Below are 53,528 nucleotides of genomic sequence, written 5' to 3'. Positions count from 1 at the left end.
CGGGCAGCGACACGCCGAAAGTCGTCACCCGCCCACGGCCGACTTTGATACACGCCCTAGGGCCGGGCTTCGGCCCGGACCGGCGGCGGCGGGGCCGGGCCCGGGGTGGGTTAGGGTCGTTGCCGTGGCGGAACTCGATGTCATCACCGAGCGGTCGGATCCGGCCGTCCAGCGAATCATCGACGTCACCAAGCATTCGCGATCCGTCGTGCGGACCGTGCTGATCGAGGACGCCGAGCCGCTGGTGCAGGCAATCCACGCCGGGCTGGAGTTCATCGAGGTCTACGGGGTGCAGACCAGCCCGCTGCCCGACGAGGTGATCACCGCATGCCGGCGGGAGGGAATCCCGGTCCGCCTGGTCGCGGCCCCGATCATGAACGACCTGTTCCGGACCGACAAGAAGCCCAAGGCGTTCGGGATTGCCCGGGTCCCGAGACCGTGGAGCTTCGACGAGCTGTCCCGTACGACCGGCGACCTCGTCGTCCTGGACGGGGTGAAGATCGTCGGCAACATCGGGGCCATCGTGCGGACGTCGTTCGCGCTCGGCGCCGGTGGCATCGTGCTGGTGGACAGCGACCTGACCACCATCGCGGACCGGCGGCTGATCAGGGCCAGCCGGGGTTACGTCTTCTCGCTGCCGATCGTGCTCGCGTCGCGGGCCGAGGCGACCGGCTACTTCCGGCGTACCGGTATTCCGTTGATCGCCTTCGACGCCGACGGTGACCTCGCGGTCAGCGATCTGCGTGACGCGGACGAGCAGCTGGCGCTGCTGCTGGGGAGCGAGAAGACCGGTACGTCGCGCTCCTTCGAGAGCATTTCCCGCCATTCGGTGTCGATCCCCATCGACCCGGCCGCAGAGTCGCTGAACGTCTCCGTCTGCGCCGGGATCGCACTCTACGAGCGTTACCACTGGAACCTCGCCGACCGGCGGCGCCCGCCACAGGCCACCGCACCCAACCCGCAGCAGCCGGCCAAGCGCCGCGCCAGAAAGCCTGCGTCGTCGTCCGGCGGGTCAGGCCGCCGCCGCTGAGCCACGCGGCTTCGCCTGCCCTACGGCGGCGGATAGAACATGCCCTGTGCGGTCACCGACGGACTGGCCGCCGGCTCGTTGCCGGCGGCGTCGACGGCGACCACCGTGTACGTGTGCCAGGTCGCCCCGCCCACCGGCAGCGTCAGCTGGGTCCCGTCGGTCGCGCCGACGACGGTCGCGCCCTCGTACACCCGGTAGCTGACGGCAGGCTCGCCCCCGGTGGAGGCGGACCACACCAGGGTGAGCCGAGCGTCGGTGGGCCAGGCGCCGGGGGCGTTGCCGGCCACCTCGAGCGACGCCGGCGCCGCCGGCCGGGCGGCGGGACCGGGCGCGGTGGTGACCCGCACCTGGGCGGAGCGCGGGGTCTCGCCGCAGGACCGCAGGCGGGGCGGACCGCGCGGGATCGCCGGCGGCGGTCGTGGCGCTGGTCGAGCCGACCAGTTCGGTGGATCCGGGGCTGCGCTGGTCGAGCCGGAAGAGCCGGATCTGGTGATCGGTGGCGGGCGCCAGATTGCCGACCCGGGGCGCTGGTCAGCGACGTCCAGCCCAGGCTGACGCCGTCCACCCGCAGGTCCAGCTCGCCGCCGAGCGGGTGCCGGGGCCAGCAGAGCGAGACCGCCGACGCGGTGGCGGCGGTGACGGTGATCGGCAGGGTCGGGGTCGGCAGACCGGTGCGTCGGCACCATGTCAAGCGCGGGCCGACCGCACCCGCGGGCATCGCTGCGCTGATCGCCGCCAATCTCGCCCGTACCCCGCAATCCGATCAGGTGCCGCGTGGTCTATCAAAAAGACCCTTATGTCATGACAAAAATGAACCAGTTCTTGTTTGAGTTGCCGACTTGAGATATTCAGATGGTGATAGAGAACTACCGATCATGACTTCTATTTGGATTACTGACTGGGGACCGGAAATACAGAGCAAAGAATGACCTGACACCGCCCAGACGTGAATCGGTTTCACGGACGACGTTCACGCACGACCCACACCCGATGCATCGGAGCAAGATTCAGGCCTACACCAAGGGAGCACTCGTCGTCTCACAAGACGCATTTCCAACAAAGAGCCAGGCCACCCTGCAAGGCTAGCTGTTCATCCGCTGGAAAGTGCGCCTCCACCGCACCCCCTGTGTTCAACGCGATTGGTCACCCCTCGACGGTGACCAGCTGAACGACCTGCGATGGAGAGAACATGAACATCTCCCACGAGTACGACAGCACCCTGTCCCCACCTGCGCCAGAGCCCCGCCCCACCACCGTGGCACGCGCCGCCGCACGGATCGTGACGTATCCGATCCTGATCATCGCCATGATCGTGGTCAGTGTGATCGCGCTGCGGCACGGGTGGAACCTGGGTGCCGTCAACTTCGCCTTTTTGATCGGCACGCTCGCCTATCTCGCAATGCTTGAGCGTCTGATCCCGTACGAACCTACCTGGCACCCGAGCCTACGTGAGTGGCGCTGGTACGGGATCTATTTTCTGCTTACTCTACTCGGCGGCGGGCTGGCACAGCTGCCGATCATGGCTGTCGTCGGCGCGGTCGCCGCGCCCCAGGGGTGGCTGCCCCTGTGGGTGGAGATGCCGTTCGCGCTGCTGCTCGGTTCGCTGGCCAGCTATGTGATGCACCGGCTCGGGCACACCAACGCCTGGCTGTGGCGACTCCACGGGGTACACCACGTGCCTGACAAGGTCAATGTCGGCAACAACGGCGTCAACCACATATTCGACATCGTGCTCGCCCAGAGCGCGGTGCAGTTGACGCTCGCCTTCACCGGTTTCTCCGAGCCGGCCGTCTTCGTCATCGGCCTGTTTGTCATCGTGCAGGGCTACTTCATCCACGCCAACATCGACGTACGCATCGGTTGGCTGAACTATGTCTTCACCAGTCCTGAGCAGCACCGTCTGCATCACAGCACGGACCTTGCCGAGGCAGGTAACTTTGGCTCCGATCTGTCGATCTGGGATCAGCTTTTCGGCACCTTCACATGGCGTTCGGGTCGCCTCCCGGTAGCGGTCGGGCTGCACGATCCGACATCGTTCCCACCGACCGGCGACGTCGTCGCCAGTCTGTTGCACCCATGGCGCGCCCGCGCCGGCGCCAGGGGTCCACGTCGCTGACAACCACGCGCATTCCACAGCTCGTCCGTACCGCGACTCAGAAGGACTTGACCATGATGTACTCCCGCGCGGCCGGGGCACAAGTGCAGGATCCGGCAAATGCCGGCGGCTCGGAAAAGATTGCCATCATCGGCATCGGCTGCCGTATGCCCGGTGGTGCCTCGGACTACCGGACGTTCTGGCGGAACGTCGTCAAGGGTCGGGATTGCATTACCGAAACGCCCTCGGACCGCTACGACGTCGCCACCCTCGGCAGCCGGGACAGGACCAAGCCGGGGCGACTGGTCGGTGGCCGGGGCGGCTACATCGACGGAGTGGCCGAATTCGACCCGGCCTTCTTCGGCATCAGCCCCCGAGAGGCCGAGCACATGGATCCGCAGCAGCGCAAGCTGCTGGAGGTCAGCTGGGATGCGCTGGAGGACGGCGGACAGAAGCCGACAGAGCTGGCCGGACGGGACGTCGGGGTGTTCATCGGCGCGTTTACATTGGACTACAAGATCCTGCAGTTCGCGGACCTGAGCTTCGAGACCCTGGCGGCGCACACCGCGACCGGAACCATGATGACCATGGTGTCGAACCGCATCTCGTACTGCTTCGACTTCCGCGGCCCCAGCGTGTCGATTGACACCGCGTGTAGTTCCTCCCTGGTAGCCGTACACCTGGCCCGGCAGAGCCTGCTGCGCGGGGAGATCGACCTCGCGCTCGCCGGCGGGACACTGCTGCACCTGACCCCGCAGTACACCATCGCCGAGACGAAGGGGGGCTTCCTCTCCGCGGAGGGCCGCTCACGCCCCTTCGACGCGTCGGCCAACGGGTACGTCCGCGCCGAGGGCGTCGGGGCGGTCGCGCTGAAACGCCTGTCGGACGCGCTGGCGGACGGTGATCCGATCCACGCGGTGATCATCGGCAGTGGCGTCAACCAGGACGGCCGGACCAATGGCATCACCGTGCCGAACGCCGACGCTCAGGCCATCCTCATCGAGCGGGTGTGCGCCGAGGCCGGGATCGCCCCGGGCAGCCTGCAGTACGTGGAGGCGCACGGCACCTCCACCCCGGTCGGTGACCCTGTCGAGGCCAAGGCGCTGGGCCGGGTGCTGGCGATCGGCCGCCGGCCCGGGGAGACCTGCTACATCGGGTCGGTGAAGACGAACATCGGGCACACCGAGTCCGCCGCCGGCGTCGCCGGCCTGATCAAGACCGCGATGTCCGTGAAGCACCGCACCATCGCCCCGCAGATCAACTTCGATCAGGTCAACCCCGAGATCGATCTGACGTCCCTGCCGTTCGAGATCCCTACCGCGCCCACACCGTGGCCGCAGCACCAGGGGCCGGCCCGTGCCGGGGTCAACTCCTTCGGCTTCGGCGGCACCAATGCACATGTGCTGCTCGAGGAGCCACCGCAACGGCCGGCCGTGGTCGCGCCCTCGGCCGGCCCTCCGGCGTACACGATCCTTCCCCTGACCGCCCGCGACCCCGACGTGCTGCCGGCTCTCGCCGAAGGCATCCGCAGGGAGTTGGCCGGGGCCGACGGACACGATGCCGTCGCGCTGGCCGATCTCGGCTACACGCTGGCCCGCCGCCGCCAGCACCACGAACACCGTGTGTCTATCGTGTACCCGAGCCGGTCTCCGACGCACTCGGACCGGGCGGCGCTGGACGCGGCACTGGCCGCCTATCTGCGGGGCGATCCGCATCCACACGTGTTCGTCGACCAGCGGCGTGACACGCGCGAGCGCGCGTTGGTATGGGTGTTCACCGGCATGGGTCCGCAGTGGTGGGCGATGGGTCGCCAACTGTACGCCGACGAGCCGGTGTACCGGGACGCGATCGACCGCTGCGACCGGGCGATCCGGCGGATCACCGGCTGGTCGTTGATCAACGAGCTGAACGCCGACGAGGTCGACTCGCGCATGGCCGAGACCTGGCTCGCGCAACCGGCCAACTTCGCGGTCCAGGTCGGCCTGGCAGCTCTGTGGCGCAGCTACGGCGTACGGCCCGACGCGATCGTCGGACACAGCACCGGTGAGGTGGCGGCCTTCTACGAGGCCGGTGTCTACTCCCTCGACGAGGCGGTCAGGATCGTCGTACACCGCAGCCGGCTGCAGCAGAAGCTCGTCGGGACCGGCACCATGCTCGCGGTCGGGCTCACCGAAGCCGAGGCTGAACGCCGGATCCGACCGTACGGCGAACGGGTCTCCGTGGCCGCGGTCAACAGCCCCGCAGCGGTGACCCTCGCCGGTGACGAGACCGCCCTCGCCGACCTCGCCGCCGACCTCACCGCGGAACAGACCTTCGCCAAACTCGTCGCCGTACGCGTGCCGTACCACAGCCCCGCCATGGACATGATCAAGGACGAGCTGCTCGCCTCACTGCACGGCCTCGCCCCGCGCCCCGCCCGGGTGCCCGTCTACCTCACCGGACAGGACGGCGTGGCGCAGGGCCCCGAACTCGACGCCGGCTACTGGTGGCGCAACGTCCGCGACAGCGTACGGTTCCGTGGCGCGGTCGATCGGCTCATCGACGACGGGTACCGCCAGTTTCTCGAGATCGGCCCGCACCCGGTACTCAGCCACTCCATCCAGGAATGTCTCGCCAGCAGGGACGTGCATGGTCGTACCCTGCCGTCGATCCGGCGGGGCGCAGACGAACCGCAGCGCGTGGTCATGACCCTCGCCGCCCTGCACAGCCTCGGTGTGGAGATCGCCTGGGACGTCCTGCAACCGGTCGGAGCCCCGGTGCCGCTCCCCCGGTACCCGTTCCGACGCGACCGCTACTGGGTGGAGCCGCGCTCGGTCGCGCAGATCCGGCTCGGACAGCGGGACCACCCGTTACTCGGCCGCCGGTTGTCCAACGCCGAGCCCACCTGGGAGGTGAAGCTCGACACCGAGGACATGCCGTACCTCGACGACCACCGCATCCAGGGAAACGCCGTGTTCCCGGCCGCCGGCTACCTCGAGATGGCGGCGCAGGCGGTCAACGCGCTCACCGGCGGCGGCGGGGCGACCCTGGCCGGCATCGAACTGCGCAAGGCCCTGTTCCTGTCCGCCGGTGAGTCCCGGACCGTGCAGCTGTCGGTGACCGCCGAATCCGGCGAGTTCACCGTGGCTTCGATCACCGGCGACGCCGCCGACCACCCTGTGCACGCCAGCGGGATCCTGCTCGCCGGCCAACCCGGCCGGCACGTTCCCCGGTTGGCCGCCGACACGGTACGGCAGCGCCTGGCACACCACCGCGACGGCGTGCGGTGCTACGCCGACCTCGCCGCCCTCGGCTACCACTACGGCCCGGCCTTCCAGGGCATCGAGCAGGTGTGGATCGGCCCGGACGAGGCACTGGCCCGGATCCGGCTCCCGGCCGCACTCGACGGCTCCGCCGACGGCTACCACGTCCACCCGGTGCTGCTCGACGCCTGCTTCCAGACCCTGCTGACCCCGCAACTGCTCGACGCCGCAGGTCCGGGCGAGGAACACACCGGCATCCGGCTGCCGTTGTCGATCGCGGAGGTACGCCTCGACCCCGTCGGTGGCCAGGCGCTGTGGGCGCACGCGACGATCGTGCAACGTGACGCCGACGGATTGACCGGCGACATCGCGGTCTACGCCGACGACGGCACCCCGGTGGGCCGGATCGGCGGCTTCCGCGCCACAGACGTGGAGAAGACCACCGCCGCTGTCGGGGTCGGCACGATCGACAGCTGGCTCGCCGAACTCCAGTGGATCCGGCGGGAACCCCTGGCCGACCCTGCGGCGCAACCCACCGCCGCCGATCGCGCCAATGGCCGGTGGCTGGTCTTCGCCGACCGAGCCGGCCTGGCCGAGGAGCTGGCCGATCTGGTGTCGATCCGCGGCGGTCAATGCCACCTCGTACGGCCCGGACCTGGCTACCACCTCGACCACGACGGCGCGGGCTCGACGGTGCGACCGGGCCGCGCCGACGAACTGCACCGCCTCCTCACCGAGTTGCGCGCGGCCGGCTCCGGACCGTTCCACAACGTGGTGCACCTGTGGGGCCTGGACCTGCCGCCGCTTGACCGCGCCGCCATCGGCGAGTTCGCCGAGCACACCAGCCTCGGCGTCTACTCCCTGGTCGCGCTCGCTCAGGCACTGCTGGCCCAGGGACACGACGGTCGGCTGCACGTCGTCGCCAGAGGCGCCCAGGCGGTGCAGGCAGCGGATCCGGTTGCGCCGATGGCCGCGCCCGCCTGGGGCGTCTGCCGAGTGCTGCGCCACCAGGAGTTGATCAACCACCCGGGCAAGTTGATCGACCTCGACCCGGCCGGCGGCCGGGACCGGGCCGGACGGCGGGCGGAGGCGGCGGCCCTGCTACGGGAGCTGGCCGTCGACGACGAGGACGAGATCGCCCTGCGCGGCGACCACCGGTACACCAGCCGACTACGCCCGGCCGGCGAACTGACCCGCCCGCTACCGCTGCGCCTGCGCGCCGACGGCACCCACCTGGTGACCGGCGCGTTCGGCGCGCTGGGCCGGCTGCTGTGCCGCACCCTGGTACGTCGGGGTGCCCGCCGGCTCATCCTCGTCGGGCGCAGCCCGGTCCCGCCCCGACAGCGGTGGGGCGAGCCTGGCTGGGACGGCGCGGTCCGCGACCGGATCGACTTCCTCATGGAGCTGGAGACGCGCGGCTGCCAACCGATCCTGGCCCAACTCGACGTCACCGACGAAGCCGCGCTGACCGGCTGGCTGGCCGATCACCGCGCCAGCCAGGCACCGCCGATCCGCGGCGTGTTCCACCTCGCCGGCCAGGTCCGCGACACGCTGCTTCCCGAGATGGACCGGGCGGCGTTCGACACCGCGTACGCGCCGAAAGTGCTCGGCGCCTACCTGCTGCACCGCCACCTGAGCGACGAGCCGCTGGAGCACTTCGTGCTGTTCGCCTCGATCGCCTCGCTGCTCACCACCGCCGGGCAGAGCAACTACGCGGCCGGCAACGCCTTCCTGGACGCGCTGGCGCAGCATCGCCGCGCCACCGGACTGCCGGCGCTGAGCCTGGACTGGGGGCCGTGGGCCACCGGAATGATCGAGGAACTCGGCCTGGTCCACCACTACCGGCACAGCCGCGGGATGAGTTCGCTGTCGCCGGCCGCCGGCATGGCGGTGCTCGAACGGGTGATCGGTCAGGACCGGGCCCAGCTGCTGGTGGCCACCATCGTGGACTGGCCAACCTTCCTGTCCTGGTACACCTCCGTACCCCCGCTGGTGGCCGACCTCGCGGCGACGGCCGCGCAGCCGCCGGACGCGGGCGGCGACACCTTCCTTGGCGTGTTCCGCGACGCCGACGGTGACCAGCGGCACCAGCTGCTCCGCGAGCGGTTCACCGCGGTGGTGGCGGCCGTGCTCAGGGTTCCCCCGGAACGGGTGGACCCGGCATCCAGCATCGCCGCGCTGGGACTGGACTCGCTGCTCGCCATGGAGCTGCGCGCCCGCATCGCGGCCGAGATCCACGTCGCCCTGCCGGTGGTGGCGCTACTCAGCGGCGCACCGGTCGCCGACCTTGTCGAGCAGGCGCACGAGGAGCTCGTCGACCTGCTCGCCACGGACGCCGCCACCGTCGGCGCCGACGTCGAGGTGTACAGCGACGAGCAATGCTATCCGTTGACCCAGAACCAGAAGGCGCTGTGGTTCCTCAAGCAGCTCAACCCCGACGGCTACGCCTACAACATCGGCGGCGCGGTCGAGGTGCGGGTCGAACTGGACGCGGAGCTGATGTTCGAGGCCGTCCGGGCCCTCATCGCGCGCCATCCCAGCCTGCGGGCGAACTTCCTGCTCGAACAGGGCCAGTCGGACCGGGGCCGGGCCGGGCACCGCCAGCCGGTACAACGGATCCATTCGGAGATCAGGGCGGACGTCGCCCTGTTCGACGTGCGCGACCGGGCGTGGCCCGACGTCTACCAGATGATCATTCAGGAGTACCGCCGCCCGTACGACCTCGAGCGCGATCCGCTGGTGCGCTTCCGGCTGTTCCGGCTCGACCAACAGCGGTGGGTCATCATGAAGGCCGTTCACCACATCATCTCGGACGCCATCTCCACCTTCACCTTCATCGAAGAGCTGCTCGCCGTCTACGAAGGGCTGCGCCGGGGCGCACCCGCGCAGCTGCCGCCGGTGTCCGCCCGCTACCTGGACTTCCTCAACTGGCAGAACAGGTTTCTCGGCAGCCCGCAGGCGCGCAGGTCGCTGGACTACTGGCGTTCGCACCTGCCAGCCGAGGTGCCGATGCTGAACCTGCCGACCGACAAACCACGTCCGGCGGTGCAGACCAACAACGGAGCTTCGGAGTTCTTCACCCTGGATCCGGACCTCACCGCACGGGTGCACGCGACGGCCCGCGACCACAACGCGACCGTGTTCATGGTGCTGCTGTGCGCCTACTTCGTCCTGCTGCACCGCTACTCCGGGCAGGACGACGTGATCGTGGGCAGCCCGGTGACCGGGCGGACCGAGGAAGAATTCGCCTCGACCTACGGGTACTTCGTCAACCCGCTGCCGTTGCGCGCCGACCTGTCCGGCGATCCGTCGATCGCCGACCTGCTGAACCAGGTACGCACGACGGTGCTCAACGGGCTGGACAACCAGGACTACCCGTTCGTGCTGTTGGTGGAACAGCTGGGCCTGCACCACGATCCCAGCCGGTCGGCGGTCTTTCAGACGATGTTCATCCTGCTCACCCACAAGGTGGCGACGGAGAAGTACGGCTACCGGCTGGAGTACATCGAACTTCCGGAGGAGGAAGGGCAGTTCGACCTGACGCTGTCGGTCTACGAGGACGAGGCCGACCACCAGTTCCACTGCGTCCTCAAGTACAACACCGACCTGTTCCTGCCCGAGACCGTACGACGGATCGCCCGGCACTACGTCCAGCTGCTCGACACGATGAGCAGGTCGGCGCCCGAGCAGCCGGTCCGGCAGCTGGAGCTGCTCGACGCGGACGAACGCGAACGTCTCCTCGACGACTGGAGTGGCGCCCGGCAGCAGGTCGCGCACGACGTCCCGGTCCACGAGCTGGTGGCCAGGGTCGCCGCGCAGCAGCCGGACGCCGTCGCCGTCGTGGCGCCGGCGGGTCCCAGCGGCGCGGCCGGCGGATCCGTCGACACTCGCCGGCTGGACTACGCCACCCTGGAACGGCGGTCGCGGCAACTCGCGCACCAGCTGCGCCGCCTCGGCGTACGTGACGGCGCGGTGGTCGCCCTCTGCCTGGACAAGTCTCCGGAGCTGATCACCGCGGTGCTCGCGGTACTGCGGGCCGGCGGTGCCTATCTGCCGCTCGACGCCGGCTATCCGGCGGAACGGATGGCGTACATGCTGCGCAACGCCGAAGCCACCCTGGTGCTCGCCGACGGCGCGGCCCACGACAGCATCAGCGGCATGGTCGGCGGGTCCGGCCAGGTGCTGGACCTGCACTCGCTGCTGCGGGCGGCCGGAAACGAGCCCGACGCCGCCCTCGACGTACGCATCGGCCTGGACGACCCGGCCTACGTCATCTACACCTCCGGTTCAACCGGTCTGCCGAAGGCCGTCCAGGTCACCCACCGCAACCTGGCCGCGGTGTACGGCGGCTGGCGACAGGAGTACCGCCTCGACGAGGTGCGGGTACACCTGCAGATGGCCAGCTTCGCGTTCGACGTGTTCGCCGGCGACCTCGTCCGCGCGCTCTGCTCCGGCGGCACCCTGGTCCTGGTCGACCGCGATCTGTTGTTCAACACCGACCGGCTGTACCGCACGATGATCAGCGAACGCGTCGACTGCGGCGAGTTCGTCCCCGCCGTCGCCCGCGGGCTGGTCACCTACTGTGAACGGGAGGGGCGCCGGCTGGATTTCATGCGCCTGCTGATCGTCGGCTCCGACATCTGGACCGTCGAGGAGTACCAACGGCTGCGCGCGCTCGGCGGCCCGCGCACCCGGGTGGTCAACTCGTACGGCCTGAGCGAAGCGACCATCGACAGCACCTATTTCGAGGGCTCGCCGGCCGCCCTCGATCCCGGCCACGTCGTACCGATCGGGCGGCCGTTCCCGAACAGCGCCGTCTATCTGCTCGACGAGCAGGGCGGGCCGGTGCCGCCCGGCGTACCCGGCGAGTTGTGGGTCGGTGGCCACGGCGTAGCGACCGGCTATGTCGGCGACGCCGAGCAGACCGCGCAGCGTTTCGTCACCCGGACGTTGAGCCGTCGGCCGGGTGCCCTGCCGGTGCGGCTGTACCGCACCGGAGACCTCGCCCGCTGGGCGGCCGACGGCGTCCTGCACCTGTTGGGCCGGGCGGACACACAGGTCAAGGTACGCGGACATCGAGTCGAGACCGGTGAGGTCGAGTCCCTGCTGAAGGCGCTGCCCGCCGTGGCGGAGGCGGTGGTCGTGGTCCGCCCGGACGCCGGTGGCGAAGCCGTCCTGTGCGCGTACTACGTGCCGGCCGACGGTGCGGAGCTGGACCGGCGGGAACTGCGCAGCCACCTCGCCGGCCAGCTGCCCACGTTCATGATCCCGGCGTACCTCGGCCAACTGTCGGCGCTGCCGCTGACCCCCAACGGCAAGGTCGACGTGGCGGCGCTCCCACCGCCTGGTCCAGACCCCGAACAGGGGCGGTACGACCCGCCGGTGACGCTGTACGAGACCCGGATGGCCGAGCACTGGCGGGCGCTGCTCAACCTCGACGAGATCGGACTTCGGCAGGACTTCTTCGAGGTGGGAGGAAGCTCGATCAAACTCGTCGAGCTGATCTACAGCCTGCAGACCGAGTTCAACATAGAGATCCCGGTCAGCCGTCTCTTCCAGATCACCACCCTGCACGGCATGGCGAGAACGGTGGAGCACATCGTCACCGGGCGGCTCAGCGGCGGGCAGCCGTATCTGACGTTCAACCCGGCGAACCGTCCCGCGCTGTTCTGCTTCCCACCGGCCGGCGGGCACGGGCTGATCTACCGGCAGTTCGTCATGCACCTGTCCGAGTACCACGCCGTGGGGTTCAACCACGTTCCCGGCGACGACAAGGTCGTCCAGTATGCGGACCTGGTCGACGAGCTACAGCCGGACGGCGACTGCCGGCTGCTCGGCTATTCGCTCGGCGGCAACCTCGCCTTCGAGGTGGCGAAGGAGCTCGAACGCCGGGGCCGGACCGTGCGGCACGTGGTCATCGTCGACTCGTACCGCATCGGCGCGGAGTTCGAGTTCGGCCCGGAACAGTTCGCGGCGTTCGAGCGGGAACTCGCCGAGCACCTGCGCCGGCACACCGGTTCGGAGATTGTCGCCCAGGAGACCCGGGAACAGGCCCGCGAATACATCGAGTTCTGCGCCCGTACCCCGAACCTGGGGTCCGTCGCGGCACCGGTGACGGTGATCAGCGACCAGGACCGGATGGAGTTCTACGCGGCGGGTACGCGCGGCAGCTGGGCTGGCGCGTCACGCAGGCACGACGGCCTGCTCGCCGGGTTCGGCACCCACGCCGAGATGTTCGACCGGGAGTTCGCCGCCCGCAACGCCGGCCTGGTCCGCGGCGTCCTGGCCGACCCCGACCCCGACCCCGACCCCGACCCCGGCTCCGACCCCGGAGAACGTCCCACGCCCGCTACGAACCGCGACCCGTCGCTTGCTCCAGTCGACTGACCATCGAGGAGGCACCGACCATGCCAGAGTCGAAACCCGCCCGGGAAACGATGATCATCATCGGTGGTGGCCTAGGTGGTCTCGCCACCGGCTGCTACGCGCAGATGAACGGCTACCGCACCCACACGTTCGAGATGCACGAGTTGCCGGGCGGCTGCTGCACCGCCTGGGACCAGGGTGAGTTCACCTTCGACTGGTGTGTGAGCTGGCTGCTCGGCAGCGGGCCCGGCAACGACATGCACCAGATCTGGCTCGAACTCGGCGCGCTGCAGGGCAAGGAGATGCGCGACTTCGAGACGTTCAACATCGTCCGTGGCCGGGACGGACGGACCGTCTACTTCTACTCCGACCCCGACCGGTTGCAGGAGCACCTGCTGTGGCACTCGCCCGCCGACGCGCGGCTCATCCGCGACTTCTGCGCCGGAATCCGCACCTTCAAGAAGCTGCTCAACGCCTACCCGTTCCTCAAGCCGGTCGGCCTGATGCGGCCGTGGGAACGGTGGCGGATGCTCGCCGCCTTCCTGCCGCACTTCAACACCATCCGCAGGTCGATCACGACACTGATGACCGACTACTCCGCCAAATTCAAAGATCCGCTGCTGCGGGAGGCGTTCAACTTCATCCTGTACGAGCGACATGCGAGCTTTCCGGTGCTGCCCTTCTACTTCCAACTCGCGGCGCACGCCGGGCGCACCGCCGGCGTGCCGGAGGGGGGTTCGCTCGGCCTGGCCCGCTCGATCGAGCAGCGCTACCTGCGGCTCGGCGGCAAGATCACGTACAACGCGAAGGTCGACGAGGTGCTGGTCGAGAACGACCGGGCGGTCGGGGTCCGACTCAGCGACGGACGTGAGCACCGCGCCGACATCGTCGTCGCCACCTGCGACGGGCACACGACGGTCACCAAGCTCCTGAACGGCCGCTACCTCAACGAGACCTACCGTCGCCTGTACACCGAGACCATCGACGAGCCAGGCCAGGTCTACCCCGGGTACGTCAGTGCGTTCTTCGGCCTCGACCGGCCGTATCCGGACGCAGACCCGTGCACCACTCACCTGCTGTCGCCCGAGGAGGCGACAGGCCTGGTCGGCATCGGCGAGCACCCCAGCGTCAACGTACAGTTCCGCAGCCGGCACTACCCCGAGCTCTCCCCAGCGGAAACCTCGGTCGTGTTCGTCACCTTCTTCTCCGACACCGGAGCCTGGCGGCAGCTGGTGGCGGGACCGGAGCAGGCGAGCCGGGTCCGCAAGGGCGAACTGCTGCACACCCTGCGGGTGCGCCGTGGCCGCACCTACTACGCCGCGAAGCGACAGGTACGCACCGCCCTGCTCGGCCTGCTGGACGAGCGTTACCCCGGGCTCGCGGACTCGGTCGTGGCGCACGACATCGCGACGCCGCTGACACAGATCCGCTACACCGCCAACCACGACGGCTCGATCGCCGGCTGGCAACCGTTCGTCGACGGCGGCGAAACGATGGAGAAGGAGCTGGAAAAGCACGGCCCAGTGCTCCCTCGGCTGGAGAATTTCTATCTGGCCGGTGTCTGGACCACGATCGGCGGGCTCATCCGGGCCGCTGCCAGCGGCCGACATGTCGTGCAGTTCATCTGCCGCGACGACGGTCGGCCCTTCACCGCCGACATCGACGACACAGCGCCGCCGCCCACGCAGGTGACGGTGCCCGTACCGGCCACACCCTCGCTGGCCTTCCCCGCTGAGGGACACCCGTCCGTTCTCACCCGGCAAGGAGCCTGACTTGAAGATCGCAAAGTGGGTCGTACGCGAGCACGTCGATGGCGTCCCCGACACCGACCGGATCTACGAAAAGGTGACCGAGGAGGCACCGGTCGCGCTCGGTGACGACGAGATGCTGTTTCAGACGCGGTACGTCTCGGTCGATCCGTACCTGCACGGGCTCGCCCTGGAGACGCCGGTCGGGCAGCACATGATCGCCGACTCGATCATGGAGGTGGTGGAGGCCGGACCGGACGCCCGCTTCCAGGTGGGAGACCTGGTCCAGGGCTATGGCGGTTGGCGTAGCCACGTCGTCGGCACCGGCGGCGAGGTGCTGTGGCAGGGGGAGACGTTCCCGATGGTCTTTCCCGCCTACCGCAAGCTGAATCCGCAGCACTACGACGACGTGCTGCCGGTGACGACGGCGCTGGGAATCATGGGAGGGCCGGGCATCACCGCGTGGGGCACGCTGACGCATTTCCTGACGGTCCGCCCTGGTGACACGCTGGTGATCAGCGGCGCCTCGGGGGCCATCGGGACCCTGGTCGGGCAGCTCGCCAAGCGGGCCGGTGCGCGGCTGGTGGGGACTACCGCGTCCGCGGAGAAGGTCCCGTTCCTCACCGAACTCGGCTTCGACGCCGTCGTCGAGTACCGACACGGCGACGAGCCCGGCCGGGTACGGGAGGCGCTGGTCAAAGCCGCCCCGGACGGCATCGACAGCTACTTCGACAACCTCGGTGGCACGGTCACCGACATGGTCTTCACGATGCTGAACGTGCACAGCCGGGTCGCGGTCTGCTGGCAGTGGGCCACCCAGGTGGGCCGCGAACAGACCGGGCTACGTCTCCTACCGATGATCATGTACCCCCGTGCGACCATCCGGGGCATCTTCGCACACGAGTGGTTCACCGAGGAGAACCTGTCGAAGATGCGCGACGAACTCGGCGGCATGGTCCGTCGCGGGGAACTGACCTACCAGCAGACCGTCCACCACGGATTCGACGAGATTCCGAACGCGTACCACAGCCTCTACCACGACCGGGGCGGTAACCGGGGCAAGGTCCTGGTCGCCGTTTGACATCCTCGCCGCCCTAAACCAAACGGCGGCGATTCCAGCCACGCCGCGCGTGACACGCGCGGCGTTCTGGTGGGTTACCGTTTCACCGCGCGGTGCCGGGACAAGTCCGCCGGGTGGCCCGGGGTGGGATCTCACCCCCGGGCTCCCACAGAGTGAAGTGGGCCGCCGGCGAGGTGCCCATGGCTCCACGGCCCCGGAGGACTTCCCGAAAGGGGTCCGCCGATTCGGAGTCGACCTTTGTCTATGTAACGTGGCGTGACGGCCGGGGTGTGATCAACTCGGGCGTGTCGCTTGTGGAGACGGCGACCGGCATCGTCTGGATCATTCGGGTTGTGTGGACTCGAACGATCAACGGCCGGCCGCCGCGTTGCGAGCGGATGACCGGGTTGGACTCCGATCAGGTCGACTGGTTGGTCGAGCAGGTGGACGCGCTGCTGGACTGGGACCTGCCGGTGGGACGGCCGCGGGCGTTGCCGCTGGACACGGCGCTGGTGATGGTGCTGTTCGGGCTGCGGCACAACCTCGCGTCGGACGTGCTCGGTGAGGTGTTCGGCTGCGGCTCGACGACCGTGGAGCGCTACCGGGAGGAGGTGGAACCGTTGGTGGACGACGTGTTGACCCCGCTGTACGAGCGGGTCCGTGACCCGGCCCGTCGGGACGCGGTCCTGGTCGATGGTCTGGTCGTGCCGGTCGGGGAACGCGACGACGTCGACGGGTTGTTCTCCGAGAAGAAGGGCTTCTGCGGGCAGAACGTGCAGGTGGTCGCCAACCTCGCGGGACGGGTGGTCGACGTGGGTGATCCGTGTCCGGGGGTCTCGACTCCACCGATCGGCGCACCAGTGTCCTCTTCGGTGACGGTGCCGGAGCCGTGGATGAGGAGCCGCACCTGCTGATTTCCGCTCAAGGGACGGGCCCTTCCCCTCCGCAGTGCCCCTCGGGAACGTCTCGGTCTAACAGGTTGCCGTTCCGGGCCACCTACGGCCAGCGATCGGCGGTTGCTACCTAACGCCGTGCGGACCGGGCGCCTTGCCGCATACCGATCGTGTCGGGTAGACCCGAACCCGGCGCTCAGCTCATACAGCCCTGCTACAGCCTCCGTGCTGGTGGTTCTCGGGGTACTTCAAGATTACATCGACGCAAGTGAGGCCCTGACCAGCAAGCCTGCTGGTCAGGGCCGCTCTCTGAGCCGCCTGACGGAATCGAACCGTCGACCTACGCATTACGAGTGCGTCGCTCTGCCGACTGAGCTAAGGCGGCAACGATCAACCAGTGTACGGCACCGGGCGGAGATCACGCCGGGCGGCCGAGAGGCACCGACGGGGCAGCCGAGGGCCGGCCACGGGTGACAGGCGTCGATGACCGACAGTAGGCTCCAGACGTGTGACGGACGAACCGAGCACGCCAGCCCCAGCCGCCGACCCGGCCGGCCCCGACCCGATCGATCCGGACCCAGCCGCCGCCGAACATCACCGGCCCCGGTCGCTGGACCCGAGGGAGCTCGGCTTCGCCCCGCGACCCCCGGTGCCCTGGCTGGCCCCGATGCTGCTGCTCAGCACCGGGCTACGCACCCTGCTGGCGATGCTGTTCGGCGCGTACCTCGACAAGCGGGAACTGCAGGGCGCGCTCCCCGACGACGTGCACCACCACGACGCCGTCGACGGGGAGCTGTGGATCGACTACGTGGCCGACCTGGGTGACGGCTTCCCGGCCACCTACTCGCTGGCGTACCTGCTGGCACAGCCGGAGCTGGACGTCGACGGCGTCGGCCGGCTGCGCCGCGGCGACCTGCTGGTGATGGGCGGCGACCAGGTCTACCCGGCGGCCAGCGGCGAGGCGTACGAGGACCGGAGCAAGGGGCCGTACCAGGCGGCCTTCCCGAAGCCGCCGGCCGGGCAGCCGCGACCCACGCTGTACGCCATCCCCGGCAACCACGACTGGTACGACGGGCTCACCGCGTTCCTGCGGCTGTTCGCCCGCCGACGCGACGCCATCATCGGCGGCTGGCGGACCGAGCAGAAACGGTCGTACTTCGCCACCCGGCTGCCGAACGACTGGTGGCTGTTCGCCATCGACGAGCAGTTCGGCGCGTACCTGGACGACCCGCAGCTGATCTACTTCGAGAAGGCGGCCGAGCAGCTCAAGCCGGGTGACCGGGTGATCCTGGCGGTGCCGGAACCGACCTGGGTCAAGGCGGTCGGCGACCCGCAGGCCTACGACGCGGTAGACTACTTCCTGCGTACGGTGGTCAAGCCGACCGGTGCCCGGGTGCCGCTGATGATCTCCGGCGACCAGCACCACTACGCCCGGTACGCCAACCCGGACCGGCAGTTGATCACCTGTGGCGGCGGCGGCGCCTACCTGTCGGCGACGCACAAGTTGCCCGAGCGGATCACCGTACCGCCGGTCGACACCCTTTCCCGCAACGCCAGCCCGCAACGCGACTACGAGCTGGCCGGCCGCTACCCGGAGGCGGCCCGGTCCCGCCGCTACAGTTGGGGGATCTTCCACCGGCTGCCGCGCCGCAACCCGGGCTTCGCCACCCTGCTCGGCACCCTGCAGACGCTGCTGATGCTGGCCGTCGCCGGGGTCATCGTCACCTGGGCCGATCCCGACAACCAGCGACTGTTCAGCATCCCGCTGGTCGCGATGGTGGTGCTCACCCTCGCCGCGTCGGTGGTCTTCGCCAAACCGCCGAGCGCCAGCGGCGCCCGACATTCCCGGCACTGGCTGCTCGGGCTCGGGCACGGTGTCGCGCACATCGCGCTGGCCTGGGTCGGTGCGCTGATCTGGCTGGAGCTACCGTTCGTCGACTGGCCCTGGCCATTGCCGGTGGTCGCCGCCGCAGTCGTCTACGGCCCGGTCGCCGGGCTGGTCGCAAGCCAGCTGACCGCCGGTTACCTGGTGCTGGCCGGCGCGTTCGACGTCAACCTCAACGAGCTGTTCGCCGGGCAGGGCATCGAGGACTCGAAGTGCTTCATCCGGATGCGGATCGCCGCCGACGGGTCGCTGACCCTCTACCCGGTGGCCGTCGACCGGGTGTGCCAGCGCTGGCGGGCCGACCCGCAGGCGCCCGCGCACGCCCCGTGGATCGTGCCGGAGCAGCCGCTGACCACCCGACTCGCCGAGGAACCGATCACCATCCGCTGAGCCGGCGACGTCCGGTGAGCCGCGAGGTCAGCCGTACGCCTGGTCGTGGGCCCGGCGCGGGCCGCAGACGTCGGCCAGGGCACAGCGTTGCACCGCCCCGTCGGCAATCTGCCGTACGGTGACCGACTCGCTCGGCGGATGCCGCGACACCACCTTGGCCGGACCGTCCGGGGTCTCGACCCGCTGGCCCGAGGTGGGGTAACTGCTGCTGTCCGCGTACAGTGGATGTTCGTACTTGAGGCAGCACATCAGTCGGCCGCAGGCGCCGGAGATGCGCAGCGGGTTGAGCGGCAGATCCTGGTCCTTGGCCATCCGGATGGTCACCGGCTCAAAGTCGGTGAGGAAGGTCGCGCAGCACAGGTCCCGGCCGCAGGAGCCGATGCTGCCCTGCACCCGGGCCGAGTCGCGGGCCGCCAACTGCCGCAGCTCCACCCGGCAGTGCAGGGTCGCGCCGAGGTCGCGCACCAGCGACCGAAAGTCGACCCGGTGCGGCGCGGTGAAGTAGATGGTGGCCCGGGCGCTGTGCAGCGACCCCGGTTCCAGCACGTGGTCAACGGCGACCACCTTCATCGGCAGCCCGTGCTCGCGGATCAGCCGCTTCGCCGCGACCTTCGCCTCCGCCTTGCGTTTGCGTTGCACCTCGTCACGGTGCAGATCCTGCTCGGTGGCCAGCCCGGCCAGCCGGGGAAAGCCGTCGGTGGGATCGTCGACCCACTGCGGGGCCCAGACGCACTCGGCGACCTCGGTGCCGTCGTCGGTGGGCACCAGCACCTTGTCGCCGACCGCCGGCCGCAGATCACCGGGGTCGAGGTAGAAGAGGCGCCCGTACCGGTTGAAGCTGACCGCGCAGAGCATCCCCATGGCCCTACCCTACGTCGACCTCGCGGCATCGAGAAGGCAGCCGGCGGCAGCCGATCCGCCGGATGGAGCCGGCTGAACGGCTGAATGTGCCGGGCGGCCCGCAACCTGTCCGGGCCGGCCGCGTTCCCTTCGGTGTCAAGAGCCTGCGGGGGGTGCAGGAAGGGTCACGGCGTCGCAGCCGGAGCAACAGGCGAATAGCCGTGCTCCTGAGCGCGGCGCCGTTGCCTGTTCCGGGTCAGTAGCGCAGCCGGATCGTCCCGTCGGCACCGGCACCAGGGCTGGCGACATCGGCCGGCCGGTGCCCGCCGGCCGGCGCCAACCGGGGCCGCCAGCGCTCCAGCAGGTCCTCGCCCCGCTCGGCGATCTCCAGGATCGCGGTCAGCACCGCCGCCGCGATCGTGGCGGCGGCGTCGGCCGCTGCCGACCCCGGCGGCCCGGAACCCGGAACCGCCGACCATCCGGGTTCGGCGTCGACGGTCCGTACGGTGACCGCCTCGGCCGAGCCCAGTGCCTCGGCCAGCACGGCGGCCAGGCCGGCCCGGCTCAGCGCCGCCCAGCCGGCGACCGCCTCGGCGTACCCGGCGGTGGCCGTCAACCGCCCGGCCAGGCTGTCCGGGTCGGCAGCGCCGCCGCCACCACCACCGGTCAGCCGGGTGGCGAGGGTACGGCGTGCCGCGTCGTACGCCTGAGCCGCCGGGCCGGACCAGTCCAGCCGGCCGGACAGCACATCGACCGCTTCGGCGTACCCGTCCAGTTGCGGGCGGAGCGCGGCGCCGGCGGCGGCCAGCGGCTCCGGGCGCACCGCGACGAACGCGGCCACCGCGTCACCGGGCAACGCCCGCACCTGGCGCAGCAGCGGCCAGACCGGATGCCCCGGCGGCGCGCCGGTGCCGATGAGCAGCGCGTCCACTCGGGCCAGCAGATCCCGGGCCGGGGCGGCGACCCGGTCCAACACGTCCATCAGCTGCCCTCCGTCGACTGCCGGCGGCGGGCCGTCAGGTCGACGTCGCGGTACGCGCCGACCACGGACCGCAACCCGGCTGCGGTGTCGGCGAGCCGCCGGCCGGCGTCGTCCGCTTCAGCCGCCCGCTGCGCCATCGTGTCCCGCCACTGCCGGCCCAGCGCTGCGGTGAGCGCGCCCAACCGGCCGGCCGACACCGCCTGCGACCCGCCGCCGGCGGCGCCGCTCAACTCGCCGCCCAGTCCACGGTCTGCGTTGTCGCGCAGCCCGGTCAGCTGGCTCGCGGTGCCAGCCAACTGGTCGGCGCAGCGCGTCAGCTCGGCGGCGATCAGCTGCACGGTGGCGTCCATGTCAGACCTCCCGCAGCGACGGGTGGGCACCGAACGTCTCGGCCCACAGCTTCTCGCGCGCCCAGCGGGCGGCGTCGGCTGCCGCCGCCACCGTGGACCGCACGGCGGCGGCCAGTTCGGTGTTGCTCCGGGTGTGCAGGGGACCGAGGATCCGTACGTCGGTCACGGTGCCGGCGGCGTTGACCACGATCTCGACCGACCCGTCCGGCGAGCGCACCGTCACCTCGACGGTGTGCACCGCCTTGTCGAACTCGACCTGCCGGGCCTCGATTTGGCGGTACCGCTCGACCGCGTCCTCGATCCACGCTTCGTCGATCTGCCGTACCACGGGGTCCTCACCATCGTCGGCAAACGGGCACAGACCGGTCTGCACCCTACGTACGGATGGGGCTGCGCTACGGCACCGAACCGTACCGGCAGCGACCTAGCCGCGCCAGAGGCTGAGCATCATCGCTTCGACGGCGATCCGTGGCTTGACGTTGCCGGTGATCGCTTCTCGGCAGCTCAGCACTGCTTCCAGCCGGCGCAGCGCCGACTCCGCTGTCCACTTTTCGGCAGCTGCGCCGGTGAGCCCGGCGATGTCGGTGTGCACCGGGGCCACCGGGGCCCGCAGCGCGGAAACCAGTACGTCGCGGTAGAAGCCGGCCAGATCAACCAGCGCCCGGTCCAACGCGTCCCGCTGCGCCCGGGTGGCCCGGGACTTCTGCCGCCGTTCCAGCTCCTTGATCTGCCCGGCGGTCCCCCGGGCAGCGCTGGCGGCACCGCGCCCGGTGCCGCCGGCACCCAGCGCGGTCTGCAGCGCCGTACGCTCCGCCGCGTCAACATCGGCGACCGCTGCCTCGGCCTCCGCCTCGGCGGCGGCGATCAACGCCGACGCGGCGTCGAAGCAGGCCCCGACCGTGGTCAGCCGACGCGGCACCGCCAGAACGGCGTCCCGGCGCTCCCGCGCCTGCTGGTCCTGGGCCAGCCGCCGGGCCCGGCCGACGTGCCCCTGCGCGGCCGCCGCCGCCCAGGTGGCGGTCTCCGCCGGTACGCCGTCCCGCTCGGCCAGCACCTGGGCGACCGCCTCGGCCGGCGGCTGCCGCAGGCTGACCACTCGGCAGCGGGACCGGATGGTCACCGAAATGTCGTCCGGGTGGGTGGACGGCGTACAGAGCAGGAACACCGTCCTGGGCGGCGGTTCCTCGATCGCCTTGAGCAGCGCGTTGCCGGCCGCCTCGGTGAGCCGGTCGGCATCCTCGATCACCAGCACCTGCCAGCGTCCGGCGGACGGCGTGCTGGCCGCCCGCAGCACCAGCGCGCGCATCTCGCCGACGCTGATCGACAGGCCGTCCGGCACGACGAACCGGACGTCGGCGTGGGTACCGGCCCGGGTGGTGTGGCAGCCGGCGCACCGGCCGCAGCCCTGCCCGTGCAGGCACTGCAGCGCGGCGGCCAGCGCGCGGGCGGCCACCGACCGCCCGGAGCCGGGTGGCCCGGTGAAAATCCAGGCGTGGGTCATCGCCCCGGCCGACGGCGGCGGGTCGCCGTCGCCGGCGGCTAGCAGCTCGCCAGCCGCCGCAGCGGCCCGGCGCAGGGTCTGCACCGCCTCGTTTTGACCGACCAGGTCGGCGAAGACGTCAGCGGGCATGCTCACGGTCGTCACGTCGGTCGCCCCGCTTCGGCGTCGGCCCTCGGCTCCGCGTCGGCGTTCGGCTCCGCGTCGGCGTTCGGCTCGGCGGGCGCCGCCGGGTCGGCCCGGCCGGTCAGCACCTCGACCCGGTCGAGCACCGCGCCGCGTACCTCGTCGACGCCACGGGTGGCGTCCAGCACCAGGTAGCGTTTCGGGTCGGCGGCGGCCAGGTCGAGGAACGCGTACCGGACCCGTTCGTGGAACGCCAGCGACTCGCTCTCCAGCCGGTCGGCACCGGCCCCGCGCCGCTGCGCCCGGTCCAGGCCCGCCCGTGGCTCGATGTCCAGCAGCACCACCAGGTCGGGTTTGAGACCCCCGGTGGCCCAGGAGGAGAGCCAGGAGACCTCATCGACCGGCAGGGTCCGCCCGGCACCCTGGTACGCCAACGACGAATCGACGTAGCGGTCGCTGACCACGACCGCGCCCCGGGCCAGCGCCGGCCGGACCACGGTCGCCACATGGTGGGCCCGGTCGGCGGCGTACAGCAGGGCCTCCGCGCGGGGCGACGGCGCGTCGGGTCCGCCGTCGAGCACCAGCCGGCGGATCTTCTCGCCGAGCCCGCTGGCCCCCGGTTCGCGGGTCACCACCACCTCCCGGCCCCGCTCGCGCAGCGCCTGCGCCAACGCCGTCACCTGGGTCGACTTGCCGGCGCCCTCGCCGCCTTCGAAGACGACGAAGACCCCGTTCGCGGTGAACGGCTCCGCCGACGCCAACGGCCGCCCCCGGATCGACCCCCACAGGTCGGCCAGGACCGGAACGCCTGGTTTGTCATCCATCTGGCGGAAGGCGCTGAGCCCGGCGAAGATGCCGAACACCCCGGCGAGCAGCAGCAACAACCGGGTCGAGGAGAACGAGACGCCCAGGTTGGCGATCTGCAGCTGGCGGGAGCCGCCCACACCGACCAGCACGCTGCTGACCGAGATGGCCAGCATCAGCACCACCCGGGTGCCGGTCTGTACCACGGCGAAGACCCGGCCCCGGACGTCGTCGGCGATCTCCCCGCCGAGCAGGGTGATCCCGGCCAGGAACGCCATCCCGGCCGCCGCGCCGACCAGCACCGCGCCGAGGATGGCCATGGACAAATGGATGGACAGGGCGAGGATCAGCACCGAGCCGCTGGCCAGCATGATGCTCAGCCCGAACCAGCGCCGCCGGGACAGGTCACGCACCACCGTCGGGCCCAGCCCGATCCCGGCGCCCAGACCGACGAAGATCGCCGCGAAGAGCAGGTAGAACGCGGCGTCACCGGCGCTCAGCGAGGCGGTGAAGAACTTCGCGGTGCCGATCACGATGCCACCACCGGCGAACGCGCCGAAGATGCCCAGCACCAGACCCCGGACCAGCGGGGTCTGGCCGATGAACCGCCACCCCTCGACGAACTGCCGGATCAGGCTCTGGTCGGCGCGCCCGGCGGCGCCGGCCCGTCCGCTGATCTCCTTGATGCCGTAGAAGACCACGATCGCCGTGGCCAGCCGGGAGGCGGCGTTGAAGAACAGCGCCAACTGCGCCGGCTCCGCCCAGGCCGGCAGATCGGTCACCGCCGCCGCCCGGACGGCGGCGTCGAGGACAGCCAGGCTGATCGCGGCGAGCACCGGGGTGAACCCGTACGTGGCGATCAGGGTGAGTTGGTTGGCGATCTCCAACCGGGCCTTGGGGATCAGGTTGGGGACCGCCGCCTCCTTCGCCGGGATCCAGATCAACGTGATCGTCTCGATCAGGAAGATCGCGATCGCCGCCCAGGCGACCGTGAGGGCGCCGCTCGCGCCGAACATCGGCAGCAGCGGGATGGAGGCGAACAGCACGAACCGGAGCAGGTCGCAGATGACCATCGTGTAGCGGCGGTCGAACCGGTCGGCGAGCACCCCGGCGACCGGGCCGAGGACCAACGCCGGCAGCAGCCGTACGGCGATGACACCGCCGAACGCCGCGCCCTGCGCCGCACCGCCGGAGACCTGCCCGGCCGCGAAGATCGAGGTGGCGAGCAGGCCCAGCCAGTCGCTGAACGAGGCGACCCCGAGCACGATCCACAGCCGCCGGAACGGACGGATGCGCAGCACCGAACGCAGCGCCGGCAGACCGGACAGGTCGACCGGGGCGGCAGCCTGGTCGGCCGGCGGTGTGTCGGGCGCACCACCGCGCTGCGGCCTGGTGGCGTTGTCGTCGATGACCGTTCCTCCCCGTCGGCCCGGCGGCCGGGCCCCGGTCACACTCTAATCCTGGCGCTCAGCCCGGTCGGTCACGGTCACCGTCGCGGTCACCGGTCGCGGCGGGGTCGACGTGGCGGTGCAGGTATTCGCGAATCAGGGCCTTCGCTTCGCGCAGTACGCTCTCATCGCCCTCGGCGGTGCGCCGGAACGCCAGTTTGATCAGCGCGTCGGCGGCCTCCACCGCGATCTGCAGCGCGAACCGCAGCCGGGGTTCGTCCGGGATACCGAACCGCCCCACCAGTACCTTGGACAGCTCACTGGCGATCACCGCGTTGTTGTCCCTGCTCTCGTCCAGCAGCCGTACGTCGACCACGTCGCCGAAGTGCAGGGTGCGGAATCCGGGCACCGTACGGTGCATGCAGATGTACTCGTCGATGCCGGCGGCGACGCCGTCCCACCAGTGGTCGAACTCGCCGCCGGTGAACCGTTCGTTGAGCCGCTGCACGTACGCCTCGATGTTGCGCAGCGTCAGTGCCTGCACGATCGCCCGCTTGTCCGGAAAGAACTGATAGACGGAACCGATGGCCACCTCGGCTCGTTCAGCGAGCAGGGTCGTCGTCAGACCCTCGTAGCCAACCTCGTCCACGATCTCGGCGCACGCGTCGAGCATGCGCTGGACCCGGGCGAGACTGCGCCCCTGGACCGGCACCCGCCGCAGCGGGCCACTGGTGACGGCTGGTGTCGACACTCGTCCCACTCCTTCCGAGAAAGATCCCCCGCGCGTCGGAACCACCGTCGGCAGCAGTGAGATCAAAAACGTTACTCGGATTAACGAGCGAAACGGATATCGGTATTCACCTGTCCCACATCATCCTGACCATGAAGATCATTTGAGAAGATCATTCATGACAATCTGGCCCTCGGCGGGCCACCGCCGGCCAGGAGCACGGCCAGGAGTCATCCACCTGGCGCGTGGTCTGCGGCGTGGTCTGCGGTGCGGTCAGGAGTCGTCGGACCGGTCTGCGGCCCGGCTGGCGGTGGCCTTCTTCGGCGCGGTCTTCTTGGCCGTAGCCTTCTTCGCACCGGTCGCCTTGGCGGTGGTCGCCTTGGCCGCGGTCTTCTTCGCACCGGTCGCCTTGGCGGTGGCCTTCTTCGCCGGCGCTTTCTTCGCCGCCTTCTTACGCGGCGCCGGGCCCTTCGCCCGCTTCTCGGCCAACATCTCCGACGCCTGCTCGATCGTCAACGACTCGGGCGTCTGGCCACGCCGCAGCGAGGCGTTGCTCTCGCCGTCGGTGACGTACGGGCCGAACCGGCCGTCCTTGATCACCAGCGGACGCTCGGTGAGCGGATCCGCGCCCATCTCCCGCAACGGCGGCGCGGCGGCCCGCCGCTGCCGGGTCTTCGGCGCGGCGAGCAACGTCAGCGCCTCGTCCAGCGAGACGGTGAACAACTGCTCCTCGGACTCCAGCGACCGAAACTCGTCGCCCTTCTTGACGTACGGGCCGTACCGGCCGGCGGCGGCGAGCACCTCGGCACCGTCCGGTGCCACCCCGACCACCCGGGGCAGCGACAGCAGCCGCAGCGCCTCGGCGATGCTCAGCGTCTCCGGTGACTGGGAGCGCAGCAATGAGGAGCGGCGCTCGCCACTGGCGACGTACGGGCCGAACCGGCCGGACTTGAGCACGATCGGCTCGCCGGTCTCCGGGTGTTCGCCGAGCTTGCGCTCGCCACCACCGCCGAGAAACAGTTCGTTGATCTTTTCCGGGGTCAGCTCGTCCGGCGCGATCCCCTCCGGCAGCGAAACGCGGTCCCCGCCGGCTCCGGCTGCCGCCCCCTCCGCCTCGTCACCGCCACCGGCCGCCGGCTCGGCACCGCTGGCAGCACCCGCTGTGGGCGCGGCCGCTGAGCCATCTCCGGTCGGCCCGGCCGCCGCGTGGTCGGCACCCTCCGTGTCGGGCAGGAACCGCTGCAGGTACGGACCGTAGCGGCCGACCCGGACGACGACCTGACGGCCCTCGTCGTCGACACCGAGCGGGATCGAATTGACGCTGCGGGCGTCAATCTCGGCGAGCTTCTCGGTGACCAGCCGCTTGAGGCCACCGGAGCGGGCGACCGACTCGTCCCCCGCGGTGTCGCTGCCGAAGTAGAACGAGGTGAGGAAGTCCACTGCCTGGTGGTCGCCGGACGCGATCTCGTCCAGCTCGTTCTCCATGCTGGCGGTGAAGTTGTAGTCGACCAGTCGCGGATAGTGTCGCTCCAGCAGCCCGATCACCGCGAAGGCCAGGAACGACGGGATCAGCGCCTGGCCGCGTTTGGCCACGTACCCCCGGTCCTGGATGGTCTGCATGATCGACGCGTAGGTGGACGGGCGCCCGATGCCCAGCTCCTCCAACGCCTTGACCAGGGAAGCCTCGGTGTAGCGGGCCGGCGGCTGGGTGCTGTGCCCGACCGCCGCCAACTCCCGCGCGGTGAGCGGTTGGTCCTTGGCCAGGTTCGGCAGCCGGCGCTCAGCGTCCTCCGCCTCGGCCGACTCGTCGTCGGACGACTCGACGTAGGCGCGCAGAAAGCCCGGGTCGGTGATCGTCTTGCCGGTCGCGCCGAAGTCGCATTCCTCGCCGACGGTCGAGACGGCCCGGATCCGCACCGACACGCTGGAACCCACCGCGTCGGTCATCTGGGACGCGATGGTCCGCCGCCAGATCAGCTCGTAGAGCTTGAACTCCTCGGCGGACAGCTCGTTGGCCAGCTCCCCAGGGGTGCGGAAGTGGTCACCGGCGGGGCGGATGGCCTCGTGCGCCTCCTGGGCGTTCTTGACCTTGCCGGTGTAGCGACGCGGCTCCGGCGGGACGAAACGGTCGCCGTACAGCTCGGCGACCTGGCTGCGGGCGGCGGCGATCGCCGTCTCCGACAGGTTGACCGAGTCGGTCCGCATGTAGGTGATGTAACCGTTCTCGTACAGGCGCTGCGCGGTGCGCATCGTCTGCTGCGACGAGAACCGCAGCTTGCGGGCCGCTTCCTGCTGCAGGGTGGAGGTGATGAACGGGGCGTACGGCCGGCGGCGGTACGGCTTCTCCTCGACCCGGGTGACGGTGAACGGCCGACCGTCGAGCCGGGCCGCCAGGCCCCGCGCCCCGTCGCCGTCCAGATGCACCACCGACGCCTCCGGGCGGACCCGTCCGGTGCTCGGCTCGAAATCCTTGCCGGTGGCGATCCGGTCGCCGCCGAGCGCGATCAGGTTGGCGGTGAACGAGCGGGGTCCGTCGGCGTCGGCCGCCGACTGGCCGGTCACTGCCAGGGTGGCCTGGATGTCCCAATACTCGGCGGTACGGAACGCCATCCGCTGCCGCTCGCGCTCCACTACGATCCGGGTGGCCACCGACTGCACCCGGCCGGCGGACAGCCGGGGCATCACCTTCTTCCACAGCACCGGCGAGACCTCGTAGCCGTACAGCCGGTCCAGGATCCGCCGCGCCTCCTGGGCGTCGACCAGGTTGCGGTCGATCTCCCGGGGATTGGCCACCGCGGCCCGGATGGCGGCCCGGGTGATCTCGTGGAAGACCATCCGACGCACCGGCACCCTGGGTTTGAGAGTCTCCACCAGGTGCCAGGCGATCGCTTCGCCCTCGCGGTCCTCGTCAGTGGCGAGCAGGACCTCGTCGACCTCCTTGGCCAGCTTGGTCAGCTTGGCGATCTGCTGCTTACGGTCGGCCGAGACGACGTACAGCGCGGCGAAGCCGTTGTCGACGTCGACGCCGAGCCGGGCCCACGGCTCCTTCTTGTAGCGGGCCGGCACGTCGGCGGCGTTGCGCGGCAGGTCCCGGACATGCCCGAGGCTCGCCTCGACGACGTACCCCGGGCCCAGGTAGCCCGAGATCGTCTTGGCCTTCGCCGGCGACTCGACGATGACCAGACGGCTGGTTGAGGTGTTGCTCGGCACGTCTCTCCTGACCTCGACCCACTCGGACCGCCCGGCGACAGGCGGCGGCCCAGATCGACCGGCGCCCGCCACGACAAGCGGGCGGGCGACGGTCACGATGTCCAACGTAACGCGAACCCGGGGCCGGTGGAGCACACGCACCCAAGCCTTCGGCCCGATTTGCGTCGGTCGTCCGGTTGGTTCACCGCAGCCGGTCAGCAGCCCACCCGATGCCGACCCAGCTCGTTCCTACCGCACCAACGGCGACACGGTACACCCACCGACCGGCGTGACGTGGCGCACCGCACCGCAACAGCCGCTGGCGTCGGTCGATGTCCCGGCTGTTCTGTCAGCGATCAGACAGCGATCGGGACCGGGTCGGAGAGCAGCCGCGCCATCACGCCCAGCCGTCCTCGGGGGCGGCGGCGGGCCGGTCGCCGAGCAGCTCGGCCAGTCTGGTCAGCCGGCGTCGGCCCACGATCCGGTACGCCGGACCGCCGGACCGGGCATCGAGCAGCACCGCCGGCAACCCGATCGCGGCGAGCGCGGCACCCACCTGGGGCCAGTTGTCCGCGTCCGACTCGACCAGCCGCAACCGGTAGCCGAGCGGATCCCTGGCGCCGGCCGCCGCCGCCCACAACCGCAGCCGCTGACCGGCCAGGTGGAATCCGGTCGGCGGCCGCTTGACCAGCCGGTCGTCCTCGCCGCCGTGCACCGGCTCGGCCGCCGGCAGGTCGGCGTCCGGTTGGTCCGGCGTCGGCGGATGCAGCCAGGCCGCGCCGAGCCGGGCCAGCACCGCCGTGTACGCCGTCCGCACCGTCAGCCGGCCGTCCGGCAGCTGACGCCAACTCGGCGCCAGCCCGCGCCGCCGGAACTCGGCCACCAGCACGTGCACTCGCCAGGCCGGCTCGACGTCCACCGACACCCGTACCGTGCCGCCCATCCGGCTGATCCGGCCCGGACCGGCGAGCAGACCCGCCAGGTCGCCGGGCGTCGGATCCGCCGCCGCCACGCCGAACAGCGACAACTGCCGGGCCGTCGGGACACCGGCGGAGGAGTCGGTCGGCGGCGTCAGCGACACTCCGGGACCTCGTAGAAGGCCCTATTGAGCTCCGCGGAACCCAGTGAGCTGGTGTCCAGCGCGCTGCGCTGGTAGTCGTCGGTGAGGGTGGCAAGCACCGCCTCGACCCCGTCGTAGAAGCTGTCCGCCGGTCCGGTGGCGTCCAGCCCGGCGATGCCCTCTTCGGCCTTGCCGTACGCGTCGCGCACCGCGCCGAGCGAGTCGGCGAACCCGGTGGCCACCTGCTCACCCTGGTCCGCGTCGGGCACCCCGGCCTCCACCACCCGGACCCGGGCGGTCTCGGTCGCGGCGGCCGCGCCGGACAGCAGCCGGATCAGGTTCTCCTGCGCCTGCGCCGGCGTCGTCTGCGCGGTCATCTGCTGCTGGGTGCTGCTGGTCAGATTGCTGATCTCCGCCCGCCACGGGCGCAGCGCGGTGCACACCTCGGCCGCCCAGACGACCGGGCTGGGCCCTCCGCCGCAGCCCGACAGCGTCAACGCCACGGCGGTGAGCACCACTGCGATCCGAGCAGTTGACACCACGCGGCGCGCTCCCATGCTGTGCAGCGTACGCACCGGCGACGACAGCCCTACGGCCCGCCGCCGGTCGGCGGTACGTCGAAGCCGGTGGCTCCACCCGGTCCACAAGGATCGGGTGGAGCCACCGGTCGGTCAGACGCTCACCCGCTCCGATTCGGACCCGGCGCTGCCGCCACCGGCCGGGCCGCCGTCGATGTTCTCCCCCATCGCCATCGGCTTGCGCTTGGTGAACACCACCGCGGCCACCACGACCAGGGTCGCCACCACCGCGATGGCGATGCGCAGCGGGTCGTTCTGGTCGGTGCCCACGCCCCACATGATCACTGCGGGGGCGATCAGCAGCGCCACCAGATTCATCACCTTGAGCAGCGGGTTGATCGCCGGACCTGCGGTGTCCTTGAACGGGTCGCCGACGGTGTCGCCGATGACCGTGGCGGCATGCGCCTCGGAACCCTTGCCGCCGTGCGCGCCGTCCTCCACCAGCTTCTTGGCGTTGTCCCAGGCACCGCCCGAGTTGGCCAGGAACACCGCCATCAGCACACCGGTGCCGATCGCGCCGGCCAGGTACGCGGCGAGCGCACCGGCACCTAGGCCGAAACCGACCGCGATCGGCGCGAGCACCGCCAGCAGACCCGGGGTGAGCAGCTCCCGCTGGGCGTCACGGGTGCAGATGTCGACCACCTTGCCGTACTCCGGCCGTTGGGTCCGCTCCATGATTCCGGGGTTGTCGCGGAACTGGCGGCGGACCTCCAGCACGACGGCGCCGGCCGAGCGGGACACCGCGTTGATGGCCAGCCCGGAGAAGAGGAAGACCACTGCGGCACCGATGATCAGTCCGACCAGGTTGCCCGGGTTGGCGACGTTGAGCGAGTCGGCCAGGTAGCCCGGCACGTCGTCGATCCCGGCGTCGTTCAGCGCGATGCTGACCGTGTCGGTGTAGGAGCCGAACAGCGCCGTCGCGGCGAGCACGGCGGTGGCGATCGCGATGCCCTTGGTGATCGCCTTGGTGGTGTTGCCGACCGCGTCCAGCTCGGTGAGGGTACGGGCGCCGGCCTCGTCGATGTCACCGGACATCTCGGCGATGCCCTGCGCGTTGTCGGAGATCGGGCCGAAGGTGTCCATCGCCACGATCACGCCGACCGTGGTGAGCAGGCCGGTACCGGCCAGCGCCACGGCGAACAGCGACAGGGTGATGGAGCCGCCACCGAGCAGGTACGCCCCGAACACCCCGGCGCCGACCAGCAGCGCCGAGTAGACCGCCGATTCCAGGCCGACGCTGATGCCGGCCAGGATGACGGTGGCCGCGCCGGTCTGCGAACTCTTGCCGATGTCCTGCACCGGGCGGCGGTGCACTTCGGTGAAGTAGCCGGTGAGCAGCTGGATCGCGGCGGCCAGCACGATGCCGATGAGCACCGCGCCGACGGCCAGGCCGGCCGGGGACAGCGGCAGGTCGGCCCCGTCGTCGACACCGAGCTGCGCACGCCAGTCGTCGCCGAGCAACTCGGTCCAGCTGCCCGGCAGGTAGAGGAGGGCGGCGACGGCGACCAGCACCGCGGCCAGCACCGCCGAGGTGAAGAACGCCCGGTTGATCGCCACCATGCCGTTGCGGTCCGATGGACGCAGCCGGGTGATCAGTACGCCGAACAGCGCGATCACCGCACCGATGGTGGAGACGATCAACGGGAAGACCAGGCCTTCCTCGCCGAACGCGGCCCGGCCCAGGATCAGCGCGGCGACCAGGGTCACCGCGTACGACTCGAACAGGTCGGCGGCCATGCCGGCGCAGTCACCGACGTTGTCGCCCACGTTGTCGGCGATGGTCGCCGGGTTACGGGCGTCGTCCTCCGGGATGCCCTGCTCGACCTTGCCGACCAGGTCGGCGCCGACGTCGGCGGCCTTGGTGAAGATGCCGCCGCCGACCCGCATGAACATGGCCAGCAGGGCCGCGCCGAAGCCGAAGCCCTCCAGCACGGTCGGTGCGTCGACCCGGTAGAGGACGACCACCAGGGCCGCGCCGAACAGGCCGAGGCCCACCGTGAGGAAGCCGACCACGCCGCCGGTCCGGAAGGCGATCTTCATCGCGTTCTCCCGGCCACCGGTGCCGGTGCCGGCCGCCGCGGCGACCCGCAGGTTCGCCCGGGTGGCCAGCGCCATCCCGGCACCGCCGATGAACGCGCTGAACACCGCGCCCACCACGAAGAAGACGGATCGACCGACCTTCACCATCATCTCGCTGCCCTGTGTCTCGTGCACAGGGAGCAGGAAGAGCAGTATGACGGCGAGTACGACGAACACGCCGAGGGTTTTGAACTGGCGGAACAGGTACGCCGACGCGCCTTCCTGCACGGCGCCGGCGATTTCCTGCATGTTCGTGGTGCCCTTACCGGTCGCCAGCACCGCCCGTACCAGGGCGGCGGCGAAACCCAGCGCCACCAGCGCGATGACCGCGGCGATGACGACGTACGTCAGGTGTGTGCCGGTAAGGGACAGCCCGCCGCCTTCGGCGGCCAAGGTGGTCCCGGACATCAGTGTCCTCCTGTACCGAACGCTCGCCCCGGTCGGTGGACGAACCGGCGGGGCGACTCCACGCGGGGAGCAACGAGGTCTGCTGGCACCCACAGGTTTGTGGGGCCAGGACAGTTGGTGATAACCCGCGTACTCTAGCCGGACCGGGTAAGGCAGGTCACACCGTCCACCCACCGAGTTGTGGACCATTCCTGCAGGCGGAACGGACAGTTGTGACGACGGAGGTTGATCTTCAGCTGGTGGGCGGGGCCGACGCGGGTCTCACCGGCCGACCGGCCAGACCATCCGCACCTCGGTCCCGACACCTTCGTCGACCGGCCGCACCTGGAGGTCCTCGACGAAACCGGCCAGCAGGGCGAAACCGACACCGACCGTCAGGGCTTCGTCGGTCAACGACTCGTCGGCCAGTTCGTCGGGCGGCAGGGCGCTCAGGCCGAGCCCGGCTTCGATCGGGGCCCGGTCGATCACCCGTACGGTGTAGGTCTCCTCATCGGACATCTCCACCTGAACCAGGTCGGCCAGCCCGTACTGGCGGTGCAGGGCGACGGCCCGGGTACAGGCCTCGCCGATCGCCAGCCGGACCTCGTCGAGCAACTCCTCGGCCACCCCGGCCCGGCGGGCGACGGCGACGCCGACCAGGCGGGCGGTGCGCACGTGCACCGGCGCCGGGGAGAACGAGAGGCGGACGGTGGCCATCACGCCGTCGGCGCTGCGCCAGCTGAGCCATCCGGTTCCCCACCGGTGGCGGCCTGTACGGTCGGGAAGATCGGGAAGACCTGGTCCAGCGCGGTGATCCGGAAGATCTTCAGCAGGGACTCCTTGTCGCAGACCAGCCCAAAGGTGCCGCCGGCCGGGCGGAGTCGCTTCAGCGCGCCGACCAGCACGCCGAGCCCGGTGGAGTCGAGGAAGTCGACCCGGTGGAGATCAACGACGATCTTGTGGTTGCCGGCGTCGATCAGCTCGATCAACCGCTCCCGCAGCCGGGGAGCGGTATAGACGTCCACTTCGCCGCCGACCTCCAGCACCGTGTACTCGCCAACGGTGCGAGTCGACAGCGACAGCTCCATCGGTCCCCTCCTCGGCTGCGATGCACGCCTATGGCATCTAACCACCGCGCGGCGCGGTTGCGCCGCGCGACTCCGCACGGTCGATGATCTCCCTGCACCCCGCACACCTACCCCGGGGTGCCGACGTCGGCACCCCGGTGCGAGAGTGCAGACGTGACCTCACCCGCCACCGTAACGCCCGGACCGGGTTCGGACCCGGCGGGGTTGCTGCGTCGGTGGGGCGCCGCCGGGGAACTGCCACGCCAGTCCGGGGCCGCCCCGACGCACCAGGCAGCACCCACGGTCACCCATGTCGAGCGGTTGCCGGTGCGCCCCGGTGCCACCGCGCCGTGGCCCGACTGGGCACCCGCCGACCTGCGGGACGTGTTGACCGCACGCGGGGTCCAGCAGCCTTGGCGGCACCAGGCGTACGCAGCCGAGCTGGCCCACTCCGGCCGGCACGTCATCGTCGCCACCGGCACCGGGTCCGGCAAGTCGCTGGCGTACCTGCTGCCGGCGTTGGCGAAGCTGCTGGCCGACCCTCGGGCCACCGTGCTGTACCTGGCGCCGACGAAGGCACTCGCCGCCGACCAGTTGCGCGCCGTCGCCGAGCTGGGACTCGACGGAGTACGGCCGGCCTGCTACGACGGCGACACCCCGCAGCCGGAGCGGGCCTGGATTCGGCAGCACGCCCGCTTTGTGCTGACGAATCCGGACATGCTGCATCGAGGAATCCTGCCCCGGCACGGGGCCTGGTCGAACTTCCTCCGCCGGCTGACCTACGTCATCGTCGACGAGTGCCACAGCTACCGGGGCGTGTTCGGCTCGCACGTGGCCCACGTACTGCGTCGGCTGCGTCGCCAGACCGAGCGGTACCAGCGGGTCCGGCCCAGTACCGTGCCCAGCGCCCGACCCGCCCTCGGGTCCGGAGCCCGGCCCACCACCGGGCCCGGCACGCCGGTGTTCATCCTGGCGTCGGCGACCTCGGGAGAGCCGGCGCGGGCGGGCAGCCAGCTGACCGGGCTGCCGGTGGAGCCGGTCACCGAGGACAGCGCCCCGCGCGGGGCGGTGACCTTCGCGCTGTGGGAGCCGCCGCTGCTGCCCGGTGCCCGCGCCGACACCGACGATCTCACCCCGGTACGGCGGTCGGCGCTGCGGGAAAGCGCCGACCTGCTCGCCGACGCGGTCGCCGCCGGGGTCCGCACGCTCGCGTTCGTCCGGTCCCGGCGCGGGGCGGAGGTGGTGGCCAGCAACGCGCGCCGGGCACTTGACGAGGTGGCTCCCGGGCTCGGCGACCGGGTGGCGGCGTACCGGGCGGGTTTCCTGGCCGAGGAGCGACGGGCGTTGGAGCGTGCGCTCACCTCCGGCGAACTGCTCGGGCTGGCCTCGACGAACGCCCTCGAGCTCGGGGTGGACCTGGTCGGTCTGGACGCGGTGCTGATCTGCGGGTACCCCGGCACCCGGGCGTCGCTGTGGCAGCAGGCCGGGCGGGCCGGACGCGCCGGACGCGAGGCGCTGGCGGTGCTGATCGCCCGGGACGATCCGCTCGACACCTACCTGGTGCACCATCCGGAGGCGGTCTTCGGCCGGCCGGTGGAGGCGACGGTGCTCGACCCGACCAATCCTTACGTGCTCGGGCCGCAACTGTGCTGCGCGGCCGCCGAGGGTGCGCTGACCTCGGCCGACATCGAACTGTTCGGTGGCGCGTCGGTCAAGCAGACGCTGGACGAGCTGGTCGCCGCCGGGCTGCTGCGGCGACGCCCCACCGGGTGGTACTGGACCGCCGCCGGCCGTCCCGAGGTCGACCTGCGCGGCGAGGGCGGCACCCCGGTCGACGTCGTGGAGACCTCGACCGGTCGGCTGCTCGGCACGGTCGACCCCGGCTCGTCACACTTCCTCATCCATCCGGGCGCGGTCTACCTGCACCAGGGCGGGTCGTACGTGGTGGACGACCTCGACCTGGACGGGGCGTGCGCGCTGGTGCACGCCGAGGAGCCGGACTGGTCCACCCACGCCCGGGAGGTCACCTCGCTGTCGGTGGCGGCGGTACGCGAGTACCGCGACGCCGGCCCGGTCGGCCTGTTCGTCGGCGACGTCGACGTGACCAGCCAGGTCGTCTCCTACCAGCGGCGCCGGATCGGGTCGGGCGAGGTGCTGGACACCCGACCACTGGACCTGCCGGCCCGACAGTTGCGCACCGTCGCCGTGTGGTTCACCGTCTCGCCGGCCGCGCTCGCCGCCGCCGGGGTCGAGCCGGCGGACGTGCCCGGCGCGCTGCACGCCGCCGAGCACGCGGCGATCGGCCTGCTGCCGCTGATCGCCACCTGCGACCGGTGGGACATCGGCGGACTCTCCACCGCCGGGCACGCTGACACCGAGGCGCCGACGGTGTTCGTCTACGACGGCCACCCCGGGGGCGCCGGGTTCGCCGAACGCGCCTACCAGGCGGCCCGGACCTGGTTGGGGGCCACCCGCGATCTGATCGCCGCGTGTGGCTGCGAGACCGGCTGCCCGTCCTGCGTGCAGTCGCCGAAGTGCGGCAACGGCAACAACCCGCTGGGCAAGGCCGACGCGGTCCGGGTGCTCGACGTGGTGCTGGCCAGCCTGCCGGAAAGCGCTGACTGATCCGGCACCAGACCATGTGCGATCTACTGGCATGAATTTCTCCTGATCTGGATAGATTAGACGTGGGAGCGCTTCCACCACGCCACCGGAGGAGAACGCCGTGGCCGACACCGTGGCCGACACCGTCGAACTGCTCTACTCGATCGACCCGCAGAACCTCACCGTCGACCAGCAGATCGCCCTGGCCCAGGGGTACGCGGCCCTGGCCCAGGCGGAACGCCTCGAACTGATTCAGCAGCGGCTCTACAACATCCACCAGGTGATTTCCCGCTGGGTTATGCACGCCACCACCGCCGACGGCCCGCCGCGCTGACCCGGGATCGGCCCGCGCGGCGGCACCCTCCCACGGGTCGGCCCGCAGCGGACCGGCTCGGGCGGTCACCCTCACCGGCCGGCCGACGCCGGTGGCCGGAAGTGGCGTCACCTCGACGGTGACCACCACCTCCAGCCCGTCGACGGTGCAGGCACGCAACCGTCCGCCGTTGCGTCCGGCAACCTCGGCCGCCCGGTCGCAGACCGCGCCGGGGCCGGCGAACACCCGGGCGGCACCGGCGAGCGCGGCCAGGTCGGCGGCCACCGAGGCCTGCTGGCGGGCGAGGCGGACCGCACCGATCAGTGCACCGGCGATGCCGGCGGCGACCAGCGTCAACCCGACAGCGAGCAGCCACAGGCTGGCGCTGCCGCGCTGCCCGGCGTCGACCCCGGGCCGGCGTGGGCGGCCTGGGTCACGCGGCCCACGCCGACATCGTCGGCCGGTCACCGGTGACGCTCCGGCAGCGATCCCGCGCCGTCACCACCGCCGACGGCACCGCTGCTTACTGCGCTCCCAGATACACCGGCTGCGGTCCCAGTGACGCCCGGCTCGACCGCAGCGGTCACGGACGCGGTGACCGACGCCGGCCCGAGCCGGGCACCCAACGCCCGCAGCGGTGCCCGGACCGTGACGGTGACCAGGTCACCGTCGACGGCCACGGAGACCTCGGCTCCCGGCGGTCCGGCCAGGGCCGCCGCATCGCGGTCGCCCCGGGCGGTGGCCAGCGCGACCGACCGTGCCATGTCGAGACACTCGGACTTGGTGACCACGGCGCTGACGGCGGACAGCCCCACCGCCAGCAGCAGCACCAGCGCCGGCAGGCCGGCGGCCAACTCGGCGGTGAACGAGCCCCGGTCACCGCCGGCCTGCCGGCGCGGCCTCATCCGAGCGCCCGATCGATGACCGAGGCGAGGGCAGCCTGCACGCCCTCGCTGGTCAACACCTTGAGCAGAATCCCGGCGAAGGCGACGGCGGCCAGGGTGCCGACGGCGTACTCGGCGGTGTTCATCCCGGCGTCGTCGCGCAACCGGCCGGCCAGCTGGCCGCGCCACCGACCGGGCACCGCCGTGGCCGCTGCCGCTGCCGGGTCCGCCGCCGCGTCGGGCGGAACCTTCGTCGACCGCATGATGACTCCTTTCCTCAGAGGACGTCGCCGAGGACGGCGACGATCACCGGCACCAGACCGGCGAGAATGAAGGCGGGCAGAAAACACAGCCCGAGGGGAAGCACGATCAGCACTCCGGCGCGGCGGGCCGCCGCCTCGGCCGCCGCCGAACGACCGGCCCGCAGATCGTCGGCGAGCCTGGTCGCCGCACCGGCGAGGGCGGCGCCGCTGGCCGCGGAGCGGATCGCGGCGGCGGCCAGGCGCTCGCCGCCCGGGACCGCGTCAAGATGCCGCCACGCCTCGGCCGGCTCGGCACCGAGCCGCAACGCCCGAGCCACCCGGCTCAGCCGGGCACCGAGCGGCCCGGCCAGCGCGTCAGCCACCGCGACCATTGCCCGATCCACCGGCGCTCCGGCGCGCAGCGCCGCCGCCAGCAGATCGGCGGCCAGCGGCAGGTCGGCTGCCGCGCGCAGCCGCCGACGGCGTACCGACGGCGGCTCGATCCGGCGCAGCGCCCGGTCGACACCGGCAGCGGCCGCGATGGCCAGCGGCACGGAGAGCCAACCGCCGCCGATCACCAGCACCGCCAGGCCGGACAGCACCGCGACCGGGCGGACGAGCCGCGACAGGTCGGGCTCCGGTGGCGGACTGTCACTGAGCCGGGCGAGCCGGCGACGGGTGGCGAGTGCCGTGACCGGGCGGACCGCCGGCGGCAGCATCACGCGGGTACCGGCCATCAGCTGGTCGCCTCCGGTGCCCGGTTCAGCCGCTCGGTCCAGGCCAGCCCGGCGACCTGCAGCGCCACGGCGGCGAGCGCGCAGGCCGCGCCGATCGGAGTCCGCAACAGCACCGCTACCGGATCCACCCCGATGCTGTAGCCGAGGGCCAGGCCGCCGGCGGGCAGGCCGGCCAGTAGCCAGGCGGTCATCTGCGCACCGGCGGCCTGCGCGGCGGCAGCGTCCCGCGACCGGTCCAGCGCACGGGCGTCGGCTTCGATCCGTTCGATCAGGTCGGCCAGTGGCGCGCCGGTGCGCTCCGCCAGCCGTACGGCGGCGGTCGACAGGCCGGCGAGCCGGGTGGCGGCGGTGCCCGTCGTTGGGCCCGGGTCCCGCAACGTCATCGGCCCCGCTGGCAGGCCGGCCCGCAGGTCGGCGGCGTGCGCGGCCAGTGCGTCCAACTGCCGTACCCGCCGGTCTCGCCGGGCCTTGGCGGCGGCCCGGTTCGCTGCCGTTCGCAGGCCGAGCCCCAGGTACGCGGCGGCGATCGTCGCCGCCACCGGCCCGCCCAGCCAGCCGGCGGCGAGCCCGCCGGTGCCGGCGACGGCCACGAGCGCCCGGCGCGGATGGCGGCACGCGGCGCTGCCGAGCCACAGCGCCCGGGACCGCAGCCGGACGCTGAACGGAACGGTGGTTGGTGGTGGCGAGTTCGGACCGCCACTGGACCGGACCGGGGTCGGACCGGTCACGGCCAGCAGCCGACGACGGTGTCCCCACGGGCGGCGCAGCCGAAGCGGCCAACGCCGGTGCGACGTGCCGGGTCGCAGGCTCATCGCGGCCCCCGGCTGTCGAGCACCGCCGGCACCGGTACGCCGCGTTCGGCGAGCAACCTGGCCAGGGTCGGGCCGGCCGGTTGCGGCCCGGCCCCGCGCCGCCAGGCCGGGGTGACCGTGATGAGCCGCTCCGGCCCGTGCGGGGTGAGCAGACAGATCGCGTCAACGAATCGCCGCCCGGCGAACCGGCGCAACTGGACGACCACCTGGATGGCGGCCGCGATCTGCGCATGCAAGGCGGCGCGGGGCAGCCCACCGAGCAGCCCCAACGCCTCCAGCCGGGCCGGCACGTCGCTGGCCGCGTTCGCGTGCAGGGTTCCGGCGCCGCCGTCGTGGCCGGTGTTGAGCGCGGCCAGCAGGTCGACGACCTCGGCGCCCCGGCACTCACCGACGACCAGCCGGTCCGGCCGCATCCGCAACGCCTGCCGGACCAACGCACCGAGCCCGACCGACCCGACCCCCTCGACGTTGGCTGTCCGGGCCTGCAACGTCACCACGTGCGGATGCTCCGGCCGCAACTCGGCCGCGTCCTCCACCATCACGATCCGCTCGTCGGCCGGCACCAACCCGAGCAGCGTGTTCAACAGCGTCGTCTTGCCCGACCCCGTGCCGCCCGCGATCAGGTACGCCAGCCGCCCCGCCACCACCGCCTGCAGCAGCTCCGCCACCGGCGGATCGACCATGCCGTTGCCCACCAGCTCGGCCAGCTGGAACGGACGCTGCCGGAAGGTCCGCAACGACAGGTACGGCCCCGTCGCCGCCACCGGCGGCAACACCGCGTGCAACCGGGTACCGTCGGGCAACCGGGCATCGACGTACGGGCAACCGTCATCGAGCCGACGCCCACAGGCAGCCGCCAACCGCTGCGCCAACCGGCGTACCTCGTCCACCGAACCGACGCCCACCGCCGCCCGCTCCAACCCGGCACCCCGGTCCACCCACACCTGGGTGCCGTTCACCAGAACGTCGGTCACCCGCACATCGGCCAGCAACGGCGCCAACGGCCCCGCCCCGGCCAACTCACCGTGCACCCGGTCGGCCAGCCGCAACAACCCGACGTCACCTCGCAACGCCGCCCCCGGCTCGGCCCGGACCGCACCGACCACCGACGCCGGCGTCACCGACGTGCCGTCCGCGACGAACCGCTCCCGTACGCGGGCCGCCACCGCCGCCTCGTCGACATTCGCACCACCCGGCCACCCAGCCGGCGCGGCGAAACCGCCCGTACGGGCCGACCCGGCCGTCATGACGCCACCACCGCACGATCGACCAGGCCCGCGACGTTACGCCGAGGTCTTCCCTCGGCGGTGACGAGCGGCGTACAGGTGCGGCGAACCGTGACGGGGTACAGCGGCGGCATCTGAGCCCTCCTACGGCTCGGGAAGCGATGCCGAAACTGTGGACGCTGACGCGGCGTTCATGCCTGGACGATCAGGCAGGCTGTGGACAACCGACCTGCCTGTGGATAACTCCTCCCGGCCGGAGGTGATCTGCTACGGCGGCCGCGTAGGCAATGAACCGGCAGGGTCAGATCGAGCGGCGTGGCCAGCGCTTGCGGGGGCGCGGCTCCTCCTCACGGTGCTGACGCTTGTGCTCGTGCACCCGGTCCTCCCACGCCTGCTGGTCGTCGTCGGCGGGATCGAACGGGTACCAGCGGTGCGAACCGTCCTCGAAGTGCATGTCCTCGTCACCGGGCCGGATGACCGACATCAGCGCCACCACCCCATGAATCGCCAGTACAGGTACCCGCTGCGGTTGTCCGCCAGGTCGATCATCGCGTCAAGCAGACAGGTCGCCATATAGCCCGACAGCGACACCGTCGCCCCCGCGTACTCCGCGAGCAGCTCCTCACGACGGGTGAGGGCCACGGATCCGCGCATCCCGCGCAGGTCCACGCCGGCTGGATCGGGATGTGGAAGCTCACGCGCCCTCCCCTGGCCAGTGACCCCGGTTGATCGGTATCCGGTGCCGCGCCCGGCAGGGCAGCGCCGCCCCGCACCGACAGACCTGCTGCCACTTGCTCCAGGACCACACCGGCCGGTGTCGCCTGGCCAGAGTCCGTGCGACTGCGACGACGTACGCCTCGTAGCTGACACGCTGGGTCATCCGCCCCTCCTTCAGTGAGGGGATTCGACGGCCGGGCCTATCGGTCATCCGACCGCCACACCCAGCAACCATGGTTCCCACGAACCACCGTCAATGCAATATTACATTTTAGATGAAACGCTTGACGATACTTCACCTAGTGATGTTGTATTGCCGAGCGTGGTCGATGGGTGCTACACATCGAGTGCGAATGTCGCCCGGTGTGTAGTCACGGAGAGGAGAATCCAGTGACGACCGACACCGGCTCGACCGTCCCGAGACGACAGCTCGGCAGGCATCTACGGCAGCTCCGCGAGGAGGCCCGCATGACCGTGAAGGCTGCGGCCACCGCACTGGAATGGTCCACGCCCAAGATCTGGCGCATCGAAACCGGTGCCACGTCGATGCGGTCCCTCGACGTCGAAGCCATGTGCAAGGTCTACGGAGCGTCACCAGAAATCACCGAGGCGTTGATGGGGCTCGCCAAGGAGACCAGGGCCCGTGGCTGGTGGCACTCGTACGGCGACGCCATCCCCGAGTGGTTCGAGCTGTACGTCGGCCTTGAGTCAGGCGCGACCCGGCTGCGCAAGTACGAGGCGCACCTGGTCCCCGGCCTTCTGCAGACCAAGGCGTACGCGACCCGGGTATACGAGGCCGGACGCCCCGATATGAAGCGCGAGGACATCGACCGAGGGGTCGCCTTGCGGCTCGACCGTCAGGCACTGCTGACCCGAGCCACCCCACCCGCGCCGCAGGTCGACATCATCCTCGACGAGGCTGTGCTCCGGCGCGACATCGACGCCGAGCAGCTCAACCTGATCGTCACCGTCAGCCGCCAGCCCAACGTCTCCGTCCGGGTGGTGCCGTTCAGCGCAGGCCTGCACCGCGCCACGTTGGCGAACGGCGCGTTCACCATCCTGGATTTCGACGGCTCCGACGAACCGACGATCATCTACGCCGACGGACTGACCGGCGCCCTCTACCTCGACAAGCCCGCCGAGGCGGCGGCGTACGAGGAGGTCTGGTCAGCCGTCGAGTCCACGGCACTCAGCGAGGCGCAGTCTCGCAAACTCATCGCATCGATCGCGGAGGAACCGTCATGACCGAACTCGCGTGGAAGAAGAGCACCCGCAGCAACGCCGGCGGGGACTGTGTCGAGGTCGCCAACCCCAGCCGAGCCGTCCTGGTCCGCGACAGCAAGGACCAGGCCGGACCGGCGCTGTCGTTCACCGCCGACACCTGGACCGGCTTCGTCAAGGGGATCAAGATCGGCCAGTTCGACCAATGACCTAGACGACTGTCTGCCCCTGATCCCACAACCAGGACCAGGGCCAGACCCTGGCGTCAGGGCAGGTAGTCAGGCTGCGATGAACTCGACAGCACCGCCGCTGACCTTGATATTGAAATCCATGCCTGTGCCCTTCGACAGCTTGACCAGGGTCGCGATCGACGGAGGCTGATCGCCCGACTCAAGGCGCGCGATCACCGACTGAGTCATCCCGACCTCGCGGGCAAGCCCCGCCTGGGTGAGGCCATGTTCCTGGCGGTAGCGCAAGATTCGCAGCGCGACGTCGTTGGCGAACGCTGTGCGGTCCCACTCCGAGCGAAACTCTGGGTCGTGGCGCTGCTCGCCGTGGACTTGGGCCGAGGCCTTCAGATCAGACAGGTTCATCACTCGTCGCCCTTCACTTCGTCGATGCGCTTCTCTGCTGCGGCGATTGCCTTCCAGAAGGCTCGTGGGTTGACACTGGCCTCGGGGGCGATGGCTCCGAGGACGTAGGCGTTGCCGACCTGGCGATAAAGGGCTCGCCAGCGACTACTGCCGGCTCGTGGGCGTAGCTCCCGGAGGCTGGTAGCTGTCTTGATGTCGCTCGAGTGCGGGTACCCCAGGTTTGGCCCGATTGCTACCAATTTGTCTACTGCATGGCCGATCGCTACCCGCTCGACAGCGGGCAACTCGCGCAACTCAGCTTCCGCCCCGGGGTGGTAGTAGACCGGCCATGATACCTGAGAATTATAGCAGAACTGCGATAGTGGCGGGTGCTTGGAGGCCGTTTCACCAGAACGTCGGTCACCCGCGCCCGAACGGGCCGAACCCGCTGTCACGACGCTGCCGCCGTACGGTCGACCAGGCCGGCGACGACCCGCTGGCACAACTCCGCCAACGGACCCCGGCCCGACGAACCTGGAGCGTCACCGCGCTCCAGCCCTCGGCTGACCCGTGGCTCAGGTTGCAGCACCCCGGTCACCGGCAGCCCCAGGGTCCGCCCGATCTCCCGGGCCCGCAGCCGACCCGGCGCCGGCCCGCGCACGACCAGCGACAGGTCGGTGCAGTGCGGTTGGATGTCGGTGATCACCCGGGCGGTCGCCGCCGTGGCCCGCAACTCGGCCGGAACCAGCACCAGGACCCGGTCGGTGGCGTGCATCGCGGCGATCGCGGCGTCGTCGGGCCGGCGGGGCAGGTCGACGACGACCACGTCGCGCTCCCGCCGGGCCGCGTCGAGCGCGGCGGTCATCGTGGCGGCGGGCAGCGGTAGCGGTTCGCCCCGGTCCCAGGAGAGCAGCCCGAGGTCGCCCCGGCAGGGCAGCGCGCCGGCCAGCGCCGACGGGTCGATCCGGCCGTCGCTGTCGGCAAGCGCCGGCCAGCGCAACCCGTCGATCTGCTCCCAGCCGAGGACCAGATCGAGGCCGCCACCGAGCGGGTCGGCGTCAACCAGCAAGCTACGCAGCCCGAGCCGGGCGGCGGTGACCGACAGGGCACCGGCCAGCACGCTGGCGCCGGCCCCGCCCCGGCCGCCGATCACCCCGATGACAGCTGCGGCTGGTTTGTCGGTGCCGCCGTTGTCGGTGAGGCGGTCGACCAGCCACGGCTCCGCCGCCGGCAGGATCGCGACGTGCTCGGCGCCGAGCAGTTCGGCGACCTGCCATGGCTGGTCCTGGTCGGCCCGGCCGACCAGGACCAGCCGGGGTCGGCGGGGCATTCTGGCCCGCAGGTAGGCGTCCGCCTGGTCGGCGCCGACCAGGACGAGCGGGGCGGCGGCCTGCCGGGACCGGGCGGCGGCTGGGTCGGCCGCCAGGTCGACGTCGGTGCCGGCGAGCGCAGCAAGGCGCAGCAGGTCGTCGAGCAGCCGTTCGTCTGCGGTGACGACCAGTGGCAGCCGACGGGGTACGGCGATGCTGGTGCGCGGCGGCATCCGGACCTCCTGCGGTCGGTGAGGGATGCCGCAACTGTGGGTGCCGACCCGGTGCCGGCGTGCCCTCGGCGGGGCTGCCTGTGGACAACGGGACCGCCTGTGGACAACGCCGACGCCGGTCAGCTGATCTGTTAGGCAGGACGACCGGACGCGCAGGACGCCGGGAGCCGGAACATGCCAGGAATAGCGACGACCCCCGCCGGGGGGAGACGGGGGTCGCCTGGGGTTCGGCTCCGGGGGGGTCGAGCCGAACCCGCTCAGCGGTCACGGGGGGGGTGCAACCGCCGAGTGTCTTCCGGATGAAGCCTGGGACGGAAAGATAACTGTGTCATGACAAGCATGCCTGAGCAGACCGCCACCCGTCGAGTGGCGTTCTCACCGGCAGTCGCACCGCTGCCGGCACGGGACGCAGGTTGGGCCACTCAGCTTCCTGATCGTCGGATCAGATCCCGGGGATCCCCGTCGCCGACCGGCGACGACGCACCGGCCGTCGCCGACGTCCCGCTCCGGCTAGACTGCACCGTCGTGGGCCGCAGCGCCGCTTTTTTTGATCTCGACAAGACTGTCATCGCCAAGTCCAGCGCCTTGGCGTTCGGCCGGCCGTTCTACCGCGACGGGCTGATCACCAGGCGGGACGTGGTCAAGTCGGCGTACGCCCAGCTGATGTTTCGGCTCGGCGGCTCCGACGAGCAGACGATGGCCCGCACCCGCGACTACCTGGCCGCGCTGTGCAAGGGCTGGCAGGTGGAGCAGGTCCGCCAGATCGTCGCGGAGACGTTGCATGAGCTGATCAACCCGTACGTCTACGCCGAGGCGGCGGCGCTGATCGAGGAGCACCAGAACGCCGGGCGGGACGTGGTGCTGGTCTCCGCGTCGGGCGAGGAGATGGTACGCCCGATCGGCGAACTGCTCGGCGTCACCGACGTGATCGCCACCCGGATGGCTGTGGAGAACGGCCGGTACAGCGGAGAAATCGAGTTCTACGCGGCTGGGGCGGCCAAGGTCACCGGCGTCACCGAGCTCGCTGAGCAGCGCGGATACGACCTCGCCGAGTGCTACGCCTACTCCGACTCGGTCACCGACGTACCGATGCTCGAATGCGTCGGGCACCCGACGGTGGTCAACCCGGACCGCCAGCTCCGCAAGCTCGCCACCGAGCAGGGCTGGCCGGTCCTCGCCTTCCGCCACCCGATCCCGCTCGGCCGCAGGTTGCGGGAGCGGCCGGCGGTCCCGGTGGCAGCCGCCGCGTTGAGCGTCGGGGTCGGGGTCGCGATCGGCATCGCCTGGTACGGCCGGCACCGCCGGACAAAGACAGCCTCGGCCTGACCCCGCACCTGAACCGGTCGTCCAGCCGACCCGGTCGCGCGGCTCAGGCGTTGGCCAGCACCTCGTCGGCGACCCGGGTCAGCTCCTGCGCGCCCAGCTCGACCGCGGTCAGATAGTGCCGCAGCCAGGAGCGGACACCGTCCGGCGTACCCGTCGCGAAGGCGCCCGCTGAACCCACGTACTCGGGTTGCCGTTCGCGGTGGCCGACCTCGACGGCGAGCAGGCCACGCGGGTCCGTGCCGGCCGCGACCAGGGTGAGCCGCGCGGCGGCCCGGGCCACCACCCCGCCCGGCCCGGCGAACGGCCGCAACGCGAGCAGCTCGGCGTGCACCACGGCGGCCAGCAGCAGCGCCGGCACCGAGGTGCCGCCGCCGACCAGCGCGCAGACCCCGTCCAGCCGCGGCGCCGCATCCGGCCCCACCGTCACGCCCGGCCCGGCGGCTGGACGCCCCAGCTGGTCGGCCGGCACCAGTCCGCGCGCGGCGAGCACGTGCAACCGGGCCAGCACCTGACGGGGGGTACGGGGCCAGCGGTCGGCCAGCGTGGGAACCGCCTCGGCCACCCGCAGGGCCCCCTGCACCACCGGATCGGTCACCGTCCCGGCGCGTACGTCGGCGACCGGATGATCGTGCCCGTCCAACGCGGCACTGGCCACCGCCGAGCGGAGGCTGATCTCGGCCGCCACCGCCCCGCCGTGCCGACGCAGCGCCCGGTGCCGCAACGCGCCGTCGACCTGCTCGCGGGCGCGGTCCAGCGCGGGTGCCACGTCGGCGAGGTCGAGCAGCGGGGCCAGCGGGTCGGTCTCGGTCACCAACGACACGGTACAAGCTTGGCCAGCCGAACCGCCCGCCGCGCCGGTGTGGCCGCTCGGCGCGCGATGGGTACCCGGGTATCCGCCAAGTCTCGTGCCGGCGGGACGGCGACACTAACCTCGGAGCAAGTCAAGCGACGTGTGAGGAGCCCCACGCATGAGCGAAACGCTGGAGAATCTGCTTCAGGAGAATCGCCGGTTCGAGCCGCCCGCCGAGCTGGCCGGGGCGGCCAACGTCACCGCGGCCGGGTACGACCAGGCAGCCGCCGACCGACTTGGCTTCTGGGCGGGCCAGGCCCGCCGGCTGCACTGGGCCAAGGAGTGGGACCAGGTGCTGGACTGGTCCAACCCGCCGTTCGCCAAGTGGTTCGTCGGCGGTCAGCTCAACGTCGCGTACAACTGTCTGGACCGGCACGTCGCCGCCGGGGCCGGCGACCGGGTCGCCATCCACTGGGAGGGCGAGCCGGGCGACACCCGCACCATCACCTACGCCGACCTGCACCGGATGACCTGCCAGGCGGCGAACGCGCTGACCGACCTCGGTGTGACGGCGGGTGACCGGGTGGCGATCTACCTGCCGATGATCCCGGAGGCCGCGGTCGCCATGCTGGCCTGCGCCCGGATCGGCGCGACGCACAACGTCGTGTTCGGCGGCTTCTCGGTCGACGCGCTCTCCGGCCGGGTACAGGACGCCAGCGCCAAGGTGATCATCACCGCCGACGGCGGCTACCGGCGCGGCAAGCCCTCGGCCCTGAAGCCGACCGTCGACGAGGCGGTGGCCCGGTGCCCGTCGGTGGAGCACGTTCTGGTGGTCCGGCGGACCGGCGAGGAGGTCACCTGGACCGACAAGGACCACTGGTGGCACGAGACAGTGGAGAAGACGAACACCGAGCACGAGGCGCAGCCGTTCGACGCCGAGCAGCCGCTGTTCATCCTCTACACCAGCGGCACCACGGCCAAGCCGAAGGGCATCCTGCACACCAGCGGCGGCTACCTGACCCAGGCGTCCTACACCCAGCACGCGGTCTTCGACCTCAAGCCGGAGACCGACGTCTACTGGTGCACCGCCGACATCGGCTGGGTCACCGGGCATTCGTACATCGTGTACGGTCCGCTGTCCAACGGTGCCACCCAGCTGATGTACGAGGGCACCCCGGACACCCCGCACCAGGGCCGGTTCTGGGAGCTGGTGCAGAAGTACAAGGTGAGCATCCTCTACACCGCGCCGACGCTGATCCGCACCATGATGAAGTGGGGCGAGGACATCCCGGCCGGGTACGACCTCAGTTCGCTGCGGCTGCTCGGCAGCGTCGGTGAGCCGATCAACCCGGAGGCCTGGATGTGGTACCGGCAACACATCGGCGGGGGCCGGTGCCCGGTCGTGGACACCTGGTGGCAGACCGAGACGGGCTCGATCATGATCTCGCCGTTGCCCGGGGTGACCGCCACCAAGCCGGGCAGCGCGATGACCCCGCTGCCCGGGATCAGCGCCGACGTGGTCGACGACCAGGCCGAGTCGGTGCCCGACGGTGGTGGCGGCTACCTGGTGCTGCGCGAGCCGTGGCCGTCGATGCTGCGCACCATCTGGGGCGACGACCAGCGGTTCATTGACACCTACTGGTCCCGGTTCGACAAGATGTACTTCGCCGGTGACGGGGCCAAGAAGGACGCCGACGGGCACATCTGGCTGCTTGGCCGGGTGGACGACGTGATGCTGGTCTCCGGGCACAACATTTCCACCACCGAGGTGGAGTCGGCGCTGGTGTCGCACCCGTCGGTGGCGGAGGCCGCCGTGGTGGGCGCCACCGACCCGACCACCGGTCAGGCCATCGTCGCGTTCACCATCCCGCGCGGCAGCGCGGACATCGCGGGTGAGGCCGGCGAGGCGCTGATCCAGGAGCTGCGCAACCATGTCGCGCGTACACTCGGGCCGATCGCCAAGCCCCGCCAGATCATGCTGGTGCCGGAGCTGCCGAAGACCCGCTCCGGCAAGATCATGCGCCGGTTGCTGCGGGACGTCGCCGAGAACCGGTCGCTCGGCGACGTGACCACGCTGCAGGACTCCACCGTGATGGAGCTGATCTCCTCCGGCATGCAGGGCGGCAAGTCCGACGGCGACTGACGTCCGCCGCCGGTGGTGGCGCGGTCCCGGCGGGCCGCCGACGTGGACGACTCGAGGCCGGCCCGGTCGCTTCGGCGGCCGGGCCGGCCACTTTTCACCCCGTGATCGTTGTGACATATCAGGGCGATCCAGCCGGGAGCGTGAAACAAATCGACGCATTGACCTTCACAGGGGTTCCCTCGGGTGACTAGGTTCACGGTGGCCCCAACAACGGTGGCCACATCATCCGGACATCGTGCCGCCCTCACCCAAGTGGCGGCGTTGATTCCCCCGAACCGGAGGTATCCAGGTGCGCAAAGTCATGGTGGGGATGCTCACCGTGTCGCTCGCCTCGGGCATGGGCTTTGCTCTACCCGCGACGGCGATGGCCGCACCATCGGTGGACACACCGGTGGCGGCTCCTTCCCGGGCCGAAACCCCGAGCCTCGACGACCTGCCCAACCCGCTCGGCGAAAAGCGACGTGAGCTGCGCGAACGCGCAGTGAGCGAAGTGGTCAGTGGCCGGCTCACCCCGGAACGGCGCGGCGCGAGCACCGTCGCGAAGGTCGGTGAGACGTCGGGCACCGGCATCGCCGGCCGGGCCGCCCGTGGCGGCGCCGGGTCCGGCAAGGACCAGTACGTCGAGCTGGAGCGGGAGACCACCGACCGGATCTTCGTGATCCTGGCCGAGTTCGGCAACGAGCGGCACCCCAGCTACCCGGACGTGGACAGCAACCCGGACTGGGACGGCCCGGCCCGGTTCGACGGACCGCTGCACAACGAGATCCCCGAGCCGGACCGGACGGTCGACAACACCACCATCTGGCAGGCCGACTACTCCGCCGACCACTACCGGGAGCTGTACTTCGGCGCCGGTGAAGGCGTCGAGTCGGTCAAGACCTACTACGAGACCCAGTCCTCCGGGCGGTACAGCGTCGAGGGCACCGTCACCGACTGGGTGAAGGTCCGCTACAACGAGGCCCGGTACGGTCGCGACCTGTGCGGCGGCAACGTCTGCAGCAACGTCTGGCAGCTGCTGCGCGATGCCGCCAACCAGTGGGTCGCCGACCAGCAGGCGCTCGGCCGCACCGACGAGGAGATCGCCGCCGAGCTGCGTGAGTTCGACAAGTGGGACCGGTACGACTACGACGGCGACGGCGACTTCAACGAGGCCGACGGCTACATCGACCACTTCCAGATCGTGCACGCCGGTGGCGACCAGGCCGACCGTGACCCGTGGCAGGGTGAGGACGCGATCTGGAGCCACCGCTGGTACGCCTTCGCCACCGACATCGGGCTGACCGGCCCGGCGCAGAACCCGGCCGGTGGCACCCAGATCGGCGACAGCGGGCTGTGGATCGGCGACTACACCATCCAGCCGGAGAACGGTGGACTGAGCGTCTTCGTCCACGAGTACGGCCACGACCTGGGCCTGCCGGACGACTACGACACCTCCGGCGGCGGTGACAACAACAACGAGCACTGGACGCTGATGGCGCAGAGCCGCCTCGGTGCCGCCACCGACGGCGGGATCGGCGAGCGCCCCGGTGACCTCGGCGCATGGAACAAGCTCCAGCTGGGCTGGCTGGACTACGAAGTGGTGGTGGCCGGGCAGAAACGCACCCTGCACCTGGGTCCGCAGGAGTACAACACCAAGCGGGCCCAGGCGGTCGTCGTCGTGCTGCCGAAGAAGGAGGTCACCACCGAGCTCGGCGAGCCGTACGCCGGTGAGCTGCAGTACTTCTCCGGCAACGGAGACGACATGAGCAACACGATGACCCGTGAGTTCGACCTCGCCGGTGCCTCGACCGCCGCACTGTCGATGAAGGCGCGTTACGACATCGAGGACGACTACGACTACCTGTACTTCCAGGCATCGGCCGACGGTGGGGCGAGCTGGACCTCGCTCGAAGGCACCGTCAACGGTGTCCCGTACGGCACCGACGGCAGCGGCACCCCGGCGATCGACAGCTCGACCGGTGGCCAGTGGGTCGACATCAACGTGCCGCTGGACGCGTACGCCGGGGATGCCGCACTGGTCCGGCTGCTCTACCGCACCGACGGCGCGGTGGCGTACGGCGGCTTCTTCGGTGACGAGATGACCGTGACCGCCGACGGCTCGCCGATCTTCACCGACGGTGCCGAGGGCGACGGCGGTTGGGCGCTCGACGGTTGGACCACGGTCGGGGCCAGCGTGACCGCTGACTACGACAACTACTACATCGCCGGGCACCGCTCGTACGTATCGTACGACCGTTACCTGGAGACCGGCCCGTACTACTTCGGGTACGCCGACACCAAGCCCGACATGGTGGACCACTACGCGTACCAGGAGGGTCTGCTGATTTCGTACTGGGACACCTCCCAGGTCGACAACAACACCAACGTGCACCCGGGTGCGGGGCGCAACCTGTACATCGACTCGCGGCCGCGGCCGATGTACAACCTGACCGGCGCGCCATGGCGGGCCCGGGTCCAGGTGTACGACGCGCCGTTCAGCCTCAAGAAGGCCGACGGGTTCACTCTGCACATCAATGGCGAACCGCACTGGGTACGCGGCCAGGCGGCCCAGCCGCTGTTCGACGACACCCGGAAGTACTTCTACGAGGAACTGCCCAACCACGGGGTGAAGCTGCCCGCGGTCGGCGTAAAGATCCGGGTGGTGTCGGTGGACGGCACCACGATGAAGATCCGGATCTCCTGACCCGGCGGTGACGCGGTCCCGGCCGGCCGGTGGAACTCCGGCCGGCCGGGCGGCGTCCAACCGGCATGGCAGTGCCGAAACTGATCCGACAGTCAGCCTCCCGGGCCGTCGCCGCCATGCTGACCGGCGTGGTGCTGATCGCCGTCGCTGGTTGCGGCGGCGGCCCCACCTCAGGAGCACCGATGCCGGCGACCCCGGACGCCTCGCAGAGCGGTTCCGACGGAGCGGCGAAACCGACCCCGACGCCGACCGAAACGCCGGGCCTGTCCCGGACCGAACCGCCGACGCTGCCCCGACCCGGGACGCCCCCGAAGACCCCGTCCGACCTGATCACCGGCGACTGGCTGGTCGGCACGGTGACCCGGGGTGGCACCGGACCCTGCTACGGGCTGGTCACCGACGACGGGACCGAACACGCGCTGTACGGCGACGACGGCACCACGCTTACCCAGCACACCCGGATCCGGGTGAAGGTGGCTCCGCTGCGGATCCGGATCCACTGCGGGCCGGGCCAGCACTGGCAGCTGATCCGGACGGAGGTCATCCGGTGACGGCGTCGGCCAGCTCCAGCCAGTGGTATTCGTGCCGGCACGGCGGGCCGGCGGCCAGCCCCAGCCGGCGGGCGTCCAGGTCGATCAGCACCGAGTAGACCGTTTCCGCCTGGTCCGCCGGCGCGTCCCGCTCGTCGAGATGCCGACAGATCGCCAACGGCCGACCCAGATGATCATGGAACACGTCGGCCAGGTCGGCCAGGGTCAACGGCGCACCGGCCGCCCGTTCGGCCAGTAGCCGACGGGCCCGGGCCGCCCGGAACATCGACGAGCCGCCGAGGTTCTTCGTCGTGTCCCGCACCGGCAGGGCCGTCTCCAGGTGGTTTGCGTGGGTGAGCACCCCGTCCACCGGGTGGGTCCACCCGACGTCGCCGGGGACCACCTCCAGGTCGAGCAGTTCCCCACCGGCCGGGCCGGCCTGGCCGAGCAGCAGGTTGATCGACGCGTTCCGGGGGGTACGGCAGGCCACCCGGGTCGCCTGGCCGAGGCTGCCGGCTTCCAGCACGGCGCGCAGCAGCACGTGGTACGGCACCCCGGGCGATCGGCCCGGCGCCAGCCCGTCCCGGTCGCTGCCGAGCATGTTGATGCAGACCCCCAGCCCTGCCGAGTTCAGCCCGGCCTTGGCGAGCATGCCCGCCTCGGTGAGGGTGAGCACGGTCAGCCCTCGCTCGTCCGTGGTCCGCAGCAGCACCATGGTGTCCCGCTGGCCGGGATGCCAGTCCCAGTTCTGCCCGAGCAGCAGGTGGCCGTCGGCGGTCCGCGAGCCGAGCACCCCGGCCGCCGTACAGCCGCCGGCCGACCCGTCCGGGCCGGCGTCGCGGCCGGGGCCGGGATCGGCGGGTTCCGGCTCCGTGGGGTCGCTGGGCGGCGGGTCGGCCGCCGTCCGCCCGGTGCCGTACAGCAGCTCGGTACGGGCGTTCAGCGCGTAGACCTCGTCGACGTGCACCCCGGCTCCGCCGGCCACCGCGTCGAGCGCCTCGACGATCCTCGGGTGGGCGGCCCGGCTGGCGTTGCGGAAGGTCCCGCCGGCTATCCGTACCGCCGACCTGCTCAACCCGGCCTCGTCGCGAAACCGCCGCAGGTAGTGCTCGATGTTGCGGGCGATCACCGATGCTGCCGCCGCACCGTAGCCGGCGCCGTACTCGGCCGGCGGCCCGGCGACGCTGATCAACGGGACGGGTGGCGGTTGGGGATTGCCCGGCGCGGGTCCGGCAGCATCGTCGGCCATCCGGCAACCGTAGCGCCGCCCGACCGGGTCCCGCCGCCAGCGGCGGAAGTCCGCCCGTTACCTTTTTGATCGTCCCCAGCCGGGGACTGCTCGGTCGCCCGGCTCGGTATGACTGAATGCCCCTGTCGTACGCATGATCCGGGGGGTGT

43 protein-coding genes, 1 tRNA gene and 1 pseudogene are annotated in these 53,528 nt (G+C 71.0%); 16 read left to right on the top strand and 29 right to left on the bottom strand.

The window, feature by feature from the left end; all coding sequences use genetic code 11:
* The first annotated feature begins 124 nt into the window (after positions 1–124).
* Entirely contained in the window at positions 125–1,030 is a 906-nt protein-coding gene (gene nshR, locus ACFHWU_RS23045) for an NshR/TsnR family 23S rRNA methyltransferase (protein ID WP_416556468.1), read from the top strand.
* A gap of 20 nt (positions 1,031–1,050) precedes the next feature.
* Here nshR and ACFHWU_RS23040 read toward each other — a convergent pair whose 3' ends face one another.
* The gene (locus ACFHWU_RS23040) at positions 1,051–1,377 is read right to left on the bottom strand and encodes a hypothetical protein (RefSeq protein WP_416591544.1); all 327 of its coding nucleotides are present in this window, start codon (positions 1,375–1,377) and stop codon (positions 1,051–1,053) included.
* Between the two features lie 842 nt (positions 1,378–2,219).
* Between ACFHWU_RS23040 and ACFHWU_RS23035 the strand changes: the two genes are divergently transcribed.
* The 6 genes from ACFHWU_RS23035 to ACFHWU_RS23010 all read left to right on the top strand — a co-directional run bounded on the left by ACFHWU_RS23035 (position 2,220) and on the right by ACFHWU_RS23010 (position 16,568).
* The gene (locus ACFHWU_RS23035) at positions 2,220–3,146 is read left to right on the top strand and encodes a sterol desaturase family protein (RefSeq protein ID WP_416556466.1); all 927 of its coding nucleotides are present in this window, start codon (positions 2,220–2,222) and stop codon (positions 3,144–3,146) included.
* Positions 3,147–3,199: 53 nt separating this feature from the next.
* Entirely contained in the window at positions 3,200–12,754 is a 9,555-nt protein-coding gene (locus tag ACFHWU_RS23030) for an amino acid adenylation domain-containing protein (protein ID WP_416591543.1), read from the top strand.
* A 20-nt stretch (positions 12,755–12,774) separates the two neighbouring features.
* The gene (locus ACFHWU_RS23025) at positions 12,775–14,505 is read left to right on the top strand and encodes a phytoene desaturase family protein (RefSeq protein WP_416591542.1); all 1,731 of its coding nucleotides are present in this window, start codon (positions 12,775–12,777) and stop codon (positions 14,503–14,505) included.
* A 1-nt stretch (position 14,506) separates the two neighbouring features.
* Positions 14,507–15,562 (top strand): MDR family NADP-dependent oxidoreductase, encoded by a 1,056-nt coding sequence (locus ACFHWU_RS23020; RefSeq protein ID WP_416556463.1) that lies wholly within the window; start codon positions 14,507–14,509, stop codon positions 15,560–15,562.
* 332 nt (positions 15,563–15,894) lie between these two features.
* Entirely contained in the window at positions 15,895–16,455 is a 561-nt protein-coding gene (locus ACFHWU_RS23015) for a transposase family protein (protein WP_416591541.1), read from the top strand.
* Positions 16,365–16,568 carry a hypothetical protein gene (locus ACFHWU_RS23010; RefSeq protein WP_416591540.1) on the top strand — a complete coding sequence of 68 codons (204 nt, stop codon included), beginning with the start codon at positions 16,365–16,367 and terminating at the stop codon, positions 16,566–16,568. Before ACFHWU_RS23015 ends, ACFHWU_RS23010 begins: the two co-directional genes overlap by 91 nt.
* Before the next feature lie 178 nt (positions 16,569–16,746).
* Here ACFHWU_RS23010 and ACFHWU_RS23005 read toward each other — a convergent pair.
* Positions 16,747–16,819 (bottom strand) — tRNA-Thr (locus ACFHWU_RS23005).
* Positions 16,820–16,942: 123 nt separating this feature from the next.
* Here ACFHWU_RS23005 and ACFHWU_RS23000 point away from each other — a divergent pair.
* Positions 16,943–18,709 (top strand): metallophosphoesterase, encoded by a 1,767-nt coding sequence (locus tag ACFHWU_RS23000; RefSeq protein WP_416591539.1) that lies wholly within the window; start codon positions 16,943–16,945, stop codon positions 18,707–18,709.
* A gap of 27 nt (positions 18,710–18,736) precedes the next feature.
* On the opposite strand, the gene ACFHWU_RS22995 is transcribed toward ACFHWU_RS23000, so the two are convergent.
* From ACFHWU_RS22995 to ACFHWU_RS22935, 13 genes are all read right to left on the bottom strand, one after another.
* Complete coding sequence (locus ACFHWU_RS22995; RefSeq protein ID WP_416591538.1) at positions 18,737–19,570, bottom strand: PSP1 domain-containing protein; 834 nt, start codon at positions 19,568–19,570, stop codon at positions 18,737–18,739.
* A 235-nt stretch (positions 19,571–19,805) separates the two neighbouring features.
* A complete protein-coding gene (locus ACFHWU_RS22990; protein WP_416556458.1) occupies positions 19,806–20,531 on the bottom strand; it encodes a hypothetical protein in 726 nt (241 codons plus the stop codon).
* Positions 20,531–20,881, bottom strand: a complete 351-nt coding sequence (locus ACFHWU_RS22985; protein WP_416591537.1) for a hypothetical protein — start codon at positions 20,879–20,881, stop codon at positions 20,531–20,533. The genes ACFHWU_RS22990 and ACFHWU_RS22985 overlap by 1 nt, the downstream gene beginning before the upstream one ends.
* 1 nt (position 20,882) lies before the next feature.
* Positions 20,883–21,209, bottom strand: coding sequence for a YbaB/EbfC family nucleoid-associated protein (locus ACFHWU_RS22980; RefSeq protein WP_416556456.1), 327 nt, complete (start codon positions 21,207–21,209; stop codon positions 20,883–20,885).
* A 96-nt stretch (positions 21,210–21,305) separates the two neighbouring features.
* The gene (locus ACFHWU_RS22975; RefSeq protein WP_416556488.1) at positions 21,306–22,511 is read right to left on the bottom strand and encodes a DNA polymerase III subunit delta'; all 1,206 of its coding nucleotides are present in this window, start codon (positions 22,509–22,511) and stop codon (positions 21,306–21,308) included.
* 11 nt (positions 22,512–22,522) lie between these two features.
* Positions 22,523–24,574, bottom strand: a complete 2,052-nt coding sequence (gene tmk / locus ACFHWU_RS22970) for a dTMP kinase (protein ID WP_416591545.1) — start codon at positions 24,572–24,574, stop codon at positions 22,523–22,525.
* A 202-nt stretch (positions 24,575–24,776) separates the two neighbouring features.
* Positions 24,777–25,448 (bottom strand): TetR family transcriptional regulator, encoded by a 672-nt coding sequence (locus tag ACFHWU_RS22965; RefSeq protein WP_416556455.1) that lies wholly within the window; start codon positions 25,446–25,448, stop codon positions 24,777–24,779.
* Positions 25,449–25,700: 252 nt separating this feature from the next.
* Positions 25,701–28,637, bottom strand: a complete 2,937-nt coding sequence (topA, locus tag ACFHWU_RS22960; RefSeq protein ID WP_416591536.1) for a type I DNA topoisomerase — start codon at positions 28,635–28,637, stop codon at positions 25,701–25,703.
* A 376-nt stretch (positions 28,638–29,013) separates the two neighbouring features.
* Positions 29,014–29,697, bottom strand: a complete 684-nt coding sequence (locus ACFHWU_RS22955; RefSeq protein WP_416556453.1) for a hypothetical protein — start codon at positions 29,695–29,697, stop codon at positions 29,014–29,016.
* Complete coding sequence (locus ACFHWU_RS22950; RefSeq protein ID WP_416556452.1) at positions 29,688–30,233, bottom strand: hypothetical protein; 546 nt, start codon at positions 30,231–30,233, stop codon at positions 29,688–29,690. The genes ACFHWU_RS22955 and ACFHWU_RS22950 overlap by 10 nt, the downstream gene beginning before the upstream one ends.
* A 114-nt stretch (positions 30,234–30,347) precedes the next feature.
* Positions 30,348–32,741, bottom strand: a complete 2,394-nt coding sequence (locus tag ACFHWU_RS22945; RefSeq protein ID WP_416556451.1) for a sodium-translocating pyrophosphatase — start codon at positions 32,739–32,741, stop codon at positions 30,348–30,350.
* 261 nt (positions 32,742–33,002) lie between these two features.
* Complete coding sequence (locus tag ACFHWU_RS22940) at positions 33,003–33,440, bottom strand: ATP-binding protein (protein ID WP_278173352.1); 438 nt, start codon at positions 33,438–33,440, stop codon at positions 33,003–33,005.
* Positions 33,437–33,808: an STAS domain-containing protein gene (locus tag ACFHWU_RS22935; RefSeq protein WP_123604332.1), complete on the bottom strand. Its 372-nt coding sequence runs from the start codon at positions 33,806–33,808 to the stop codon at positions 33,437–33,439. The genes ACFHWU_RS22940 and ACFHWU_RS22935 overlap by 4 nt, the downstream gene beginning before the upstream one ends.
* A gap of 153 nt (positions 33,809–33,961) precedes the next feature.
* Between ACFHWU_RS22935 and ACFHWU_RS22930 the strand changes: the two genes are divergently transcribed.
* Together ACFHWU_RS22930 and ACFHWU_RS22925 are read left to right on the top strand one after the other, a co-directional pair.
* Positions 33,962–36,412 carry a DEAD/DEAH box helicase gene (locus tag ACFHWU_RS22930; protein WP_416591535.1) on the top strand — a complete coding sequence of 817 codons (2,451 nt, stop codon included), beginning with the start codon at positions 33,962–33,964 and terminating at the stop codon, positions 36,410–36,412.
* Between the two features lie 100 nt (positions 36,413–36,512).
* Positions 36,513–36,725, top strand: a complete 213-nt coding sequence (locus tag ACFHWU_RS22925) for a hypothetical protein (RefSeq protein ID WP_416591534.1) — start codon at positions 36,513–36,515, stop codon at positions 36,723–36,725.
* A 108-nt stretch (positions 36,726–36,833) separates the two neighbouring features.
* Here ACFHWU_RS22925 and ACFHWU_RS22920 read toward each other — a convergent pair.
* From ACFHWU_RS22920 to ACFHWU_RS22880, 9 genes and pseudogenes are all read right to left on the bottom strand, one after another.
* Positions 36,834–37,172: pseudogene (locus ACFHWU_RS22920) on the bottom strand (Rv3654c family TadE-like protein); the annotation flags it as partial.
* Positions 37,169–37,609: a TadE family type IV pilus minor pilin gene (locus ACFHWU_RS22915; RefSeq protein ID WP_416556448.1), complete on the bottom strand. Its 441-nt coding sequence runs from the start codon at positions 37,607–37,609 to the stop codon at positions 37,169–37,171. The gene ACFHWU_RS22915 and the pseudogene ACFHWU_RS22920, both read right to left, overlap by 4 nt.
* Complete coding sequence (locus ACFHWU_RS22910; RefSeq protein WP_233606454.1) at positions 37,606–37,734, bottom strand: DUF4244 domain-containing protein; 129 nt, start codon at positions 37,732–37,734, stop codon at positions 37,606–37,608. Before ACFHWU_RS22910 ends, ACFHWU_RS22915 begins: the two co-directional genes overlap by 4 nt.
* A gap of 131 nt (positions 37,735–37,865) precedes the next feature.
* The gene (locus tag ACFHWU_RS22905) at positions 37,866–38,567 is read right to left on the bottom strand and encodes a type II secretion system F family protein (protein ID WP_416556447.1); all 702 of its coding nucleotides are present in this window, start codon (positions 38,565–38,567) and stop codon (positions 37,866–37,868) included.
* Positions 38,567–39,295: a type II secretion system F family protein gene (locus ACFHWU_RS22900; RefSeq protein WP_416591533.1), complete on the bottom strand. Its 729-nt coding sequence runs from the start codon at positions 39,293–39,295 to the stop codon at positions 38,567–38,569. Before ACFHWU_RS22900 ends, ACFHWU_RS22905 begins: the two co-directional genes overlap by 1 nt.
* A gap of 80 nt (positions 39,296–39,375) precedes the next feature.
* Positions 39,376–40,626: a TadA family conjugal transfer-associated ATPase gene (locus ACFHWU_RS22895; protein ID WP_416556445.1), complete on the bottom strand. Its 1,251-nt coding sequence runs from the start codon at positions 40,624–40,626 to the stop codon at positions 39,376–39,378.
* A 280-nt stretch (positions 40,627–40,906) separates the two neighbouring features.
* A complete protein-coding gene (locus ACFHWU_RS22890; protein WP_281552073.1) occupies positions 40,907–41,089 on the bottom strand; it encodes a hypothetical protein in 183 nt (60 codons plus the stop codon).
* Complete coding sequence (locus ACFHWU_RS22885) at positions 41,089–41,259, bottom strand: hypothetical protein (RefSeq protein WP_416556444.1); 171 nt, start codon at positions 41,257–41,259, stop codon at positions 41,089–41,091. Before ACFHWU_RS22885 ends, ACFHWU_RS22890 begins: the two co-directional genes overlap by 1 nt.
* A gap of 40 nt (positions 41,260–41,299) precedes the next feature.
* A complete protein-coding gene (locus tag ACFHWU_RS22880; protein WP_416556443.1) occupies positions 41,300–41,485 on the bottom strand; it encodes a hypothetical protein in 186 nt (61 codons plus the stop codon).
* Positions 41,486–41,712: 227 nt separating this feature from the next.
* Here ACFHWU_RS22880 and ACFHWU_RS22875 point away from each other — a divergent pair, with 227 nt between their 5' ends.
* Complete coding sequence (locus ACFHWU_RS22875) at positions 41,713–42,567, top strand: helix-turn-helix domain-containing protein (protein WP_416556442.1); 855 nt, start codon at positions 41,713–41,715, stop codon at positions 42,565–42,567.
* Positions 42,564–42,752, top strand: a complete 189-nt coding sequence (locus ACFHWU_RS22870; RefSeq protein ID WP_416556441.1) for a DUF397 domain-containing protein — start codon at positions 42,564–42,566, stop codon at positions 42,750–42,752. The genes ACFHWU_RS22875 and ACFHWU_RS22870 overlap by 4 nt, the downstream gene beginning before the upstream one ends.
* Positions 42,753–42,821: 69 nt before the next feature.
* On the opposite strand, the gene ACFHWU_RS22865 is transcribed toward ACFHWU_RS22870, so the two are convergent.
* From ACFHWU_RS22865 to ssd, 3 genes are all read right to left on the bottom strand, one after another.
* On the bottom strand, positions 42,822–43,136 hold the full coding sequence (locus ACFHWU_RS22865; RefSeq protein ID WP_416556440.1) for a helix-turn-helix domain-containing protein: 315 nt from the start codon (positions 43,134–43,136) through the stop codon (positions 42,822–42,824).
* Positions 43,136–43,429 (bottom strand): type II toxin-antitoxin system RelE/ParE family toxin, encoded by a 294-nt coding sequence (locus ACFHWU_RS22860; RefSeq protein ID WP_416568557.1) that lies wholly within the window; start codon positions 43,427–43,429, stop codon positions 43,136–43,138. Before ACFHWU_RS22860 ends, ACFHWU_RS22865 begins: the two co-directional genes overlap by 1 nt.
* Before the next feature lie 137 nt (positions 43,430–43,566).
* Complete coding sequence (gene ssd, locus ACFHWU_RS22855) at positions 43,567–44,658, bottom strand: septum site-determining protein Ssd (protein ID WP_416556438.1); 1,092 nt, start codon at positions 44,656–44,658, stop codon at positions 43,567–43,569.
* A gap of 525 nt (positions 44,659–45,183) precedes the next feature.
* Here ssd and ACFHWU_RS22850 point away from each other — a divergent pair.
* Positions 45,184–45,984: an HAD family hydrolase gene (locus ACFHWU_RS22850; protein ID WP_123604345.1), complete on the top strand. Its 801-nt coding sequence runs from the start codon at positions 45,184–45,186 to the stop codon at positions 45,982–45,984.
* A gap of 43 nt (positions 45,985–46,027) precedes the next feature.
* On the opposite strand, the gene ACFHWU_RS22845 is transcribed toward ACFHWU_RS22850, so the two are convergent.
* On the bottom strand, positions 46,028–46,795 hold the full coding sequence (locus ACFHWU_RS22845; RefSeq protein WP_416556437.1) for an oxidoreductase: 768 nt from the start codon (positions 46,793–46,795) through the stop codon (positions 46,028–46,030).
* 157 nt (positions 46,796–46,952) lie between these two features.
* On the opposite strand from ACFHWU_RS22845, the gene acs reads away from it, so the two are divergent.
* The 3 genes from acs (at position 46,953) to ACFHWU_RS22830 (ending at position 52,151) form a co-directional block, all read left to right on the top strand.
* Positions 46,953–48,917 (top strand): acetate--CoA ligase, encoded by a 1,965-nt coding sequence (gene acs / locus ACFHWU_RS22840; protein WP_416556436.1) that lies wholly within the window; start codon positions 46,953–46,955, stop codon positions 48,915–48,917.
* 304 nt (positions 48,918–49,221) lie between these two features.
* Positions 49,222–51,600: an immune inhibitor A domain-containing protein gene (locus tag ACFHWU_RS22835; protein ID WP_416556486.1), complete on the top strand. Its 2,379-nt coding sequence runs from the start codon at positions 49,222–49,224 to the stop codon at positions 51,598–51,600.
* Between the two features lie 65 nt (positions 51,601–51,665).
* A complete protein-coding gene (locus ACFHWU_RS22830) occupies positions 51,666–52,151 on the top strand; it encodes a hypothetical protein (RefSeq protein WP_416556435.1) in 486 nt (161 codons plus the stop codon).
* Here ACFHWU_RS22830 and ACFHWU_RS22825 read toward each other — a convergent pair.
* The gene (locus tag ACFHWU_RS22825) at positions 52,141–53,379 is read right to left on the bottom strand and encodes a C45 family autoproteolytic acyltransferase/hydolase (RefSeq protein ID WP_416591532.1); all 1,239 of its coding nucleotides are present in this window, start codon (positions 53,377–53,379) and stop codon (positions 52,141–52,143) included. The two genes, ACFHWU_RS22830 and ACFHWU_RS22825, sit on opposite strands and share 11 nt — an antisense overlap.
* Between the last annotated feature and the right edge of the window lie 149 nt (positions 53,380–53,528).

The sequence above is a fragment of the Micromonospora sp. LOL_015 genome (assembly GCF_048060275.1).
Classification (GTDB): Bacteria; Actinomycetota; Actinomycetes; order Mycobacteriales; family Micromonosporaceae; genus Micromonospora_E.
This window is presented reverse-complemented; position numbering and strand designations above follow the sequence as displayed.

Excerpts from the sequence above, each read along its gene's own strand:
- ACFHWU_RS23035 (WP_416556466.1), top strand. The coding sequence starts at position 2,220 with ATGAACATCTCCCACGAGTACGACAGCACCCTGTCCCCACCTGCGCCA.
- ACFHWU_RS23030 (WP_416591543.1), top strand. The coding sequence starts at position 3,200 with ATGATGTACTCCCGCGCGGCCGGGGCACAAGTGCAGGATCCGGCAAAT.
- ACFHWU_RS23025 (WP_416591542.1), top strand. The coding sequence starts at position 12,775 with ATGCCAGAGTCGAAACCCGCCCGGGAAACGATGATCATCATCGGTGGT.
- ACFHWU_RS22995 (WP_416591538.1), bottom strand. The coding sequence starts at position 19,570 with ATGGGGATGCTCTGCGCGGTCAGCTTCAACCGGTACGGGCGCCTCTTC.
- ACFHWU_RS22990 (WP_416556458.1), bottom strand. The coding sequence starts at position 20,531 with ATGGACGTGTTGGACCGGGTCGCCGCCCCGGCCCGGGATCTGCTGGCC.
- ACFHWU_RS22985 (WP_416591537.1), bottom strand. The coding sequence starts at position 20,881 with ATGGACGCCACCGTGCAGCTGATCGCCGCCGAGCTGACGCGCTGCGCC.
- ACFHWU_RS22975 (WP_416556488.1), bottom strand. The coding sequence starts at position 22,511 with ATGCCCGCTGACGTCTTCGCCGACCTGGTCGGTCAAAACGAGGCGGTG.
- ACFHWU_RS22950 (WP_416556452.1), bottom strand. The coding sequence starts at position 30,233 with ATGGGAGCGCGCCGCGTGGTGTCAACTGCTCGGATCGCAGTGGTGCTC.
- ACFHWU_RS22945 (WP_416556451.1), bottom strand. The coding sequence starts at position 32,741 with ATGTCCGGGACCACCTTGGCCGCCGAAGGCGGCGGGCTGTCCCTTACC.
- ACFHWU_RS22935 (WP_123604332.1), bottom strand. The coding sequence starts at position 33,808 with ATGGAGCTGTCGCTGTCGACTCGCACCGTTGGCGAGTACACGGTGCTG.
- ACFHWU_RS22915 (WP_416556448.1), bottom strand. The coding sequence starts at position 37,609 with ATGAGGCCGCGCCGGCAGGCCGGCGGTGACCGGGGCTCGTTCACCGCC.
- ACFHWU_RS22910 (WP_233606454.1), bottom strand. The coding sequence starts at position 37,734 with ATGAACACCGCCGAGTACGCCGTCGGCACCCTGGCCGCCGTCGCCTTC.
- ACFHWU_RS22905 (WP_416556447.1), bottom strand. The coding sequence starts at position 38,567 with ATGGCCGGTACCCGCGTGATGCTGCCGCCGGCGGTCCGCCCGGTCACG.
- ACFHWU_RS22895 (WP_416556445.1), bottom strand. The coding sequence starts at position 40,626 with ATGACGGCCGGGTCGGCCCGTACGGGCGGTTTCGCCGCGCCGGCTGGG.
- ACFHWU_RS22890 (WP_281552073.1), bottom strand. The coding sequence starts at position 41,089 with ATGTCGGTCATCCGGCCCGGTGACGAGGACATGCACTTCGAGGACGGT.
- ACFHWU_RS22885 (WP_416556444.1), bottom strand. The coding sequence starts at position 41,259 with ATGCGCGGATCCGTGGCCCTCACCCGTCGTGAGGAGCTGCTCGCGGAG.
- ACFHWU_RS22880 (WP_416556443.1), bottom strand. The coding sequence starts at position 41,485 with ATGACCCAGCGTGTCAGCTACGAGGCGTACGTCGTCGCAGTCGCACGG.
- ACFHWU_RS22870 (WP_416556441.1), top strand. The coding sequence starts at position 42,564 with ATGACCGAACTCGCGTGGAAGAAGAGCACCCGCAGCAACGCCGGCGGG.
- ACFHWU_RS22865 (WP_416556440.1), bottom strand. The coding sequence starts at position 43,136 with ATGAACCTGTCTGATCTGAAGGCCTCGGCCCAAGTCCACGGCGAGCAG.
- ssd (WP_416556438.1), bottom strand. The coding sequence starts at position 44,658 with ATGCCGCCGCGCACCAGCATCGCCGTACCCCGTCGGCTGCCACTGGTC.
- acs (WP_416556436.1), top strand. The coding sequence starts at position 46,953 with ATGAGCGAAACGCTGGAGAATCTGCTTCAGGAGAATCGCCGGTTCGAG.
- ACFHWU_RS22830 (WP_416556435.1), top strand. The coding sequence starts at position 51,666 with ATGGCAGTGCCGAAACTGATCCGACAGTCAGCCTCCCGGGCCGTCGCC.
- ACFHWU_RS22825 (WP_416591532.1), bottom strand. The coding sequence starts at position 53,379 with ATGGCCGACGATGCTGCCGGACCCGCGCCGGGCAATCCCCAACCGCCA.